Origin of the sequence: Spirillospora sp. NPDC047418, from assembly GCF_040643275.1 — a bacterium.
Lineage (GTDB): Bacteria > Actinomycetota > Actinomycetes > Streptosporangiales > Streptosporangiaceae > Spirillospora.
In genome coordinates, this window is record NZ_JBEYTW010000026.1 from 1 (window position 1) to 57333 (window position 57333).

Consider the following 57333-nt stretch of genomic DNA (forward strand, 5'->3'; position numbering starts at 1 on the left):
TGAACCATGTGCGAGCACGCGTCGACCCCCGCGAACTACCACAAGCCATCCGCCGCACCGCGCAACGCATCCACCGCGAATTCGCGGACGCCCGCGACACCGCCTGCCAGGGCGACGACCAGATCCACGGCCGACCCGCCTACCGGCCGTCCGGGGCGCTGCGGCGAGAGATCGAAGCCCGCCACACCACCTGCGTGTTCCCCTCCTGCAACCAGCCCTCCCGGCTCTGCGACCTCGACCACACCATCCCCTGGCGACCCGGAACCACCTGCCCCTGCAACCTCGCACCCCTCTGCCGACGCCACCACAGACTCAAACAGCGCACCGACTGGAAACTCCACCAAATCTGGGCAGGACTACTGCTCTGGGTCACCCCCTCCGGCACCTGGTACATCGTCCGCCCCGACCGGGAGTGAGCGCGGGTCAGGACGTGTGGCGGATCAGTGCTGGGACGACCGTGGGCCACGTGCGGCGCGGGAGTTCGCTGCCCGTGCCGGGCAGGATCAGCAACTCGGCCTTGGGGATCTCGGCCGCCAGGGCCTCGGCGTTGCCGACGGGGAAGAACGGGTCGTCCTCGCCGTGGACGACGAGGGTCGGGGCCGTCACGTCGGGGAGGCGTTCGCGCCAGCGGGGGGCGCAGTCCAGGGCGGCGAACTGGGTGGCCATCTGGTCGGCGCGGTGGGCGGCGCCGTGCTCGTCGCGGGCGCGGGTGCGGTCGTGGATGCGTTCGATGTTCTCGCGCGCCTCGTCCTCGTCGAAGTCGCCGCCGCCCATGTTCCGGGCGTTCTCCACGCGGAACTCGACGATGGAGGCGCGGTCCGTCCAGTCGACGCGGGGCGCGCTCCCGAAGCGCTTCATGAGTTCGGGCGCGTGGTCGGGCAGGTCGGGGTCGGCGGGGCCGGGGGCGGTCGGTCTCGTGCCGATCAGGGTGAGGGTGGCGACCCGGGCGGGGTGGTCGAGGGCGAGGAGCTGGGCGATCCAGCCGCCGGGGCCGGCGCCCACGACGTGCGCTCGGGGGATGTCGAGTGCGTCCAGCAGGGCGGCGGCGTCCGCCACCAGGTCGCGGAGGGTGTGGGACGGGGCCTCCGGGTCGATGGTCGTCGAGTGGCCGGTGCCGCGCAGGTCGTAGCGGACGACGAAGCGGCGCAGCGCGGCGAGGCGCTCGCAGAGGGCGTCGGGCCACGTGAGCATCGTGTTCCCGATCAGCAGGGTCGGGACGTCGGCGGGGTCGCCGAAGGTCTCGGTGCAGAGGTCGACGCCGTTGGCGGTGATGAGCTTCTCCATACCCGTGCAGACTCCGGCGGCGCCCGAAACTCATCGGGCGCCGCCGGTCGCCGTTCAGCCGTTCTGCCCTCCGGTCAGGGCGGCCAGGGCCGCGGTGATGGTGGCCTCGGCGGCCGCCTTGTCGATACCGGCTTCGGAGAGGACGCCGGTGCCGTTCTCGTGTTCGAGGACGGCGAGCAGGATGTGCTCGGTGCCGATGTAGTTGTGGCCGAGGCGGAGGGCCTCGCGGAAGGTCAGTTCGAGGACCTTCTTCGTGTCCTGGTCGAAGGGGATGAGCGCCGGGACGTCGGCGGCCTCCGGGGGCAGTGCGGCGGTGGCGGCCTGGCGGACGGTGTCCAGCAGGACGTCCTGCGCGGTGATGGCCTTCGCGGCGAGGGCCTCGGGTTCCGAGAGCAGGCCGAGGACGAGGTGGGCGAGGGTGATCTGGTCACTGCCGGCGGCGCGGGCCTCGTTCTGCGACGCGATGACGACGTTGCGGGCGCGGGCGGTGTACCGGGAGAAGCCCTGCGACGGGTCGAGGTCGGGGGTCGCGCCCTTGGGGACGAAGCGCTTCTGCGCGGCCTGCTTGCTGACGCCCATGCTCGTGCCGATGTCGGTCCAGGACGCGCCGGAGCGGCGGGCCTGGTCGACGAAGTGGCCGATGAGGTGGTCGGCGACCTCGCCGAGGTGCTCCCCGGCGATCACCGCGCTGCTGAGCTGCTCGAGGGCGTCGGTGTGGACCTTCTTGATGGCGTTGATCAGCTCGTCCAACCGGACCTGGCTGGTCGCCTGGGTGGGTTCCGTCATGCGTCAACCATAGGTTGACGATTGAGGTGCGTCAACCTGTGGTTGACGATCACCAGCCGGCGGCTCCCGCGAAGGTCGTCTCGTGCGGGTCGAAGCCGAGGGTCGTCCGTGCCGCCTCGATGTCGAGGGTGCGTTCCACGGCCAGATGGCTGATCGCGTAGCGGGTGATGCGCGGGGGCTCGGGGCGGCGGGCCAGGAGGAACGCGCCCTCGGCCACGGTCGCGAGCGGGCGGGCGATCGCGGTCGGGATGTAGACGGGTCTCGCCTGGACGCGGCGTTCGCGGAGGATCTCCCGGAAGGCGGCGTCGATCATGACCGGGGCGGCGTCGGCGATGTTGAAGACGCCCGAGGTCACCGGGCCGGTGGCGGCCAGCAGGCAGGCTTGGACGAGGTTGCCGATCGAGGTCAGGCTGATGCGCTGGCGGCCCGTCCCCACGGCGGGCAGCAGCGGGCCCCGGACGGCCGACAGGACGCGCGGCAGCAGGGTCGTGTCGCCCGGCCCGTAGACCGCGTGGGGACGGAGGATGATCGCGTCTCGGTCCAGGGCCAGGCGTTCGGCGGCGGCCTTCGAGGCGCCGTAGGCGTTCATGTAGCGGGACACCGGGGCCTCGTCCTCGCGGGCCATGACGCTCGGGCGGAACGGGTCGTACACGCTGGCCGTGCTGACGTGGACGAACCGGGCGCCCGGGAACGTCGCCAGGGCGTTGCGGGTGCCGGTGAGGTTGGCGGCGAAGAGGGTGCGGGCCGGTCCCCAGTCGGTGACGCTGCCCGCGCAGTGGACGACCGCGTCAACGCGGGGCACATCGTGGAGCGGGCCGTGGGTCAGGTCCCATGAACGGTAGGGCGCGCCGCCTACATGGGGCTCGGGTGTGGTCGGACGGCGGCCGTACGCGTAGGTCGTGATGCCTTGGGCCGTGAGGGCCCGGCACACTGCGCCGCCGACGAAGCCCGACGCCCCGGTCACCGCGATCCTCACGGCGTCACCATGGCGCGGAGCCGGTCGCGGTCGAGTTTGCGGGTCCGGCCGGCGCGCGGCAACTCGTCCAGGACGACGATGCGGTCGGGGAGGGCGTCGTGGTCGATGACGTCGGGGAGGGTGCGGTGCAGGCGGGCCTCGAGTCCGGGCGGGCCGACCACCGCGAGGACGACCTCCTCGTCCCCGGTCCGCGGGTCGGGGACGCCCACGATGGCCGCTTCGGCGACATCGGGGAGCGCGGCGACCGACGGCTCGTACAGGCCGGGGTACAGGTTGAACTTGCCCCGGATCAGCATGTCCTTCTTGCGGCCCATGAGGACGAGGCGCCCGTCGTCCAGGCGGGCCAGGTCGCCGGTCGGGAGTTCGGTGAGAGGGTCCGCGCCCAGGTAGCCGCGGCACAGGTTGGGGCCCGACAGCAGGAGTTCGCCGTCCGCCTCCAGACGCACGCCCACACCTGGCAATGGCGCGCCCAGGAGGTCGCCTGCCCCGGCGTCGGCGTGAGCGAGTTTCTCCTCGGCCGACGCGATCGCCACCGGCAGGATCTCCGTCATCGCGTACACGGACAGGACCTCGGCGGACGGCGCCGCCGCGACCGCCCTCCGCAGGATCGGCGCCGGCGCGGGGGCCGCGCCGAGGAGGACATGGCGGATGGACGGCGGCAGATCCGGGGCGGCGTCCAGGATCTCGGCCAGGTGGACGGGCACGCAGAACGTGTGCGTGGCGCCCCGCTCGCGCATCAGCCGGGCGAAGTCGGCCGGTGCGCAGAACAGCGGCGGCATCGACCAGCGGGCGCCCGCGATCAGCGTCGGCAGGCCGAGCATGAGCTGGTCGGTGTGCACGACGTCGCCGGGGCCGAGCGGCAGCCGGGTCCGGAACAGGTCGAGCGCGGCGGCCAGCGACGCCTGGGTGTGGACCACCGCGCGCGGGTTCGCCGTCGTCCCGGAGGTGAAGATCACGGCGGCGGGGGCGTCGGGGGCGGTGTCCCGGTCGGGTTCCGGAGCCTCGCCCCGGATCAGGCGGGCGAAGGACAGGGCGCCGCGCGGCACGCCCGGGAGGCGGCGGCCCACGTGGATGTGCCGCATCGGGCCCTCGCCGGGGATCTGGAGGTCGGCGAGGTTCGGCAGGAGCAGCCCGCGCCGCCGCGCGTACGCCCGGACGGGCCGCAGCCGGCTCCCCGCGTACAGCACCGACTCGGCCGCCGACCAGCGCGGACGCGCCAGCCGCAGCCGCGCGGTGAACATCTCGGGCCCGGCGCCGGGATCGGCGAACACGACCACTCCCCCGGCCGCGACCACGCCCAGCGCCAGGACGAGCGACTCCGGCGAGGGCCGTACCGAGAACAGCACCCCGTCGCCGGGGGCGAGCCCGGCCGACAGCAGTCCGTGCCGGACGGCGAGGACCTGCCGCCGGAGGTCGCCGTAGGCCAGTTCCGTCCCGTCCCCGGAGATCAGGGCGACGGCGCCGGGAGTCTGCGCCGCCTGGTCGAGCAGCCGCCGGACGAGCGTCATGCCGCCACCCCCGATCGGACGGCCAGGTACCGGTAGGTCGGGATCAGCACGCCGCGCGCCGCCGCCCGCCGTGTGACGAGCAGCGGCGCGGCGGTGAGGAGGGTCCGGGCGGCCAGCCGGATCTGCGCCAGGGCCAGCGGGTAGCCGATGCAGAAGTGCGGCCCGGCGCCGAACCACAGGCGGCGCAGTTCCGGCGGGTGCGGGCGGTCGAGGTCGAACGGGCCGTAGGCGCGGCAGCAGTTGTGCGTGGCGATCAGCACCCGGTCGCCGGGACGGATCGCGACGCCCGCGACCGTCGCGGGCCGGTGCACGCTGCGCAGCATGACCGGCGTCGGCGTCGTCACCCGCATGGCCTCCTCGATCGCACGGTCGAGCAGGGCGAGGTCCCCCGCGACGCGCGCCAGTTGACCGTGGTCGGCGAGCAGCGCGATCAGGCGGGGCAGCAGGGTGGCGACGGTCTCGGTGCCGGTCAGGAAGAACGCGCCGGCCGCGCCGCGCGCCTCGTCCGCGGACAGGCCGAGGGCCCGCATCCGCCCCATGACCGTCGACTCGTCCCCGGCGAGGTACGCCTTCGCCGCGATGTCGCCGAGCGGGTCGAGGACGCCGCGGGCGCGCCGCACCTGCGCCGGGGAGAGGCGGCGCGTCCGCAGCGACACCATCGCGACGATGCGCTCGCCCTGCTCGAACAGGTCCCGGTAGGCCGCCTCGCCGCCGCCCTCCAGGCCGATGACCTCGCCGATCACCGTGCCGGCCATGACGCGGGCGAAGTCGACCAGGTCGACGGTCGCGCCGCGCGCCAGGCGGCCGGCGAGCCGGTCCAGGGGTTCGGCCAGCACCCGCGCGCACAGCGCCTCGGTGTAGGACGGGACGAACAGGTCGGTGAGGCGGCGGCGCAGCGCCCGGTGCGCCTCGCCCTCCATGTTCAGCAGGACGGACGGGCCCAGCACCGGCGTCCACAGTTCGCCGGGCGAACCGGGGCCGTCCTTGCGGAACGTCTCGCCGTCCATCAGGACCTCGCGGGCCGTGCGGGCGTCGTTCACGACCACGCCGACGCCGGGCACGCGGACGGCCGGGCCGCGCCGCGCGACGGCGCGCAGCAGCGGGTACGCGAACGGGTGCGCGGTCGTGTAGAGCCGCTTCTCCCAGTTCACCGGATGTCCACGACGGCGGGGCGGTAGCGGTGGTCGGCGTACCAGCCGAGCGTCCTGACCAGGCCGAACGCGCGCAGCCGCCGCACCGACCCGTACACGGTCACGTCCTTGCGCAGGCCGTAGGCGTCGGTGAGGTAGCGGACTCGGTTGACGAGCGCGCGGTCCTCGTGGACGTCCTCGATGCGGGTGCGCGGGAAGCCGCCGGACCGCTCGTAGAGGTCCGCGGTGATGGCGACGTTGCAGCCCGGCATCATCACGTAGGGGCCGAGGTAGAGCGGGTCCTGGTTGCCGGGGCGGAAGCGCCCGAAGAGGGCGGCGATGTCGATGACGGCGGGCAGCAGGCGCCGCTCCCAGAACTTCAGCTCGAACTCGTCGGTGCGGGGCAGCAGCGGCCCGGACACCATCTCCAGCCCGTCGCCGAACGCGCGCTTCACCGCCGCGATCCAGCCGCGGTGCGGCAGGCAGTCGGCGTCGGTGCGGGCGACGTGCGTGGCGCCGGCGCGGATCGCGTGCCGGACGCCGGTGTCGGCGGCGGCCCCCGTCCCCTTCTCCGGTTCGTGGACGATCCGGACGTCGAACGCCGGGTCGCCGGCGGCGAACTCCTTGACGGCCTGCACCGTCCCGTCGGTGCTGGCGTTGTCGACGACGACCAGGGAGAACGCGGTGTCGGTCTGCTCGGCGAGGCGGCGCAGCGTCGCGCCGATCGACCGCTCCTCGTCGTAGGCGGGGATGACGACCCAGAGGTTCATGGTCGCGGCTCCGTCCCGTTCGTGCGCGGCACCGCGCGGCTGCGAGGGATGGCTCGGCTGCGTGGGATGGCTCGGCATGGTCACAGCTCCGCGAACATGACGCCGAGGCTGACGCCGCCGGCGAGGCCGATGAGCGCGACGCGGTCGCCGGGGCCGCAGCGCCCGGCCGCGCGGGCGGTGGCGATCTGCAGCGGCAGGCTCGCCGACGCGACGTTGCCGTGCTCGGGAAGCGTCACGACGATCCGCTCGGACGGGATGCCGAGGATCGAGCGCAGCACCTCCAGATACGGAAGCGTCACCTGGTGGACGGCGACGACCGCGAAGTCGTCCCAGGTCAGACCGGTCTTCTCCAGGGCGGTCGTGAAGATCTCCGGCCCGTTGGCGACGAACGCGTCCTTGAGCCTGCGCCCGTCGCCGCTGAAGTAGGTGAACTCGGGGTCGCGGGGGTGCATCGAGCCGCCGCCCGGGAGCGTCCCGACCCGCCAGGCGCTGGAGACGGCGGCGAAGTCGCGGTAGAAGATCCCGCCGTCGGGGGCGGCCTCGACGAGCATCGCGGCGCCGCCGTCGGAGAGGGTGTAGCCGGCGAACGCGTCCACGAACTGGGCCCGGTCGCGGACGTTCCAGCGGATCGCGCGGGACGGGCTCTCCCCGGTGCAGACCAGCACGCGCTCGTGCTGCCCGGTCCGGATCAGCGCGTCCGCCATCTGCAGGCCGTTGAGGAAGCTGTTGCAGGCGTTCTTCACGTCGAACACCGGGCAGGCCGCGCCGAGCTTCGCGGCGACGATGTGCGCGGTGGCGGGCTCGACGAGGTCCTGCGAGGCCGAGCCGAAGACCAGCAGGTCGACGCCGGCGGGCTCGACCGCGCGCTCGGCGAGGACGCGGCGGGCGGCGGCGACGGCCAGGTCCGACGCCTGCTCGCCGTCGCGCATGACGTGCCGGGCGCGGATGCCGGTCATCCGCTCCACGATCGTGGGGTGCGGCCGGTATCCGGCGCTCTCGGCCGCGACGCGGGCCTCGACCTCGGCACTGGTGACCGTCCGCTCCGGCAGGTGCGCCGCGACGGCGGTGATGCGGGCTCTCATGGGCTGGGGTCCCCCGGTTCCTCGTGCTCGGTGTCCGGCAAGCCTCGCCGACGCCGGGCGCCTCAGGTGAGGGGAACCCTACGGAACAACGGCCGGGCGTTGCACCCGGTTCGCCGTGAGTACCACCACTCACCCGAATTGAGTAGTACCGCCTTTTCATCCGGATTCCCAACCCGCCACAATCACCCCATGACCAGCACAAAGATCCCCGCACCGGTCGGTACGGCGGTACGGCATGCGGGACGGCATGAGGCGCGGCTGCTGTGGGCGGCCAACCCGTGGCTGTTCGCGCTGCTGGAGGCCGCGCGGTACACCGGGCCGATCACGCGGATCCCCCGGGTCGGCTGGGTGGTGACCGATCCCGTGCTGGCCCGGCAGGTCCTCAACGACCACGCCGCGTTCGGCATGAACGGCGAGGGCGGCGTCGGCCACCTGTGGACGCAGCTGTTCGGGGACGAGATGGGGCAGTTCTTCGGCGGCGCCCGGCACGCGGAGATCCGTACCCGCGCCCGCGACCTGTTCACCGAGGACGCCGCGCGGACCCTCGTCGAGCGCTCCCAGGGCCGCTTCCACACCGCGCTGGCCCACCGGCTCGCGGACGGCGGGACCGTGGACGTCGCCGACGCCGCCCGCGTCCTGGCCGGGCGGATGGTCGCCGACCTGCTCGGCCTGCCCGCCGGCCGGGGCGACGCCGACTACCGCGAGTTGTTCGGCGCCGGGGAGCGGCTCGCCCGGCTGGCGCTCGGCACCACCGCGTCCACCGGCCTCGACCCGGCGGTCGTCGCGCGGGCCCGCGGCATCGTGGACGAGATCACCGCCGGCGTCCCGCACGCCTACCGGACCGCCGGCCGCGACACCCTCCTCGGCCGCTGCCGCGACCTGGACCTCGGCCTGCCGCTGGCCCGCGGCCTCGCGACCCTGCTGGTCATCGCGGGCACCGAGACCGGCGCGTCCGGGACGGTGCGGACGGTGGCGCTGCTGCACGACACCGGCCGGCAGCGGGCGCTGCTGGACGACCCGTCCCTCATGGACAACGCGGTGCGCGAGGGCCTGCGCGTCGCCGCGCCGGCCCCGGTGATCGGACGGCACGTCAACCGGGACGCGACCGTCGGCGGGCGGCGGCTCCGCGCGGGCGAGCGGGTGCTGCTGCTGACGTACCGGGCGACGAACGGCGCCGGGCCGTTCGACATCCACCGCGAGTACATCCCCGAGACGCGGCAGCTGTGGTTCGGCGGGGGCCGCCACCTGTGCCTCGGCGCGGCCGTCGCGCGCACCCAGGTCGCGCGGATGCTGGCGACGCTGCTGTCCGGCGGCCGCCCGTACCGGGTGGTGTCGCGGCGCGCGACCCGCCGGGCCCTCGTCCCCGCCTACGCGGAACTGGCGGTGCGGCTCGCCTAGCGTGCGGCTCGCTCGGCGTGCGGCTTGCTCGGCGTGCGGCTTGCTCAGGGTGCGGCGCGCCTAGACCTCGGGGATCACGATGGTCGGGGGCGCCTCCGTGGCGGGGGCCGTGGGGGCGGGGGCGGGCGCCGGGGAGTGCGTGATCGTCGGGCTGACCGGGCGGACCGGCTCGGCGTCGCGCGGCGCCGAGTTCCACCACCAGAGCCCGAAGGAGATCGCGAACAGCACCAGCACGCCGCCGATCAGCTGGAACACCGCCCGGCGATGGCTCGGCTCGCGGCGGCGGCGCCGCAGCGGGCCGGCCCCGCCGCGCGCGCGGCGGGCGGCGCGGCGGGTGCGCCGGCGTTCGCGGCGGCCCGGCGGGCGGGCGCGCTCGCGCGCGGACGGCTCGGTGAACGCGGCGCTCCTGACGAATGCTTCGTCGAACACGGGCTCGTCGAAATCTGCGGCCATGGGGGCTCTCCGGCGCGGGGGACGTCGAGAACCCAGGCTAGTCGACGCCCCCGACATGCCCGACGGTCTTTCCCGCCAGTTTCTAGAACGCGTTCTAGCTAAACCTGCGGAGCGGAGTGAGGTAGCTCACCGGGCGAACAGGTGATGCCGATCACAGCATGCAGCAAGGGAGAGCGGCGCTCACGTTTTGCCAGATGAGAACGATGATGACTGACGGGTCATCACTCAATCGGTTGATGGAGACGAAAGATTAGACTTGAGTCTCATTTGCTCTTGAAGTCGGCCTGGAACCGGTTCTACGGTGGCGGCAAGTGCCGTGACATCGGGAGGTACCGCGCATGACCGCCACCGCTTCGGAGACCGCCGCCGTCCCCGCCGGCTTCGACTTCGCCAGCCCGGACCTGATGGCCGAGCGCATCCCGCTCGCCGAGTTCGCGCTGCTGCGCCGGACCGGCGCGCCCTGGTGGAACGAGCAGCCGCGCGGCCGCACCGGGTTCGCCGACGACGGCTTCTGGGTGATCAGCAAGCACGCCCACATCAAGGAGATCTCCCGCGACCACGAGCAGTGGTCGTCCAACGCCAACGGCGCCGTGATCAGGTTCAACGAGACGTTCAGCGCCGAGGAGCTGGACGTCCAGCGGGAGAACCTGCTGCTGCACATGGACCCGCCGCAGCACGCCAAGCTCCGCAAGATCGTGTCCCGCGGCTTCACCCCGCGCGTGATCAACGGCCTGCACGACGCGCTGCAGGACCGCGCCGAGCGGATCGTCGCGCAGGCCCGCCGCCGCGGCGGCGAGGGCGACTTCGTCACCGAGGTCGCGGCCGAGCTGCCGCTGCAGGCGATCGCCGAGCTGATGGGCGTCCCGCAGGAGGACCGGCGCCGGCTGTTCGACTGGTCCAACAAGATGCTCGGCTACGACGACCCCGAGTACAACGACGACCCGGCCTGCGCCGCCGCCGAGATCATCGGCTACTCGATGGGGCTGGCCGAGCAGCGCCGCGGCTGCCCCGCGCACGACATCGTGACCAAGCTCGTCCAGGCGGACGTGGACGGGCAGTCCCTGTCCGACGACGAGTTCGGCTACTTCATGATCCTGCTCGCCGTCGCCGGGAACGAGACGACCCGCAACGCGATCACCCACGGGATGATGGCGTTCATGGACAGCCCGGAGCAGTGGGAGCTGTTCAAGGCCGAGCGTCCCGAGACCATGGCGGACGAGGTCGTGCGCTGGTCGACGCCGGTCACCGCGTTCCAGCGGACGGCCGTCCGGGACGCCGAGCTGGGCGGCGTGCGGATCAAGGCGGGCGACCGGGTGGCGATGTACTACAGCTCCGCCAACTTCGACGAAGACGTCTTCGCCGACCCGATGACCTTCGACGTCGCCCGCGACCCGAACCCGCACCTCGGGTTCGGCGGCACCGGGGCGCACTACTGCATCGGCGCGAACCTGGCCCGCCTGGAGATCGGGCTGATGTTCGGCGCCATCGCCGACCAGATGCCGGGCATCACCCGGCTGGGCGAGCCGCGCCGGCTCCGCTCCGCTTGGCTGAACGGCATCAAGGAGCTGCGCGTCCGGTACTGAGCGCGGGCCCCGGCCCGTCCGGCGCGGCGCCGATCCCTCTCAGCGGGACCCGCCCCTCCCCGGCAAAGTTAGAACACGTTACATTCAAAGGCGAATCGTGTTCTAGAAGGAGACCGCATGGGTACCCCGGTGATCGTCGAGGCGGTGCGCACGCCGCTCGGTAAGCGCAACGGATGGCTCGCGGGCATGAAGCCGATGGCCGTCCTCGCCCACGCGCTGAACGCGCTGGTCGAGCGGTCCGGCATCGACGCCGCCGAGGTGGAGCAGGTCTTCGCCGGCTGCGTCACGCAGGCGGGCGAGCAGGGCGGGCACATCGGCCGCTACTCCTGGCTGTACGCGGGGCTGCCCTGGCAGACCGGCGTCACCACGCTCGACGCGCAGTGCGGATCCTCGCAGCAGGGCATCCACCTCGCCGCGTCCCAGATCGCGGCCGGCGTGGTGGACGTCGCGATCGGCTGCGGCGTCGAGGTGATGAGCCGCGCCCCGCTCGGCACCAACGTGATGCCCGCGAACCCGCGCCCGGACGACTGGTCGATCGACATGCCGAACCAGTTCGAGGCCGCCGAGCGGATCGCGGCCCGGCGCGGCATCACCCGCGCCGACCTGGACGCGTTCGGCGCCCGCTCGCAGCAGCTCGCCGCCAAGGCGTGGGCGGACGGCCGCTTCGAGCGCGAGGTCGCGCCCGTCACCGCGCCCGTCCTGGACGCCGACGGCAACCCGACCGGCGAGACCCGCGAGGTCACCCGCGACCAGGGCCTGCGCGAGACGACCGCCGACGGCCTGGCGAACCTGCGGCCCGTCATGCCGGACGCGCTGCACACCGCGGGCACCTCGTCCCAGATCTCCGACGGCGCCGCCGCCGTCCTGCTGATGTCGGAGGAGAAGGCCAAGGCCCTCGGCCTGCGCCCCCGCGCGCGCATCAGGACCCAGGCCCTCGTCGGCGGCGAGCCGTACTACCACCTGGACGGCCCCGTGCAGGCGACCGAGCGCGTCCTGCAGCGGTCCGGGCTGACGATGAACGACATCGACATCACCGAGATCAACGAGGCGTTCGCGTCGGTCGTGCTCTCCTGGGCGTCGGTCCACAAGCCCGACATGGACACCGTCAACGTCAACGGCGGCGCCATCGCCATCGGCCACCCGGTCGGCGCCACCGGCGCCCGCCTGATCACGACCGCCCTGCACGAGCTGGAGCGCCGCGACGCCGGGACCGCCCTCATCACGATGTGCGCGGGCGGCGCCCTGTCCACGGCGTCCATCCTCGAGCGAATCTGACCCGACCACCCCGCCCCGGCTACCGTGGCCGGGGCATTCCCATGCTGTGACACCCATGTTTTGACAGGCGCGAAAGGCGGTCTCGGTGCAGCCGGAACCTGAGGACCTCGGCGGCGGGTTGTGGAGCGTTCCCGTCCCCATCCCGGACAACCCGCTGGCGTACACGCTCGTGTACGCGGTGGAGAGCCCGAAGGGGCCCGTCCTGATCGACGCGGGCTGGCAGCACGAGGACGCCTGGGCGGCCCTCCGCGACGGCCTCGGCACGTTCGGGATCCAGATGTCGGACGTCCACGGCGTGGTCGTCACGCACTTCCACCCCGACCACTCGGGGCTCGCCGGACGCGTCCGCGAGACGTCCGGCGCCTGGATCGCCATGCACCACGCGGACGCCGACATCGTCCGCATGTTCCACGCCGCAGGCATGGGCGAGCGCCGCCAGTTCGAGCTGACCGCCCTGCGCCGCGCCGGCGCCGCCGAGGCCGACCTGGCCGGGCCGGGCCGGCCGATCTCGGTGTCCCCGCCGGCGATCCCGGACCGGGAGCTGGCCGACGGCGACCTGGCCGACGTCCCGGGCCGCCAGCTGCGCGCCGTCTGGACGCCCGGCCACTCCCCCGGCCACATCTGCCTCCACCTGGAGGACGGCGACCGCATCTTCACCGGCGACCACGTCCTGCCGCGCATCACCCCGCACATCGGCCTCTACCCCTACGACACGCCGGACATCGACCCGCTGAGCAACTTCCTCGGCTCGCTCGACAAGGTCTCGGCCATGACCGTCGGCGAGGTCCTCCCGGCGCACCAGTACCGCTTCACCGGGCTCTCCGAGCGCGCCCAGGAGATCATCGCCCACCACGAGGAGCGCCTGGCCGAGGTGACGGCGCTGCTCTCCGCGTCCGCGATCACCCTGTGGGACCTCACGGCGGGCCTCAAGTGGCGCCACCCGTGGGCGGACATGTCCCAGCAGGCCCGCCGCATGGCCGCCGCCGAGGCCGCCGCCCACCTCCGCACCCTGGAAACCCGCGGGGCCGCCCGCCGCGAGGGCACCGACGACCCCCTCCGCTACGTCCTCCGCTAAGCCACTGTTTTCGTTGACCTGCGGCGTGTTGTTGTTTTCGGGGCGCGCATAACAACAACACGCCGCAGATCAACGGATTCGGTGTGGCGCTTACTCGCCCACCGGGAGGGCGGGCCAAGGTGCGGTGTCGCGGAGGAGTTGGCGGTCGTGGGTTGCCAGGACCACTGCGGCATCCGTGGATTGCAGGGCGTCGGTCAGCTCGTCCACCAGGGCGATCGACAGGTGGTTCGTCGGCTCGTCCAGCAGGAGGACGTGCGGGCGCGCCGCCAGGGCCATCGCCAGGTCGAGCCTGCGCCGCTGCCCCATCGACAGCTCGCGCACCGGCCTGCCCGCGTCCGCGGACGCCAGCAGGCCGAGGCGCGCGAGGGAGACCGCCTCGTGCTCGGGCAGCGCCCCCGTGGTGACCAGACGCCCGACGTGGGCGGCGAACACCTCGTGGGCACGTCCGGCCTCCGCGTGCGGCGACTCCTGGGCGAGCAGCTGCACGCGGACGTCCGGCGCTCGCCGGACCGTTCCCCCGGTGGGGGCCAGCCGTCCCGCCAGCACGGCCAGGAGGGTCGACTTGCCCGCCCCGTTGGGGCCGGTGACGACCGCACGCGAACCCGACTCCAGTGCCAGCGTGACCTCGTCCGGCAGCCGGGAGGCCACGCACACGCTCTCCGCGCTCAACAGCGTCGTGCCGGGCCGTGCGGGCAGGCCCGGCATGCTGAAGCGCTTCGGCGGCTCGGGCGCGGTGACGGCGTGCCGCTCCAGGTCGTCCCGGCGCCGGTGGACGGCCCGGACGAGCGCCGGCGCCCGGGTGGCGCGCTGGTGCTTGCCCGTGCCCTTGTCCGGCCGCCAGCCGGTGACCAGGCGGTTCCGCGCCTCGGAGAGGTCGCGGCTGAGGCGCGCGTGCTCGCCGCGCTGCTGGTCGTACTCCTCCTCCCACCTCCGCAGTTCCGCCTCGCGGCCCTGCCGGTAGCCGGCGAACCCGTCCCCGTACACGGCCGGACGCCCGTCGCGGCTCGGGTCCAGGTCGAGGATCGTCGTCGCCACGTCCGACAGCAGCGCGCGGTCATGGCTGACGACCACGACGCCGCCCGGGTGGGCGCGCAGCCGCGCGGTGAGGAAGTCGAGGCCGGCCGCGTCCAGGTGGTTCGTCGGCTCGTCCAGGAGCAGGAAGTCGTGCTCGGCGCCGAGCAGGCACGCGAGCCGCACCCGGTAGCGCTGCCCGACGGACAGCTCGGACAGCCGCCTGCTCCGGTCGGTGACCGCGCCCAGGGCCTCCAGGGCGAGGTCGACGCGCCGGTCGGCGTCCCAGGCGTCGAGCGCTTCGGCCGCGTCCAGCGCGGACGCATAGGCATCGTCGGCGCCCGGACGCCCTTCGGCCATGGCCCGGGTCGCCTCGTCGAACGCCTTCAGCGCGGCACGGGCGTCCGCGAGTTCCAGGTCGACGGCGTCGCCGACGGTGGCGTCACCGGCGACGGCCATGGCCTGCTCGGCGATCCCGAACGTGCCGACGCGCTTGACGGCGCCCTCATCGGGGACCAGCGCGCCGCCGAGCACGTGCAGGAGCGTCGTCTTGCCTCGCCCGTTCTCGCCGACGACGCCCCAGCGGGCCCCCGGCGACACGGACATGTGCACGTCCCGCAGGACGGCCCGCCCACCGCGCACGACGCGGATCCCCTCGGCGGCGAGCTGGGCGCGGGCGCGCGCGGGCAGGGTGATGGTGGTGTTCATGCTTCCTCCGGACGGAGGCACACCTGTCCCAGGAAAGGGAGAACCGGGTGCCTTCGACTGACGGCCCCGCAGAAAAGAGGCCGATGACGAACGTCAGACCGCCCGCGGCGCGCTCAACGCGAGCGGCGGGCCGTCCGGAGACCTGTCAGAGGTACAGAAGCTGCTGAAGCACGCCTCCACCCTACCCAACCCCACCGCTTGGCCACACCCTCCGCCGGCGGCGCTCGATGCGTTCGGTGGTCCCTCGTCAGCCGGGGCCCTGGTCCGGCCGCCGGATGATCGAGAACAACGGGCTGTCCGCCGCGCCGTCCACCAGTACCTCCGCGTCGGTGGCCGCGCGGACGGCGTTCACGATCTGCGACGCCAGCACCAGCGCGCGGGCTGAGATGATCTCGTTCACCTCGAACACGCCGAGTACCGCTCCTCCCCCGGGAATCCCGCGGAGCGTCACGACCGTCATCCCCTCCTCGTCGTCCACCAGGGGGGCCGGCAGTTCGAACTCGTCCAGCGGCACGGGCCGGCCCGCCGTGATCGTCCAGGAGTGCTCCCACCACGCCCCTCGCCGCACGGGGGCCGGAATCGTCGTCGCTCGGATCCGGTCGGCGGAGTACGCCATGACCCCTCCTCCCGTTCACGACAGCGGCAGGATGATCGGCGGATCCCATTTGACCGTGTCGTTGAAGAGCTCGTACCCACCAGGGTAGAAGGTGGACTCGAAGATCGCGGGATGACTCGCCAGTCCACCGGTGCGTTGCAGCTCGTCGACGACTCCCCTCGGCAGGCTGCAGACGATCACGCAGACCTCCGATTCGCCCGCCTTGCGCGCGGCTCGCGCACCCCAGGTCGCGGCGTTCTCGACCGCGGGGTTCCCGTTCACCGGATCCAGCCTGCTGGCGAAGAAGGCACCCGGATGTTGCGAGCCCACCATGGCCGCGATGCTCTCCTCCCTGTTCAGGCCATGGTCCAGGATCCGCTGCGCGGAAGCCCGGGTCGTCCCGTGGGCGAACTGGACGACATCGTCCTCATCGCAGTTGTGGACGAGGATCGGGGTACCGCCGGCGACCACGTAGTAGGTGTGGTCGGTGGCGGTGGTCAGGTTGTAGACCTGGCGGTACCGGATGCGGGTCTGGACCGCGGTGATCTGGACGTGGGTGCCGGAGCCGGTGCGCAGCCACATCCCCGGTTCGAGATCGCCCGCGTCGACCCAGCGCTTCGTGCCGGTCACCCAGAAGGGATGGTTGTCCGTCGCGATGACGACGCCCTGCCCGGCCTTGGCGCCCTTCTCCTTCGTGACCGTGATCTGGACGAGCATCTTCGCGCCGGCGCCGACGATCGTGTCGTTCACCCTGCGCGAGGTCGTCTTGCCCGTCCGGGGATCGGTCGCCAGGACCCGGTCCCCGACCTTGACCCGTTCGATGGGCTTGACGGTCCCGTCCGCCATCAGGACGCCGGTCCCCGGAAGGAAACTGCATCCGCGGGGCGCCTTCGGACGGGTGGTCGTGGGGCCGCCCGAGGGTTTGTGGGGGCTGCCGTCCGGGACGTGCGGACTCCCGTTGGCGGGAGGGTCGATCTTCGGGTCCGGGATGTTGTTGCGCTTCCGCAGTCTGTTGATCGCCTCGAGGCCCTTGCGCACGTACTTGGTCCGCGCGAGAAGGCTCAGGACCTTCCAGCCGCCGGCGACGGCGAGATCCTCGGGGCCGCCGAAGACCAGCAGCATGCCGAACGCCGCGATCTTGGCGTCGTCCTTCCAGCTGTGCGGGGCGGTGCCGAGCGGCTTCCAGCCGCGGGCGGCGAAGTCGTTCAGGCGGTAGAGGTCGGACATGCCGCCGCCGCGCCCCATGACGATGTCGCCGGCGCAGCCGCCGCCGAAGGAGGTGATCCCCATGTAGCAGCGGCTCGCGAGCTCCCCCATCTCGGACGGGGCGGGGGTCGGCGCCGGCTGCAGCGGCGGTGGCTGGGGAGCGGCGGTCGCGCCGGTGTTCGGCGAGCCACCGCCGCCACCACCGCCGCCACCGCCACCGCCTCCTCCGCCACCGCCGCCGCCACCGCCGAGGCCGCTGAGGAAGCCGAGGAGGCCCAGGAGCCCGAGGAAGATGGCGAGCCATCCGAAGAACCGGCCGTCGGGGTCGCTGTTGGTGACGGGGTTGTTGTTGCCGTAGGTGTAGCCGTTCATCTGCTGGGGGTCGTCCGGGTTGAGGACCGGATCGACCGAGATGAAGCGGCCGGTGGTGGGGTCGTACTCGCGGGCGCCCAGATGGGTCAGGCCGGCGCTGGTGTCGTTGACGCCGCCGAGGAACCCTCTGCTGTCGGCGGCGGGCCAGGTGGCGTCGCCGTCGCGCAGCGTCCCGAAGGGCGTGTAGCGGCGCGCGCTGGAGGTGCCGGCGACGGGGTCGACGGCGAGCTGGGACGTGCCCTGCGGGTCGGCGGCCAGGAACGTCACGCCCGCGCTGGTGCGCATCGCGACCGTCTGGCCGCCGTAGGTGTAGTAGCGGGTGGCCTTGGGCGCCTTGCCCTTGTCCAGCCGCAGCTCCATGCCGGGCAGGTAGAGGCTGGTTCCGTTGGGGTCGCGGCGGATCAGCCGTTCGCCGCCGGCGTCGTAGGCGTAGCTCGTGTCCCCGTTCACCGGGTCGCCGACCTTGGTGAGCTTCCCTTCGGCGTTCCAGGTCAGGGTCTGGTCGGCCGTACCCGTCTTCCGGGTGGTGGTGTTCCCGGCGGCGTCGTAGCCGTAGGTCTCGGTGTGGGCGTTCTGGCCGGTCTGGGTGAGGTCGGCGAGCTGGTGTCCCCTGTAGTCGGGATCGACGCCGTCGCCGCCGGCGTACCGGTAGGCCCGGCTGGAGAGGACCTGGTCACCCGAACCGTAATGGGTCTCGGATTTGCGGTTCCCTGTCTCGTCGTAGGCGTAGTTCACCCGGTACGGGGCGGGTCCTCCGAGGGTGGCGCCCGCCGGGCCGGACGCGCAGGACGCCTCCGCGCCGGACGGGACGTCCTGCGTCCAGGCGTCGGTGAGGCGCTGCAGGTCGTCGTACTTGAAGCACTGGTTGTCGACGCCTTCACGGGAGGTGTCGGTGATCTGGGAGATGGTCCCGGCGTCCTGGTAGGTGTAGACGGCGCTGCGGTCGACGCCGGGCTGGCCGTCGTGGACGGCCGTGAGGCTCTTGAGCCGCTGACTGCCCCGTTCATAGGTGTAGCTGAGGCTCGTCTTCTTTCCGGTCTCGGAGGTGGCCAGCCGCTGCCCGATGAGCTTCCCGGTCTTGCTGTAGTCGGTTCCGACCACGTAGGACGACAGGTTGCCAGCCATCTTGACGGCGCGTCCGAAACCGTCGTAGGTGAAGCTGAGCGTCTCCCCGGGCAGGTCGGCCGCGGCGGGCATGCCGACGGTCCTGGGCGATCCGTCCGGGTTGTAGCTCGTGGTGAACGTGTAGCCGTTGGCCGGGACGAGCGCGCTCTCCTCGGCGGGCAGCCCGGTGATCTTGACCGTGGTGCTGGTCGGGCGGTTCAGGGCGTCATAGAAGTTGATCTTCGTGGTGTAGGCGGCCGCGCCGTCGTACCGGACGGAACCGGCCGGCCGGCCCTTGCGGACCGTGTCGTAGGTCCATTCCGCGAGCTTCGCCCCGGTCGCCGAGCCCTCCCGCACCTCCGTCCTGCGGCCCAGCTGGTCGTAGCCGATCGCGATCTTCTGGCCCTTGGCGTTCTCGGTGCGGACGAGCTGGTCGAGGTCGTCGTAGGTGTACCGGTTCGTGCCGCTGTCGGGGTCGGTCTCGCTGGTCTTCCGGCCGCGGATGTCGTAGGCGTAGGTCCACGTGTGCCCGCCCGGCGTGGCGATCTTGGAGAGCTGCCCGAGCCGGTCGTAGGTGTAGGCGGTCGTCGCGACCGCACCGGGCGGGTCGGCGCGGTGCCGGCGCAGTTCGACCGTCCGGCCCTGCGCGTCGAACACCGTGGTGGTGGGGGTGCCGCCGGTGGGCGGGGTGACGGTGATGCGGTCGCCGGCGTAGCCGTAGCGGACGCGCCACTTCTCGTTCGCGTCGCTGCTGCCCTCCAGGAGCTTCTCGGCGGTGACGCGTCCGAGGCCGTCGTACTCGTTGACGACCTGGGACTCGACGTCCCCGACCTGGTCGACGCCGAACAGCGTCGTGCCGGGAGCACCGTCGGCGTAGTACGTGGCGTACTCGCGGTCCACCTTGCCGAGCGCGTTGTAGAACCGGTCGGTGATCAGGCGCCCGCCGTCCGGGCCGGGGATCTGGGTCTGCCGGGTCCGCAGCCAGCCGTCGAACAGCTCCCAGCCGGTGACCTGCTCGGCGTCCCGGTCCAGGGTCTTGGTCGCGACGGCGACGATCTTGTCCGGTTCGATCCGGTACTCGTACTCGAGCGTGGGGTTCAGGCTCGTGCTGCGGTCGGGCTGCCACACCTTGGCGAGCCGTCCGGCGGCGTCGTAGGCGAGCGTCGTGGTCCTGCCGCCGGCGTCGGTCTTCTTGACGGGGGCGCCCCAGGCCGGATCGAACTCCTCGCTGGTGGTCTGGGCGCTGCCCGCGTCGCCGGCCCGCGCGGGCGGGCTGGTGGTGGTGACCTTCGTCGTCAGCCCGCGGGTGTCGGTGTAGACGTTCGTGGTCGTCTTGTCGACGGGCGTCCCGGTCGTGTTGTCGACCGTGGTGGTCGTCAGGGGGCGGCCGTAGGAGTCGTAGGTCGCCTTGGTCGCCGGGACGTAGGCGACCGCGCCGGCGGTCGTCCCCGTGGCCGCGACCTTGTCGGTCCGGGTGACCAGGCCCTTCACCGGTGCCGCCTTGAACGCGCCGCCGTCGTAGTAGGTACGGACGTCGGAGATCAGTTGCTCGGCGAAGTCGACGTCCGCTCCGCACTCGGCCGCGACGGTGCGGGCCTGCGCGGGAAGCCCGAGCAGCACCGCGGAGGTGTTGTGGACGAGGGTCGTGGTGGTGCACCGGTCGTCGTCCGCGACCGCCACGTCCCCGAGGTTCTGGACCTCGACGGGTGCGCCGGTGAGGTCGTCGAACGCCTTGTTGACGGTCTTCGTCTCCCGCCACTGCCCGCCGCCCAGGGCGGTGAAGGAGCGGCTCGACTTCGCTCCGACGTGGCCGGCGATGAGCGTGCCCCACGAGTGGGTCTTCGACGCGGTCTCCTTGTGCCACGGCTCGACGACGGCCTTGGACAGGGCTGTGCCACCCGGCTTGTCGTAGGTGACCGAGCGGACCTCCATGCCCTGGAGCGATTCGTGGTCGGGGTAGGAGTTCCCTTCGCCATCGGAGACGGAGACGTCCTTCTTCGACGTGCCCGCCTTGTCGGCGCGGTCGCCGTCCATGCCCTGGAAGTACCAGTGCTCGCTGGTGGACGCGGTCCCCGCGGGGTTGCGGGTCGTCACCGTGACCTTGCCGAACCCGTGCCACTGCGACCACGTCTTGTACTTCTCGCGGGTGAGCCCCTGGTCGTCGTCGAAGTGCCAGGCCGGCCTGCCCGCGCCGTAGTCGTAGTCGGTGACCTGGTCCGGGCCCTTGCCGGTCAGGTCGGTCTTGACGGTCTGGACGACGGCGTACTTGTGGAACCAGTCGAGCGCGGGATCGCCGCCGTTGGTGCCGTTCGTCCAGTACACGGGGAAGCAGAGGCGGCGGTTGGTGGCCGGATCGGGTACGTCGTCGGGCGTGCAGTCCGGATCGGTGTAGTTGACGTCGACCATGCCGCCGGACTCGTTGTAGATGGTGGCCAGGCGGTTCTTGACGAACGGGCCGACGTCGTCGCCGAGCTCGTCCACCCGGTTCGGCAGCTGCTTGTAGACGAAGCTCACCGGTGGCAGCGTCACCGGTTCTCCCCCGGCCTTCCCGGTGTTGGTCACCGACTCCAGCAGGAGCTGCCGGTCGATGTCGGCCTCGCCCCAGGCGTGCGTCAGCTTCCAGGAGTCGACCGGCCGGTAGCCGGACCCGTCCGGCTTCACCACGCTCGCCGTGACCCCGGTCAGCCGCTTGCGCGACCAGAAGGTGGGGCTGAGGGTGCCGTGGTCCTCCTTGCAGTCCTGGCCGGACGTGCAGTGGAGGTCCCAGGGGACGTCCCACCAGTACTCCGGGTGGTTCTCGATGTTCGCCTCGGCGCACTCCGCGGCGTCGTCGCGGACACAGCGCTCGGACACGTCGAAGTCGACGCGGGCGGGAGCCTTGGCGGGCCAGAGGTCGTCCTTGTGCAGGCCGTACTCGATGCGGTCGACCCAGCCGCCGCGGGTATAGATGGTCTCGTCCTCGGCCTTGAGGTTGCGGCCGTAGTAGTTGCCTTCGCGCGTGTAGTAGTAAGTGATGGCGTTGCCGTTGACGTCGACGACGTAGTCGAGGTTCCACCGGTAGGCCTGCTGGCACCACGAGTCCTTGAACCCGGAGTCCTTGTGGCACGGCTCCTCGGCGTCGTCGCCGAACACGGGGGCGATCCAGGTCGATTTCGTCTCCGGCTTGCCCTCGGCCCAGCCGTTCAGCCGGTTCTTGCCGAAGTAGTACTGGGTGCCGTCCGGGGTGGTGACCCGCCAGTACTCGTTGTCGTTGTCGCCGTTGGCGGTGTTGGTCCCGTTGCCGTAGAGCTTCTCGACGCGGGTCCCGTCGTCGTTCCTCATCTTCCACCGGTCGTTGCCGATGGGGATGAGTTCGCCGCCCTTGCCGTTCAGCGCCATGACGGCGTTGTCGTAGCCCCAGCAGCGGTCACCGGGCGAGTTGCCGTACTGGTCCTTCGGCGCGCCGTCGTCCTCGCACGACTTGTACGCCCGCTCGATGTAGCCGGGCCACAGGTCGAAACCGTCCCCGACCCATGAGGGCTGGGCGTTGTTGTTGGACGTGCGGCCGTCGATCGACGACGAGGAGTAGCTGATGCCGAGCGGCGGGACGAGGCCGCCCGCGACCGGCGGCACGCGCATCGGGTAGGACCAGGAGAAGTCCCCGGTCTGCGCGTTGACCTGCCACGTCGCCGACGGCTGCAGGGACGTCGCCGAGTAGTCGCCCTTGCCGCCGGACCCGCCCGCGACCGCGGCCAGCAGGGTCGGCCGGGCCGCCGCGGCGGTGACGGGAGCGGCCTCGACATCGGCGCTGAGCGTGTGCTTCTCGGTGTCGTTGGCCGTCGCGACCGGCGTCGTGGCCGCGCACTCCGGCCTGCCGGGCGTGTCGAGGCGGCAGGCCGGGATCCGGACGAGGCGGAGGCGGGAGCCGTAGGAGCCGCCGAACGCCTGCGCGAAGCCCGAGTAGTCGACCCTGATCCCGACCTTGCCCGCCTTCGCGGCGGACGCGCCGGCGCCGGACGCGCCGGACGCCCGCGGGGTGTCGGTGCGGCCGACGGTCAGCAGCAGCCCGTCGACGCCCGCGCGCTTCGCCGCCTTCCGGTCGAGGACGCGCACCCGGACCTTGCCCGCCGTCTCCGTCTCCGCCCCCGGCGCGGCGGAGCGCGACTTCGCGCCGGCGGCCGGCGCCGTTACCCAGACCGGCAGCTTCCCGGCGCGGGTCGCCTTCCCGTCGGGGACGGCGACCTCGGCGTCTCCCGCCTCGGGCCACCTCACCTTCGCCGCCGGGGCCGGGTCGGTGACCGACGCGTCGCGCTTGCGCGGCTTCGGGTCGATGGCGTGGCCGGCGACGACCGTGTCGCGGTCGACCGGCTTGTACCGGACCGGCGCGGCGTTCGCCGGTGGCACCTGCACCAGCCCGCTGACCAGCGTCAGCGCGGTGACCGCGGCGACGGGACCGATGACGCGGCTGCCGGCGAACCGGACGAGACCACCCCTGCGCACAACGTCCTCCTGGCGGATGCACCCGTTCCGCGCGCGTTGCCCGGCGGGGGAGCTGACAGGCGATTCGGAGAATCAGCGGTCCTTACAGATCGCTCTTCTCGGTCGGGTCGAGCAGGAAGCCGAGCTGGTCTTCGGTGGCGGCGCCGCGAAGGACCCAGACATCGTCGATCTGGCCGAGCCAGTTCTGGCCGGCGGGATAGGAGCCGTTGAGCTTGGCGCGTCCGAGCTGCAGTGAACTGATGGGCGAGAACACCCGGACGCCCTGGCGGTAGGGCACCGACGTGCCGTCCGCGGAGGCTTCCTTGAGGCCGTTCACGTACAGCGTGATCTCGGAATTGAAGCCGTCGAAGACGACCGCTAGGTGGTCCCACTCACCGTAGGCTCCCTGGTGGTAACTGACATTTCCGGCGGTGGTGGTCGTCGCGTTCGCCTGGTCACCCGAGGCGATGTCCAGGACGTAATGCCCCTTCGCGGCGTCGTACCGCACGGCGATGGCGCTGGTGCCGGTCCCCTCCAGGGCGAAGACGGTGCGGTCGTTCTCGGGGAACCCGGGGGTGAGCGCCCACAGGGCGACGGTGAAGCTCTCACCGGTGTTGATGACCGGCGCCTGCACGGAGGCGTAGTCGCCGTCCCCGCCGGGCAGGTCCAGCGCGCCGAGGGCGCCCTCCGACGCCATCACGATGTACTGGCCGTCCTGGTTCGTGACGGTGGCGCCGCCCGCGAGCGCCGCCGGGTGCCGGGCGGTGACCGGTGCGTCGTCCGGGGTCTGCCCGTTCGCGCCGGTGTTGAGGTGCCACAGACCGGTCACCTGGGACTTGACCGTCGACATCGCGTTCGCCTCGTCGGGCGTCACGATCCGGTCGTACATCTTGACATCGTCGATGGCGCCCTTGAAGTAGTAGCTCTCGCCATAGATGCCGTTCCACCTGAACCGTCCGATCTGTACCGGTCCGGCCCCGGTGTAGGCGGCGGGCTGGGCGGTGGTGGCCTGGAGCCTGCCGTTGACGTAGAGCTGGATGTGCTTCGCGACGTGGTCGTAGACGCCGACGAGGTGCGTCCACTGGCCGGCGGCGGGCGATGTGGTGCCGATCGCCCTGATCAGCGTCGCGTCGTCGACGGAGGCGTCCGACATGTAGAACATCCACCGGTCGTAGTACTCGGAGTAGTAGAGGACGAAAGCGCTGCCGCGCGTGCCCTCCTGGCTCACGACGACGCGGTTGTGGCTCTTGTCGTCCAGCCGGGCCCAGGCGGACACGGCGAAGCTCTTCGTCGTGTCCACGACCCCGCTCGCGGTGGCGGCGTAGCCGGTGCCGGGGAGGCCGGCCGCCTTACCGACAGCGCCCGGTTCCTGGTAGGTCACGGTCCCGCCGGTGGTCGCCGGGAAGCCGGGATCCGACGCGCTGTCCGCCAGTGCCGTCGCGCCGGCGGCGTCGTCCATCTTCCAGTGGGCCACGGGCGCGGACCCTTCGGTGACCCAGAACTGGTAGACGGCGGTCGAATGGTTGTTGAAGGCGTCCCATGCCATCACCTGGAGCTGGTTCACGCCGGAGTGGGCCGGGGCCGCCTGGATCGTCACCGTCCCGGCGGGCTTGGCGACGGCCGACCCGGCGGAGGGCGTCGTGTTGACCGCGTAGGCGTACTTGGTGACCCGTGTGTCGAAGGCCAGGTCGAACGCGCCGTAGCGGCCGACTCCGTTCGTGGGGGTGATCTCCGGCTGGGCCGGATCGAGTTCGGGGTAGGCGGTGGACGAGATCGACGGGGCGGGCAGCGCGGTGGGGTTGTAGACGAAGTAGCACTGGCTCGGCGACCCCGTCGACGCCCAGGGGCTCCAGACCCGCCCGTCGTAGACGCGGACGTCCCACCCGATCAGCACGTTCTGCGGGATCGCGGTCTGCGGGACCTGCACGGAGAACGACGACTTGTGCGATCCGGACGCCGAGTTCTTGATGATCGCGCCGCCCGGCGGCACCCACTCCTTCGCCTCGTCCGTCGCCGGGTCCGTCCAGCGGACCGCGAACTGGGCGGTCAGCTTCTCGCCCTCGACGCCGCCGCCGTCCGGGTCGGTCAGATCGGTCGCGTACAGCATCGGCGCCCGGTTGATCGACGCGGGGCTGCCCCACTGGTGGGCGGTGCACGAGCCGCCGGGGCTGAAACTCATCTGGCTCGCCCTGGGCTGCGGCGGCGCAGTGTTGTAGTTGACCTGCAGGTACCCGTTGCTGGAGAACTTCTTCCAGCCGTACTGGTCGTCCTCGTGGCCGGCCTTCAGGCCGAACGTCGTGTTCGACCAGCCCTTCTTGGCGGCGTCCTTGACCGCCGAGAGGACATTGAACCGCACGGCTCCGGCGGGGCAGGTGGAGTTGTACCCCTTGGCGACGTCACGGTAGGTCAGGTAGTCGGCCCAGTTGTCCTTGGTGGAGTTCCAGGTGGAGGACGCCCCGAATCCCGTGGTCCGGTAGATGTGCACCGAACGGCCGTCGCATGACGGGGCCCATGTCTCGTTGATGGCGAACTCGGCGCTGATGATGTCCTTGCCGATGAACGCGCTGGTCGGAATCCGGTAGAAGAGCCGCTTGACGTGGTCGCCATTGCAGTACGCGCCCGCCGGCGGCAGATCGACCGGGCACCGCCCCATTCCCATGGCCCCGGTGAAGTCGTACTCGTGCCATCCGTTGCTCGCCACCATGAGGTTGTGCGACGACTTCGGGGCGTAGTACTTCGGGTCGATGTAGACGGGGAACGCCGTGTCCGGCGAGGTCAGCATCGCCCGGTCGGGCCGCAGGGTCAGCTTGCCGCCGCCCACCTCGACCTTCATCGGCGCGACCCTGGACGCGTCGCCGGGCGCCTTCGCGAGCGCCGCGCTGACGGGCGCGGGCTTGGACGGCGATGCGGACGGGGACGTGGACGTGGACGTGGATGCGGGCGGCGGCGCGGACGGGGCGCTCGCACTCCGCTGCTTCTGCTGCGGCGTGGCCGAGTCCCACATCTTCGGCGCCTTCGCCTGGAAGACCGTCCCGCCGGTCGCGGCGTCGGAGATCGTCTGGTTGCCCTCGGCATCGGTCGTGGTCTTCAGCCCCTGGGCCGACAGGCCGAGGTTCAACTCGGCCAGCTCGGGGTTCCGCGCCGCCTCCGGGGTGCGCACCACGAGGACGTGCGTGAAGCCGTCGGCGTCGGCGCGCAGCCGCAGGTCCACGTCCGGCAGGACGGACGCGTACACCGCGGTGTCGCCCTCGATGCGGGGTGCGGGCAGCGGTGCCGGCCAGGTGAGGGAGATCGTGCGGCCGGCGCGCGTCATGGACGCCATCGGCCCGCTGCCGCCGGGCGAGAAGGTGAGGCCGACGGTCGAGACCTCCGGGTGGATCCCGTCGCGTTCCGTCCGCAAGTCCGTGTCGATGGCGGCCCATCGCCCGTCCTTCAGGGTCCGTACCGGCTGCAGGTGTTCGCGGGCGAGGAGACTGCCGTCGGGCTGGGCGAACACCTCGCGCGTCTCGCCCCGCTTGGACAGGACCTCGACCGGTGAACCCGACTTTCGCGCCGCGGCCAGCGCCGCGCTTTCGGTGATCTGCCCGCCGTCCTCTTCCGCGTGCACCGGAGGCGTCGCCGCCGCCATTGGCAGAAGGCCGAGCACCAGGGTCAGCGCGCATCCCGCCGAAAGAGAACGAGACGGCTTTCGAAGAAGGCCGGCGCGCATTGTGCGGCGGCGACCGGCATCGGCATCTCGACGGGCCAATCTGCACCTCTCGGCGTATTCACGTGGAAAAGCGGCCTTAACGTAACCCAGAGATCAACTCAACGAAAGGGTGCGGATATGGAGAAAAATGTGAGCCACATCACATCGTGACCGCGTCAACCGGCGGGCACCGCGACACGTCCTTCAATGCCTTTTCGCGGCGACGGTCGGTAATGGCGCTTACCGATTTCCGTGATCCCGGGCGCGAGGCGGGAGGCGGGGGTGCGGCGTGGGGCACTCCACCCCCCGGGGGCCTTGATGAGACTCCAGTCTCATGTTAGAACGTGTTCTAGATCTGATCCCAAGCAAGCGCTCAGTTCAGGGACTGGCCGCGTTCCGGCACGAAGGGTGTTCCATGGCACTTGCGACGTCCACCATCGCCTCCACCGAGCGGGCGTTCCGCGCACCCGAGATCGACGTGATCGATCCGGGCGTGTACGAGCGCGGGGGCATCCCGCACCGGCAGTTCCAGTGGCTGCGCGACAACGATCCGGTGCACTGGCACCAGGACCCCAACGACGGCGTCCCCGGGTTCTGGGCGGTGACCCGGCACGAGGACGTGGTGTCGGTGTCGCGGCGCGCCAACCCCTACTCCTCGCACGAGCGGACGGCGATGTTCGAGGAGTTCTCCTCCGACGACATCGCCATGTACGGGCAGATGATGCTCTTCCAGGACCCGCCGGACCACACGCGGCTGCGCGCCATCGTGAACAAGGGGTTCACGCCGCGGATGATCGGCCGGCTCGAGGACCACATCCGCAAGATCTGCAACGAGCTGATCGACGAGGCGGCGCCGCTCGGCGAGTGCGACTTCGTGGAGAGGTTCGCCGCGCCGCTGCCGCTCTACACGATCTGCGAGCTGCTCGGCGCGCCACTGCAGGACCGGGAGAAGATCTTCCACTGGTCGAACAAGCTCGTCGCGTTCAACGACCCCGAGTTCATCGGGGGGCGCGAGGAGTCGACGCTGTGCGCCGCCGAGTTCGCCGAGTGGGGCGGGCAGCTCGCGGCGGCGCGGGAGTCGACGCCGCGCGACGACATCGTGACCAAGCTGCTCACGCCGGACGCCGACGGCTCCCGGGTGAGCCTGGAGGAGTTCCAGCTGTTCGTGATCATGCTGTCGATCGCCGGGAACGAGACCACCCGGACGGCGACCGCGGGCGGCATGCTGGCCTTCTTCGAGCGGCCCGACCAGTGGGAGCGGCTGCGCGCCGACCGGAGCCTGCTGCCGAAGGCGGTCGAGGAGATCGTCCGCTGGGTGAGCCCGATCAACCAGTTCCGCCGGACGGCCCTCGTCGACACCGAGCTGGGCGGCGCGCAGATCAAGGCCGGCGACAAGGTCGTGCTGTTCTACGGCTCGGCCAACCGGGACGAGCGGGTGTTCGAGAACCCCTACAGCTTCGACGTGGGGCGCGACCCGAACCCGCACATCGGATTCGGCGGCGGCGGTCCGCACTACTGCCTCGGAACCCACCTCGCGCGGATGAACCTGCGGATCATCTTTGAGACGATCCTCGAGCGGATGCCAGACATCCGGCTCGCCGGGGAGCCCCGCCGGCTCCGGTCCAACTTCGTCAACGGCTACAAGGAGATCCCGGTGAGCTTCACACCGTCCGCCCCGCTCGGGGGCTGACGGCGTCTGCGGACGAGGAGGTTCGAGGCGATGACCACCACCCCTGCTCCCGACATCGAACTGGTCGACCCCGGCGCGTACGAGCGCGGCGGCATCCCGCACGAGCAGCTGACGTGGCTGCGCGAGCACGATCCGGTGCACTGGCACCACGGCGACCCGGGCCGGGGCTACCCGCCGTTCTGGGCGGTCACCCGGCACGAGGACGTCGTGCACGTGTCGCGGCATCCGGAGGTGTTCTCGTCGTGGCGGCGGCTCGCGCTGTTCGACGAGCCGGAGGAGGAGCATCTCGTCCTGCAGCGGATGATGATGCTCAACCAGGATCCGCCGGAGCACTCGCGCAAGCGGAGCATCGTCAACCGGGGGTTCACCCCGCGCGCGATCGGCGCGCTGGCGGAGCACATCCGCGACATCTGCCGCAAGCTCGTCGCGGAGACCGTGGAGCGGGGGGCGGACGCCGACTTCGTCCGGGATCTGGCGGCGCCGCTGCCGCTGTACGTGATCTGCGAGCTGCTGGGCGCCCCGCCGCAGGACCGGGAGAAGATCTTCACCTGGTCCAACACGCTGATCGGCGGGGACGACCCGGAGTTCCAGCGGACGCCGGAGGAGGGCCAGGCGGCGGCGACGGAGCTGTACGCGTACGCCAACGTCCTGGCCGCCGACCGGCGGGAGAACCCGCGCGAGGACATCGTCACGAAGCTGCTCCAGCCCGACGCCGGCGGCGAGGTGCTGTCCGGGGACGAGTTCGAGCTGTTCATCATGCTGCTGTCGGTCGCCGGGAACGAGACGACCCGGAACGCGGCGACCGGCGGCATGCTCGCGCTGCTGGAGCACCCCGGGCAGTGGGCGCGGCTGCGCGCGGACCGGGCGCTGGTGCGCACCGCGGCGGACGAGATCGTCCGCTGGGTCACCCCGGTCAACCTGTTCCGGCGGACCGCCGTCCGGGACGTCGAACTCCGCGGCAAGAAGATCAAGGAGGGCGACAAGGTCGTCGTCTTCTACTCGTCCGCCAACCGCGACGAGGCCCTGTTCGCCGACCCGTGGACGTTCGACGTCGGCCGGGACCCGAACCCCCACCTGGGCTTCGGCGGCGGGGGCCCGCACTTCTGCCTGGGCTCCCACCTGGCCCGACTTGAGCTGAGTGTGCTCTTCGAAACACTTTTGGACACGGTGCCCAATATTGAACTCAGCGGTAACGTTCGCAGGCTAAGGTCTAGTTTCATCAACGGCATTAAGGAGATGCCGGTACGCGTGCGACCGGCGTCCCTCGACTGACGGGAGTGGTCCGTGGGCAGGGTCTGGCGTGGCTGAGGCAGGCGAGGCGGGCGGCTCATCGCCCTCGGATCCGCTGCGGGTGGCCCTGCTCTCGTACCGGAGCAAGCCGCACTGCGGCGGCCAGGGGGTCTACCTCCGGCATCTGAGCCGGGAGCTGGTCGATCTCGGCCACCGGGTCGAGGTGATCTCCGGCCAGCCCTACCCCGAGCTGGACCGGGACGAGATCACCCTCACCAAGCTGCCCAGCCTGGACCTGTACCGGGACGAGGACCCCTTCCGCACCCCGGGCCTCGGCGAGTTCCGCGACTGGGTCGACGTGCTGGAGTTCGCGCACATGAAGACGGGCGGCTTCCCCGAGCCGCTGACGTTCTCGGTGCGCGCGCTGCGGCTGCTCAAGCGGCGCCGCCGCGACTTCGACGTCGTGCACGACAACCAGGTCCTCGGGCTCGGCAACCTCGGCATCGGCCGGCTCGGGCTGCCGCTGGTGACGAGCATCCACCACCCGATCAGCGTGGACCGGCGGATCGAGATCGAGACGGCGCGCGGCATCAAGCAGAAGCTCGGCAAGCGCCGCTGGTACGGGTTCGTCGCGATGCAGGCCCAGGTGTCGCGGCGGATCGGTCCCGTGCTGACGGTGTCGGAGTCGTCCAAGGTCGACATCGTCAAGGACTTCAAGGTCGACCCGCGCGACATCGAGATCCTGCCGCTCGGCGTCGACACCCGCATCTTCCACCCGCGCGGCGAGCGCGTCCCGGGCCGCATCGTGGCGATGGCCAGCGCGGACGCGCCGATCAAGGGCGTGGACGTGCTGCTGCACGCGGTCGCCAAGGTCGCCACCGAGCGGGACGTCCACGTCATCGTCGTCAGCAAGCCGCAGAAGGACGGCCCGACCGAGAAGCTCGTGCGGGAACTGGCGCTCGGCGACCGGGTGAAGTTCGTCAGCGGCATCAGCGACGGCGAGCTGGGCGACCTGCTGGCGTCGGCGGAGATCGCCGTCGTCCCGTCCCGCTACGAGGGGTTCTCGCTGCCCGCCGTGGAGCACATGGCGTCCGGGACGCCGCTGGTCGCGAGCCGCGCCGGCGCGCTGCCCGAGGTCGTCGGCGACGCCGGCGTCCTCGTCCAGCCCGGCGACGTGGAGGAACTCGCCGCGACCCTGCACCGCCTGCACGACTCCCCCGAGGAGCGGGCGAAGGCCGGTGCCGCGGGGCTCGCGCGCGTCCAGGAGCGCTTCGCCTGGCCGGCCGTGGCGTCGGCCACCGTGGAGCACTACCGGGCCGCGATCGCCCAGCAGAACTACCGGCGGCTGGCCGCCGGGGGCAACTGAGGGAACGTCCGCCGGACGTCCTGCGCATGGAAGGAGCACGACCCTGCTGACCGTGGATTTCCAGCGGTTCCGCGTCACTCCCGGAGACCGCGTCCTCGACATGGGATGCGGTGCCGGACGGCACGCCTTCGAGCTGTACCGCCGGGGTGCGCACGTTGTGGCCTTCGACATGGACGCGGGCGAGCTCGACGGCGTCGAGAAGATGTTCGGGGCCATGCGCCTCGCCGACGAGGTGCCCGCGGACGCGACCGCCGAGACCGTGCAGGGTGACGCGCTCGACCTGCCGTTCCCCGACGACCACTTCGACGCGATCATCGCGTCGGAGGTGCTGGAGCACATCCCCGACGACATGCGGGCGATGCGCGAGCTGCTGCGCGTCCTGAAGCCCGGCGGCAGGCTCGCGGTGACGGTGCCGAGCTGGCTGCCCGAGCGGGTGTGCTGGGCGCTGTCGGAGGACTACCACACCGCCCCCGGCGGGCACGTGCGGATCTACACGCGCGCCGAGCTGGAGGCCAAGCTGAAGTCGATCGGCTTCAGGGTCGGCGGCCACCACCACGCGCACGGCCTGCACGCCCCGTACTGGTGGATCAAGTGCGCGGTCGGGGTGGACAACGACGGCAACCCGCTCGCCAAGGCCTACCACCAGGTCCTCGTCTGGGACATCATGAAGCGGCCGCTCGCGACGCGGCTCGCCGAGCGGGTGATGAACCCGCTGATCGGCAAGAGCGTCGTCGTGTACTTCGCCAAGCCCGCGGTGCCGGGCACGCCCGCGACCCCGGCCAAGGAGACGGCGGATGCGGTCTGAGACCGTTCCGCCCTCGGTTCCCGGAGTGCTGACGCCGGACGACGTCGTCGCGACGGCGCGCAGCATCGCGGCGCAGCAGGAGGCGTCCGGCGCCATCCCGTGGTTCTCGCCGGTGGGCGGCGTGCCCGGCCACGTGGACGCCTGGAACCACGTCGAGGCGGCGATGGCGCTGACCGTCGCCGGGTTCGGCGCGGAGGCGAGGCGCGCCTACGAGTGGCTGCGGGGCGTCCAGCGGCCGGACGGGTCCTGGCCCGCCAAGTGGGTGCTGGGCGAGGTGACCGAGCCGGGCGGCGAGTCCAACCACGCCGCCTACGTCGCGGTCGGCGTCTGGCACGAGCTGCTGGCGACCGGGGACGAGGGCTTCGCGCGGCACATGTGGCCGGCGGTGCGGCGGGCGATCGACTTCACGCTCGGGCTGCAGACCCGGCGCGGGGAGATCATCTGGATCCGGCTGGCGGACGGCGAGCCGTCCGACCACGCGCTGCTGACCGGCTGCTCGTCGATCTACCAGTCGCTGCGCTGCGCGGTCGCGCTGGCCGAGCACCTCGGCGAGCCGCAGCCGGAGTGGGAGCTGGCCGCCGACCAGCTCGGGCACGTGGTGGCCGCGCATCCGGAGGCGTTCGCCGACAAGTCCCGCTGGTCGATGGACTGGTACTACCCGGTGCTCGGCGGCCCGCTGCGCGGCGCCGCCGCGGCGCGCCGGTTCGGCGAGCAGTGGGACACCTTCGTCGTGCCGGGCCTCGGCTGCCGCTGCGTGTCGGACCAGCCGTGGGTGACGGCGGCGGAGAGCTGCGAGCTGGTGCTGGCGCTGGACGCGTCCGGCGACCGCGAGCGGGCGCTGGAGCTGTTCACCACCGTCCAGCACCTGCGGCACGAGGACGGCTCGTACTGGACGGGCTGGCAGTTCGAGAACGAGCGGCACTTCCCCGGGGACCGGTCCACCTACACGGCGGCCGCGGTGATCCTCGCGGCCGACGCGCTGGCGGACGCGACCCCCGCCTCCCGGATCTTCAAGGAGATCGCGGGCCGGCCGCTGGGCCCCTCGGAGGCGTCCGACCCGCTGGCGTGCGGCTGCGCCCTAGTCGCAGCCCGCTAGTCGTTCATCTGCGGCGTGTTGTTGTTATCAGCGGTCTCAAAACAACAACACGCCGCAGATCAACGGAGGGGGTCTGCGTCCGTGGTGCGTTCCAGGACGCGTAGGGAGCCCTCCGTCCGGCGCTCCTCGAACGCGCCGCTCCCCAGGGCGCGCAGGTAGAGGTGGTAGGGGGCCTGGCCGCCGTCCTTCGGGTCGGGGAAGACGTCGTGGATGGCGAGGGCCCCGCCCAGGGCGACGTGCGGGGCCCAGCCCTCATAGTCGGCCTGCGCGTGCTCCTCGGCGTGCCCGCCGTCGATGAACAGCAGCGCCAGGGGCGTCCGCCAGAAGGCCGACACGGTGCGCGACTGGCCGACGATGGCGACGACCTCGTCCTCCAGGCCGGCGGCGCCGATCGTCTTGCGGAACACGGGCAGCGTGTCCATCCGGCCGGTGCTCGGGTCGACCAGGGACGGGTCGTGGTACTCCCAGCCCGCCTGGTTCTCCTCCGAGCCGTGGTGGTGGTCGACGGTGACCAGGACCGTCCCCGCCGCCCTCGCCGCGGCCCCCAGGTAGACGGCGGACTTGCCGCAGTACGTGCCGACCTCGAGCATGGGCCCCGCCGACGCGAGGCGGGCCCCGTAGTCCAGCGCCGCCTCGTACAGGGCGCGGCCCTCGTCCTCCGGCATGAAGCCCTTGGCCATGCGCGCCGCGCGCCGCAGGTCCGCGGGCATCGCGGGGGTGGTCTGGGCGGTCGTCCCCGGTTCGGTGGACGCCTTGGTGTGGGTCATCGCTCTCCTCCGTCGGGGCACCCTACTATCCGGTCTCCGCGCGGTGAGACCCGAGTCTTGCCCAGCCAGACTGGAACGTGTTCTACTTTCGGGGGCGAGCGGCCCGTTCCGAACTCGGTTCGGTAAATTGGCGGTGACGGTTGATCCTCAAAGGAGCAGACGATGAGAGTACGAGTCGACCCGCTGGTGTGCGAGGCGAACGCCGTGTGCGTCGGGCTCGCGCCGGAGGTCTTCGACCTGAACGATGACGACGAGCTCCAGATCCTCCAGCCGGACGTCCCGCCGGAGGAGCAGGACCGCGTCCGGCACGCGGTGCGGTCGTGCCCGAAGGCCGCGCTGACGATCGAGGAGTAGGACTCCGCTTTCCCCCCGTCATGGCGCGGCCGGGCCCTCCCCGCCCGTATCATCCTTGGGTGATCAACGGTCTGGGGACGGTCCTGGCCGCCGCGGCGCTCGCCGCACCACTGCTCCCGGTGCCGGCCCAGGCGGCGGCGCGGCCCGTCCGCATCCGCGACGTCCAGGGCGCCGCGCACATCTCCCCGCTGAACGGGCGCGGGGTCGCCCAGGTCCCCGGCGTCGTCACCGCGCTGACCGGCAACGGGTTCTGGATGCAGGACCCGCACCCCGACAAGAAGGCCGCGACGTCCGAGGGCGTGTTCGTCTACACCGGGAAGCGGCCGGGCGCGGCCGTCGGCGACGCGGTCCGGGTGAACGGCAGGGTCGGCGAGTTCCGGCCCGGCGGCGCGAAGTCCGGCGGGCTGAGCCGCACCGAGATCGACGCCACCGCCGTCACCGTCGCCGCGCACGGGCGGCCGCTGCCGCCGCCCGCCGTCCTCGGCGGCCGGGGCGGGCTCCGGGCGCCCGGCAGCGTGGTCGACCGCGGGCACGGCAACGTCGAGCGGGGCGGCGCGTTCGATCCCCGCCGCGACGCCATCGACTTCTACGAGGCCCTCGAAGGGATGCGGATCGAGATCCGCGACGCCGTCGCGGTCGGGCCGACCCGGTACGGCGAACTCCCGGTGCTGCCCGCGAACGGCGCCGGGGCCGCCGTGCGGACGAGGCGCGGCGGCATCCTGCTCCGCGACCGCGACCCGAACCCCGAGCGGGTCGTCCTGGACGACGCGCTCGCACCGCTGCCCGGCCTGACCGTCGGCGACCGGCTGCCCGGCGCGAACCAGGGCGTCCTCGACTACTCCTACGGCGACTACAAGCTGCTGCTCACCGCGACCCCGCGCCATACGGCCGGCGGGCTGCGCCAGGAGGCGACGCGCGCGCAGCGGGCCGGGGAGATGGCCGTCGCCACCGCCGGGCTGGACGGCCTGAACCCCGACGCGCCGCCCGCCCGCTTCACCGCGCTCGCCGACGACATCGTGCACGGCCTGCGCTCCCCCGACCTCATCGCGGTCACCGGCGTCGGCGACAACAGCGGCCCGGACGACGACGGCACCGTCGCCACCGACCAGACCGTCGCACAGCTGATCACCGCGATCAGCGCGGCGGGCGGCCCCGCCTACGACTGGCGCTCGGTCGACCCGCGCGACAACGCCGACGGCGGCGAGGACGGCACCAACGAGCGGGCCGGGTTCCTCTTCCGCACCGACCGGGGCCTGGCGTTCGTCGACCGCCCCACGCCGGGCGAGCCGGTCCCGGACGAGCCGCCCGACCGGCCGGACCCGGCCGTCACCGCGGTCAAGGCCGTCCGGCGCGGCGGCACCGCCGCGCTGACCCTGAGCCCCGGCCGGATCGCGCCCCGCGACGCCGCCTGGGCGAGCACGCACAAGCCGCTCGCCGGGGAGCTGACCTGGAAGGGCCGCCGCGTCATCGTCATCGCGAACCGGTGGTACCCGCGCACCGGCGACGACGACCCGCTGTTCGGCCGGCGGCAGCCGCCGTCCCGGCCCACCGAGTGGCGCCGCGACGCGCAGTCCCGCGCGGTGGCGGGCTTCGTGAACTCGGTCCGCAGGGCCGACGCGAACGCGAACGTGATCGTCGCGGGCGGGCTCAACACGGGCGGGACGTCCATCCCCGTCCAGAACCTCACCACGACCGCCGGGCTCACCGACCTCTCCGCGCGGCTGCCCGCTGGCGACCGCTACACCGCGGTGACCGCGGGCAACTCCGAGGACCTCGACCACATCCTGCTCAGCCGGTCGCTGAGCAAGCGCAGGCACGAGTTCGACATCGTGCACCGCAGCGCGGAGTTCGCCGCGCGGGCCGGTGAGCGCGACCCGGCCGTGGTCCGCATCGACATGTCCGGAAAGTAGGCCGCTCCCCCGATTTGGGAGATACCAAAAAGATCGTCATGGCATGTCCTGGAATGCCACCGGTGTTTTTCCCGCGTGCGGCGGGGCAGCGACGGATCGTCACACCCCCCATCCGGAGGAGACGCCGTCCATGGCGACCCGATATAGACCGCACATCAGCCTGCTCACGCTCATCTACCTCGTCATCGGCGTGTTCATCGCCTGGGACCGCGGCTACATCGACGAGGGCCTCGTCGAGCGCATCGTCAGCGCCCTGCTGGCCATATTCCTGTGGGTCCTCGTCCTGCTGGGCGTCGACTTCCACATCAACTTCTGACCCCCCGAACTGGGCGCGGGCCGTCCCCAGTCCCCGCCACGGGACGGCCCGTGTCCGCCACGACAGATGCACATCGCGTTCCGGTCATAGACCGCACAGTGCCCCAGAGGTTACGTTCCGCTCATGACGAAAAAAGACTGCAGTTGCGGACATGGCGGCGGATGCTCGTGCCCGAAGGGCTGCTCCTGCGGCTGCAACGGCTGACCTAGTCTGACGTCTCCCTACTTCGGGACCGGGGCGCGCCAGAAGGTCGGTGCTCCGTCGTCGGTGCCCGTGGCGAGCACGTTCGCGCCCATGGTGGCCAGCGTGGCGAGCCGCTGGTCGCCGGGGCCGGTGAGCCCGCCGACGTCGAGGCGGCGCCAGGTCGTCCCGTCGGCGGACGCCAGGACGGCCGCGTCGCTCTTCGTGCCCGCGGTCAGGATGAAGCCCTGCGGGGTCGACGCGATGGCCGTGGCGGTCAGGCCGGGGCCGACGTTGCGCTGCGTCCACGTCGCGCCCGCGTCGGTGGACACCAGCGCGACGGCGCCCGCCGAGATCGCGACGAGGGTGCCGCCGCGGGCGGCGACCTGGGTGAGCGGTGCGGTGAAGCCCGGCGGCAGCTTGGCCGGCGTCCACTTCGCGGCGTCCGGTGACGTCCAGATGGCGGGCGCCTTGCCGCGGGCGCCGACCGCCACGTACGTCTTGCCCGCCGCGGTCACGTCGGCCGGGGTGCCGTCGAGGGGGGCGCGCGTCCAGGTCCGGAGGTCGGTGGAGCGCCAGGCCGAGCGGTCCCCGACCGCGACGTAGCCGGACGGTCCCGCGGCGGCGGCCACCGGCGGCGGCCCGGCGGGGAACGCGATCTTCTGCCAGGCGAGGCCGTCCTGCGAGGTCATCGCCAGCGGCGCGGGCGACGTGCCGGACGCCCGGCCCACGGCCAGCCAGCCGGCGGTGCCGTGCACGGCGTCCGCGAGCCGTCCGGGTGTGGCGGGGAGCTGGGCCCGCGCCCACTGGACGCCGTCGGGGGCCGTCCAGATCGCGGCGCCGCCGTTGGTGCTGCCGGCCGCGACCGCGAGCCCCGGGCCGGCGGTCAGCGACCCGACCGTGCGTTCCGCGCGGACGGCGCCCGGCACGGTGCGCAGGTCGACGCCGTGCAGGTAGGCGTCGTCGCCCTGCCATCCCGAGACGGAGACCTTGCCCAGGCCGACACCCGCCAGGCCGCTGATCCGCACGCCCGCCGGAATGCTCCCGCCGGCCTCCCAGGTGCGGCCATCGGCGCTGTTCAGGATCGCGCGGGTGCCCTTCGCGCCGCGCACGATGACGGCGAGGCCGCCCTCCGTGCCGTCGAAACGCTCGATGCCGGACCCGCCGAAGCGGCTCGCGACCTGCCACTTCTGGCCGTCGGCCGAGGTGAACAGCACCCCGTACCGTGCGGTCTTGCGATGCTTCTTGCGCCCGGTCGTCCGCCTGCCCTCGCGGACGGTCGCGAACGAGCCGCCGCTGGTCACCGTCAGGCCCTTCGTGGGCCCGTAGGAGCCCTGCGCCTGGGGGACGTTCGCGGCGGTCCACGTCCGGCCGCCGTCCACCGACCGCCACATGCCGTCGGCGCGGACCGTCCGGGTGACCTTCTTCTTGCCCTTCTTCGCGGTGACCTTCCTGGCGTAGGTGCCGTGGGCCAGGACGACGTTCCCGGCGACCGCCACATGGTCGAGGCCGATGATCCCCTTGAGGCCGTCGATACGCTGCCACGTCCGGCCGTCGCCGGAACTCCAGGTGACGGCGCGGCCCTTCGACGTGCCCACGGCGAGGAAGCCGTGGTCCGTGTAGACCAGGTCGTTCACCCGGTCGGACGGTGTGAAGCCCGCGCCGGCCGGACGCCGCGTCCAGGTCTTGGCGTTCTCGCTCGTCCACTCCACCGTGGCGCCGGCGGGGGTACGGCCGAGGGCCACCCAGTGGCCGGTCCAGCCGGTGACGAGCTGCGGCGCCTCACCGGCCGGGGGTGTCGAGCCGTCCTGCGTGCGGACCTCCGCGAGCTTCCAGCTGCCGCCCCTGTCAGTGGAGACCAGGAAGCGCGCCCGCGCCCGTCCCGGCGTGCCGTCGCCCTCGGTGCCCGCCGCGACGACCGTCGAGCCCGTGGAGGTGATGGTGGTGAGGTCCTGGACGAGGCCGTCGGTGGTGGCGGCCGGGTCGAGGGCGAACAGCTCGTCCGCCGCGACGGGGCCCTGGATGTCCGGCTCGGTCGGCGCCTCCGCGCGCTGCGACACCGCGACGATCGTCCCGGCGGCGACCAGCACGAGCCCGGCCCCGACCGCCGCCCGGGCCCGGAGCCGCCGCCACAGCACCGGCTTCGCGGCCGGCTGCGGCGCGGGCTTCGGCGGCCCGGCGACCAGCACGTCCCCGGGATCGGGCTTCGCGGCCTTCGGCTTCTTCTTCGCCGCGGGCTTGGACTTGGACTTGGCGGGCTTCGTCTCCTCCGGCGGGCTCTCGACCCGAACCACGTTGCGGCTCGCGCTGCGGCTCGCGTTACGGCTCTCCGCCGGCTCGGCCGCCTCGCGGGGCGGGGCGCCGTGGCCCCAGCTCAGCCCGGCCGCCCGCCATGCCTCGGAGGCGCGCTGCCAGGGCGACAGGGTCGCGCGCAGGCCGGCGACGTCGCCCGCGACGCCGAAGGTCAGCCGTCGCCGGACTTCGCGGGAGCCCGCCGGTCCGTCCTCGGCCGTCCGCGGGGCCTCGTCCTGCTCCGGGGTCCTCGCCGTCACACGCGCTCCTTCACGGTCCTGTCGGACCACCATCAAATCGCGCCATGGGACGCCGTGTACCGACATCCGCATGAACGGCGGCCAATGGGGCCGCTGGAGCGTTCTATCACTTCAGGGGCGACGTATCAGACCTTTCGCCCGGATGGCCCCCTTGTACGCATAACCCCGCACATGGACGACCGGCGCGCCCGCCGGCGGGTCCCCGTGGACCTCGGCCGAGACCCCTATACCGTCCGCTTCCACGCGGATACCGGACGGCACGATGATGTCCACCGCGGACTTGTAGGCGAGCACCCGCAGGACCGTGACGGGGCCGTCCAATTCCGCGGCGCGCAGATCGATCGTCCCGGACCCCTTGTAGACGATCGTCGTGAAGCGTTCGGGCAGCCGCCACCGCCCGGCGCGCGTCACCGAGCTCTTGTAGGCGACCTGGAACCGCCCCACGGGCCCGCTGCCGGGACGCACCGGCACGGACCCGCCGGCCGGAAGATCGGCGGCGATGGCGCCCAGCTCGTCATGAGTACGCGCGGCGAGGACGAGGTCGATGCGCTCGTCCAGCTCGGGTTCGTTCAGCCGTCCCTCGGCGAACGCGGTGTGCAGCCGGACGAGCATCTCGTCGCGGTCGCGGTCCGAGGCGCGCAGTGCGCGCGCGGGATGCTGTTCGACGCTCATCGCTTCTCCCCTTCGAGGCCGGCCGACCTCCGCAGCCTGCCCCCTCCACCTCATGGAGGGTCAAGACGCGATACATCGTAACTCTCCCCCGCTCGGCTTTCGAGACATTCGGCCGCATCCCCGCCGCGCGATCATGCTTACCGGCCTTTCGGACGCCCGTCCGCTAAGTTCGAAGCAGCCCGTAGATCGAGGTGAGGGGGGACGATCCATGGGCGGGACGGTCGGCCGGGCGCACGGCCCGTACACGCTGTACGACCTGGACGCGCTTCCGGAGGAGGGCCGCCGCTACGAACTCGCCGACGGCTGGCTGAACGAGCTACCGGGCGACCTGTGGCACGACCACGCGGCGGAACAGCTGAAGACGATCCTGAAGGACGCGGCCCGCCAGGCGGACGCCGACGTCCACATCGCCGGTGCCCCGCAGGACGTGACGACGCCGTCCGGCATCCGCAAGCCCGACGTCTTCGCCGTGGCCCGCGACGTGGCCCGCGCCGCCCTGGAACGCCAGACCCGCACCTACTACGGCCCCGACCTCATCCTGGTAGCCGAGGTAGTCACCCCCCGCACGGTCAACGAGCAGATAGACCGCGTCCGCAAGGTGGACGAGTACGCCGCAACCGGCATCCCGCACTACTGGCTGATCGACCTGGAACCCCGCCCCACCATCACCCTGCTGGAGTTGAAAGATGACCACTACGAGGTAACAGGCAAGGCCCGCTCCGGCGAAACCCTCACCCTGGACCGCCCCTACCCCATCACCTTCGACCCAGCCCGCCTCTCCGAAATGGACTGACCCCGAAGGCCCCGCAGCCGCCGGACGAGAGCACCCAGCATGACTACAAGGAGCACATCACCGACCGGTGCATGCGGGTGCGCGACCGATCAAAGATCGAGGTCGCCCGCCTTCACCTGGGCGAGCAGGGCAGAGACCGCGGCACGGTCCAGCACGAGGTGACCACCCTCCGGAGACTTGCTGTCGCGGACACCGACGAGCCCGGACGCCTTCGCGACCTCCACACACTGGCCGCTCTGCCCGCCGCTGCGGCTGCTCTTACGCCAGTGGGCGGACGAGAAGTCGGTCACCTTCACAATTCCTCCAACGCCTTGCGGATTGCGGCCTGCGAGTCCTCGGCGTTCAACGCCTTGGATCTGATCAGTTCGAACAATACGCCAAGTTCGGCGATATATCCGTCATCGTCGATCAGACGGCCGCGTCCACCCGCCATCTCGGCATAAGCAGCGTCCGGCTCTCCCATCGAGGACAAGATCGTGAAGGAGCCCTCTGGGCACAGCTCGGCGTCCTCCGGAACCACGTGGATGTGGATGTGGGGCCACTCCGCCAGCGTCAGCAGATGTTCGAGTTCAGCACGCATGACCTCACGGCCACCGAACCGCCGACGCAGTACAGAAGCATCGAGGAGTGCGGTCACGACGGGCGGGACCTCTCGCCGCAAGATCTCTTGTCGTTCCATCCGAGCCGCGACGAGGCGTTCGAGCTTGTCTGGCTGCTGACCCGCCCGCAGGACGGCCCGCGCATAGTCTTCCGTCTGGAAGATGCCCGTGATGACGAAGCTCTCGTACAACTTCATCATGCCCGCCGCAGCTTCGGCGTCAGCGAACTCGGGGAAGCCTGCGGGGAGGCCGGTCTCTTCGACGACGCGGGGGTAGAGGGCCTCGAAAAACTGACTCAGGCCGAAGACCTCGTCCAGCTTCTGGCAGACCTTCAGCGTCGGGCGGCGGGTGCAGAGTTCGATGCCGCTGACCATGCTGCCCGATATGTGGATTTTTGCCCCAAGGGCGGGCTGTGACCAGCCTTTTCCTTCACGGTGACGCTTGAGGTGAAAGGCGAAGAATGCTCGGGCCGATTCCGAGGGGTGCGGGGGCTGCATGAGTATCCTCCCGTTCTACACAGGGCTTTGTGCGGTCACCTGATCACTTGTGGAGACGAAGCCATAGCCGAGCGTAATCGAGTCGACCAAGGATTGTGGGCCGTACGGCAATTCCCCCACGCAATGAGGTCGATCATGAAACTCGCCGACCAATTCGTCCGCCGCCAGATTCGCGGGGCGTGACCGGATGGGTGTGCACGAGCGGCAGCCCGGAGGGCGTGTTCTTCCGTCGCCTCCTTCTGAGCCGAAGGCTGCGCGGCGGCCTGGGGCGCCGATGCCGCAGCGGGAGCGGATCACGTTCCTGGTCCGGCTCAACGAGAGGTTCGTCCGGGTCGCGGGGCTGCTGACGGCCTTCACCTCTATCGACGGCTACCCCGTCCTCAACGTCATTCCGCACAAGGTTCCCGGTCGTGCGGCCACGATCGGATGCCGCTACCGCGACGGGCAGTGGTGGTTCTACGACGTCCGCACCGGCGCGCTGATCCGTCCCGCGAATGAACTGGACGCGGCGGCTTCCCAGATCAGGGTGACCATGTCGCAGGTGACACGGTGAGCGAGCCGACGGCCGCGCGGAAACCGCGCAAGATCTTCGTCTGGGACGTCCGAGGCCAGGACGCCGGGTGGTCCGGGGTAACCGACAACCGGGACGCCGCAATGCAGCATCTCCACCGCGTGCTTCGTGAGGGCGGACCCGACGGGCAGGGGTCGGTACGCCGGGTCGCACTCGACCCGCTCGGCCGCGTCCGCTACATCCACCTCAAGACCGTCGCCGAAGCGTGGCGGGACGAGGCGACCGGCGCCGTCGTCTGGCGGGACGTGTGAACGCCGCGCAGTACCTCGACGCCCTCGCCGTCGAACTCGACGCGGCAGGCTGGTCGACACGGCCCCGGTACGAGCGCATCCCCGTCCTGCTGCACGTCTTCTCCCCCGACCTTCCACAGATCGGCGAAAGCGTCCACGTCAAGGCCGGGGTGGGCGGCGTGCCCTGGTTCGTCTCCTCCACCGGGGACCCGCTGCGGCCCTGTCATGACCTGACCGGCACGGCCAAGGACATCGCCGCACGGCTGGCACCGTTCTCGCACGAAGCGCACATCGTCCGCCGAACACGACACCGCCGTCCGGCCAGATGCCGGATGGCGCGATTCTTGCGGAAATTGACGATCTTGCCGGTCGTTCGGACGGCGGGGTTGGGGAAGGGTGGTCAGCGGCGGCATTAACGATGGAGGAGGTCCCGGATGGTGGAGATGATGCGGGCGGTCCGGCAGGACGTTTTGGGCGGGCCTGAGGTGCTCAAGGTGGTCGAGGTCGAGCGGCCGGAGCCGGGGCCGACGGAGGTGCTCGTGCGGGTGCGGGCGGCCGGGGTGAACCCGACCGACTGGAAGCATCGGGCGGGCGGCGGGTTCCTCGGCCGGCCGCCGTTCACCCTCGGATGGGACGTGTCCGGTGTGGTGGAGAAGGTCGGGATCGGCGTGACGCTCCACAAGCCCGGCGACGAGGTCTTCGGGATGCTGCCGTATCCCTTCGGGGTCGGATCGCACGCCGAGTACGTGACGGCGGCGTCCCGGACGTTCGCGGCGAAGCCGTCCGCCATCGACCACGTGCAGGCGGGGGCGCTGCCGCTGGCCGCGCTGACCGCATGGCAGGCGCTCATCGACACGGCCGGCCTGCGCGAGGGGCAGCGGGTGCTGATCCACGCGGCGGCGGGCGGCGTCGGGCACCTGGCCGTGCAGATCGCCAAGGCGGGCGGCGCGTACGTGCTCGGGACGGCCAGCGCGGGCAAGCACCAGTTCCTGCGCGACCTCGGCGTGGACGAGCCGATCGACTACCGCGGCGTCGACTTCGCCGAGGCCGTGAAGGACGTCGACATCGTGATCGACACGATCGGCGGCGACTACGGTCCGCGTTCGCTGCGCGTCCTGCGCCCCGGCGGCGTGCTCGTGTCGCTGGTGCTCAGCAATCTCGCCGATGTCGCTGCGGACGGCGTCCGGACGGAGAGCATGCTGGTCGAACCCGACCATCACGCGATGACCCAGATCGCCGCGCTCGCCGAGGCCGGGATACTGCGCGCCGAGATCGACTCCGTCTTCCCCCTGGAGGACGCCGCGAAGGCGCACGAGCGCGGCGACACCGGCCGGGTCACGGGCAAGATCGTCCTGACCGTCTAGGCTCGACGCATGCTGCTGCTCACGACGCTCGACGCCTGGCGGACCGCGGCCGGGCCGCGATTCGTCCTCTCGGACGCGGGGGCGGTGTGGGCGCCGGAGGAGGCCGCGCTCGCCGTCGCCGACGACGCGTTCCCCGGCGGCGGGCAGGTCGTCGCGGTCACGCTGGACCCGGCGCCCGGCCCGGTGCCGGGCCGGGGAACGATCGACATGACGACGGCGTCCCACGTCCGCTACCTGCGACGCGGCCCGGACGGCCGGCACGCCGCACTCCTCGAACGGCCCGCGACGGCCGAGGCGCTCAACCTGCTCCCGCATCCCGAGGGCGGCTGGTACCGGGAGACGTGGCGGTCGGACGTGACCTTCACGCCGGACGGCTACCCGGGCGAGCGGGCGAGCGCGACCGGCATCTACTTCCTGCTGCCGCCGGGCGAGGAGTCGATGTGGCACGCCGTCCGCTCCGCCGAGATGTGGCTGTGGCACAAGGGCGGCCCGCTCGCACTGCTTCTCGACGGCGACCGTCCGTCCGGAAACCCGCACACACTGACGCTCGGCGACGACCTGGCGAACGGGCAGGTCCCCCAGGCCGTCGTGCCACCCGGCGTCTGGCAGGCAGCACGTCCCGCCGGGGACGAGGAGGTCCTGGTCAGCTGCGTGGTCTCCCCCGGCTTCGACTTCACCGACTTCCGCGCCCTCCCCTGACATTCGCAGCGCGGCCAGACCGCCTGCCCGGCCCGAAACCGGTGGGGGCTGGATGGGCTGAAGGGCGGGCCGCGGTGCGGTCCCACCATCAGGTCATGCGTGGCTCGCAGGCTTCCGTGGCGGCCGTAGGATCACCGCGGCAGCCTCCACAGGAGCAGGAGCCGCAGATGAGAGTCGGGATCTCCGGGACGCACGGGACCGGGAAGACGACGCTGGCCGGGGCGCTGTGCGCGCGCATGCCCGGCCACGTGACGGCGGACGAACCGTACTACCTGCTTGAGGAGGAGGGGTATGAGTTCGGGTTCCCGCCCTCGCTTGAGGATTACCGGGCACTCCTGGCGCGCTCGGTGCAGAGCCTGAGTTCGCCGCCGCTGGCCGGGATCGTCTTCGACCGGACGCCGCTGGACTATCTCGCCTATATGACCGCGATCGGGGCGGACCCCGCGGAGGAGGCCGACGCCGCAGCGCTCCAGCCGGCTTTCGCGAGCCTCGACCTGCTGGTCATCACGCTGATCACGCCGGAGACCGAGCGAGTCCTGCCGGCTGCGGAGATGACCGGACTCCGATCGCGGATGAATGACGCGCTGGCGGAACTGGTCCACGCCGACCCGCTGGTGGCCTGGGAGGACGTCCCGGTGCTGGAACTCGATGGACCGCTCGACGGACGGCTGGGAGCGGTCCTAGCCGCGCTGGACCAAGCCCGGCGCACCCGCCCGCCGGAGCGCGGAACGCCTCACTCACCATCAACCGCGCCGTAGTTCCCTCAGCGAGGTGTGGTGCTGCGCCGCGAGGCCCGGCATCCCGCCCCGGACGACGTTGAGTTGCGGCGTGTTGTTGTTATGCGTGGCCTCATAACAACAACACGCCGCAGGTCAACGGGGTCAGTCGGAGGAGAAGGCGGCGTCGAAGGCGCCTTCCGGCGGCTTCATCGCATTCAGGGCGCGGACGAACTCCAGGGCCTCTGGGGCGCCCTGGAGGCGGTCCATGCCTGCGTCTTCCCATTCGACGGAGATCGGGCCGTCGTAGCCGATCGCGTTCAGGGAGCGGAACACGTCCTCCCAGGGGACGTCGCCGCGGCCGGTGGAGATGAAGTCCCAGCCGCGGCGCATGTCCGCCCACGGCAGGTGGGACGAGAGGCGTCCGCGCCGGCCGTCGCCCGTCCGGACCTTGGTGTCCTTGCAGTCGACGTGGTAGATCCGGTCGCGGAAGTCGAACAGGAAGCCGACCGGGTCGAGTTCCTGCCAGACGAAGTGGGACGGGTCGAAGTTCAGCCCGAACGCGGGACGGTGCCCGATCGCCTCCAGGGTCCGGACGGTCGTCCAGTAGTCGTAGGCGATCTCGCTCGGGTGGACCTCGTGCGCGAACCGGACGCCGACCTCGTCGAACACGTCCAGGATCGGGTTCCAGCGCTCGGCGAAGTCGGCGTAGCCGCGCTCCACCATCGCGTCGGGGGTGGGAGGGAACATCGCGACCGTGTGCCAGATCGAGGAGCCGGTGAAGCCGACGACCGTGTCGACACCCAGTGCGGCGGCGGCGCGGGCGGTGTCCTTGATCTCGGCGGCGGCGCGCTGCCGGACGCCCTCGGCCTCCCCGTCGCCCCAGATCCGCTCCGGCAGGATCGCCTGGTGGCGTTCGTCCGGGTTGTCGCAGACGGCCTGGCCGACGAGGTGGTTGGAGATCGCCCACACCTTCAGGTCGTGCTTGGCGAGCGTCTCCAGCTTGCGCGGGATGTAGGAGTCGTCGGCGAGGGCCTTGTCGACCTCGAAGTGGTCGCCCCAGCAGGCGATCTCCAGGCCCTCGTAGCCCCAGCCGGACGCGAGCCGGCAGACCTCCTCGAACGGCAGGTCCGCCCATTGGCCGGTGAACAGGGTGATCGGTCGTGCCATGGCTAGTTGCTCCCCTCTACGTCGACCCAGTTGCGGGACGCGGCGCTGTCGGCGACCGCGGCGAGGACGCGCTGGACCTGCAGGCCGTCGGCGAACGACGGGCGCGGGTCGGTGCCGTCCGCGATGGCGGTGAGCAGGTCGGCGATCTGGTGGGTGAAGGTGTGCTCGTAACCGAGGATGTGGCCGGGCGGCCACCAGTGCCCCGCGTACGGGTGGACGGGCTCGGTGACGACGATGCGGCGGAACCCGGCGGTCTCGCCGTCCTCGGTCCCGTCGTAGAACCAGAGTTCGTTGAGCGATTCCAGGTCGAACGCCAGGGCGCCGGACGAGCCGCTGACCTCGATGCGCAGCGAGTTCTTGCGGCCGGTGGCGAAGCGGGTGGCCTCGAACGTGGCGAGCGCGCCGCCGGAGGTGCGTCCGATGAACAGGGCCGCGTCGTCGACCGTGACCGGCGCGGTGCCGCCGCCCGGCACGGGACGTTCCGGGACGAACGTGTCCATCAGCGCCGACACCCCGACGAGCGACTGCCCGGTGATGAACTGCGCGGTGTCGATGATGTGGGCGCCGATGTCGCCGAGCGCCCCCGACCCGGCCCGCTCGCGGTCCAGCCGCCAGGTGAACGGGGACTCCGGGTCGGCCAGCCAGTCCTGGAGGTACTGCGCCCGGACGTGCCGGACGGTCCCGATCCGCCCCTCGTCCACCAGCTTCCGCGCGAGGGTGACCGCCGGGACGCGCCGGTAGTTGAACCCGACCATCGACCGGATCCCGCGCTCGCGCGCCCGGTCGGCGGCGGCGGCCATCGCCTCGGCCTCGGCGACGGAGTTGGCGAGCGGCTTCTCGCACAGCACGTGCTTGCCTGCGTCCAGCGCGGCGACCGCGATCTCGGCGTGGCTGTCGCCCGGCGTGCAGATGTCGACGAGCTGGACGTCGTCGCGGCGGAGCAGCTCCTTCCAGTCGGTCTCCACCGACGCCCAGCCGAGCGACCGCGCGGCGGCGCCGGCGCGGTCGGCGGAACGTCCGGCGAGGGCCGCCATGACGGGCGTCAGCGGCGGCCCGAAGAACGGCCCCACGCTGCGCCACGCCTGGGAGTGGGCGCGCCCCATGAACGCGTACCCGACCATCCCGACTCCGACGGTCGTCATGTTCAGCTCACCTCTCTGTAAGGCCGGCGCGCCCGCCCGGGAGGCGGGCGCACCGGCGCCCCCGTCGCTCAGGACTCGAAACCGAGCGGCATGTACGTGTCGACGTTGTCCTTGGTGACCGTCTCGGACGCCAGCGTGATCGACTGCGGGACCTGCAGCTCCACCAGGTCGGTCAGGCCCTTGCCCTGCGCGATGAGCCGGCCGAGCTTGATCGCGGACGCGGCCATCGTCGGCGGGTAGGTGACGGTCGCCTCCAGCACGCCGCCGCCCGTCTTGATCTCCCGCATCGCGTTGGCGGACCCGGCGCCGCCGACCATGAAGAAGTCCTTGCGGCCGGACTGCTTGATCGCGGCGAGCACGCCGACGCCCTGGTCGTCGTCGTGGTTCCACATCGCGTCGATCTTCTTGTGCGCCTGGAGGAGGTTCGTGGCGACCTGGTTGCCGGACTCGACGGTGAACTTCGCGTCCTGCTTGGCGGTGACGGAGAAGCCGTAGGACTTCAGCGCGTCCGCGAAGCCCTTGCTGCGGTCCTGCGTGAGCGGCAGCGTCGCGATGCCCTGGATCTCCACGATCACCGGGTTGGAGACGCCCTTGTCCTTCAGCTTCTTGCCGATGTAGTGGCCCGCGGAGACGCCCATGCCGTAGTTGTCGCCGCCGACCCACGTCCGGTACGACAGCTTGTCGGGGAAGACGCGGTCGAGGTTGACGACCGGGATGCCGGCGTCCATCGCCTTGTGGGCGACCTGGTTCAGCTGCTCGCCGTCGTTCGGCAGGATCACCAGGACGTCGACCTTCGCCCGGATCAGCGTCTCGACGGCGGAGATCTGCTGGTTGATGTCGTTGGTCGGCTCGACCGGCTTGAACGTGACGTCGGTGTACTTCTTGGCCTGCGCCTCGGCGTTCTTCGCGATCGCCGCGATCCAGCCGTGGTCGGCGGCGGGCGCGGAGAACCCGATGGTGACCTGCTTGCCCGGCTTGTCGTTGTCGCCGGCGAGCGCCCCGGCCTGCGCGGCGGGCGCGGGGTCGTCCTTCTCGCTGTTGCTGGTGCAGGCGGCGGCGAGGGTGCCGGCCGCGACGACGGCGCCGCCGAACAGGACGCCTCTGCGGCTGGGACGAGGGTTCTGATCACGCATGACGTGCTCCTGGTGAAGGGATGGGGCGTCCCCCGCCGCGCGCGTCCCCGCTGCGCGCGGCGCTGGACTTGGGGGGTGGTGGACGGGTCAGGTGGGCGAGCGGAGCCCGCGGCGCTGCAGCAGCACGGCGATCCCGATGATCACGCCCTTGGCGATGAGCTGGTCGCTGGTCTGCAGGCCGTTCAGGATGAACAGGTTGGTGATGACGGTGAAGATCAGCACGCCGAGGATCGACCCGACGACGGTGCCGCGCCCGCCGGTGAGCAGCGTCCCGCCGATGATGACGGCGGCGATCGCGTCGAGTTCGTACAGGTCTCCGTGGGTGCTGGAGCCCGTGGTGGTGCGCGCCATGATGATGAGCGCCGCGACGCCGCAGCAGAACCCGGACAGCGCGTACAGCAGCAGGGTGTGCCGGCGGACGTCGATGCCGGCGAGCCGCGCCGCCTCCGGGTTGCCGCCGACGGCGAACGTCCGGCGGCCGAACGTGGTGCGGTTGAGCAGCACCCACCCGGCGACCGCGACCGCCGCGAAGATGTAGACGACGAGCGGGACCCCGAGCACCTTGGTGGTGGACAGCGAGACGATCGCGTCGTTCTCCGTCCGGACGAGCTGGGTCTTGCGGTCCGACATCCGCTGCGCGAGGCCCCGCGCGGCGACGAGCATCGCGAGCGTCGCGATGAACGGGACCATCCGCCCGTAGGAGATCAGCAGGCCGGTCACGACGCCCGTGCCCGTCCCGACGAGGATCGCGCACAGCGCCATCACGACCGGCCCGTAGGACTGCGTCGCGACCGTCGTCGCCCAGACGGAGGCGAGGGCCATGACCGATCCGACCGACAGGTCGATCCCGCCGCCGATGATCACGAAGGTCTGGCCGACGGTGATCACGCCGATGGTGGCGGCGAGCGCGAGGATGCCGATGATGTTCCCGGACGTCGCGAAGTTGTCCGGTTCGGTCACCAGGCCGACGACCGCGAGCAGCACCAGCGCGGCGACGAGGCCGAGATGGTGGACCTCGCGGGTCCCCACGGCGGCGCCCCGCGCGAACGGCAGCCGCAGCCCGCCGGCCGCCGCCGCCTTTTTCGGCGCCGCCCCGGCCGTGTCCTTCTGGGGGGTCGGCCCCTCGGAATGACGGGTCTCGGTCACAGGGCACTCCCTTCCATGATCATGTTCAGCACGGTGCCCTCGTCGAGGTCGCGGGCGTCGCCGGTGTGCACGACCCGCCCCTCCCGGACGACCAGGACCCGGTCGGCGAGCCCGAGCACCTCGGGGACCTCGCTGGACACCAGCAGCACCCCGATCCCGCGCGCGGCCAGCTCCCGGATCACCGCGTACAACTCGGCGCGGGCGCCGACGTCCACGCCGCGGGTCGGCTCGTCCAGGATCAGCAGCCGCAGGCTCGCCGCGTCGAGCAGCCACCGGGCGAGGACGACCTTCTGCTGGTTGCCGCCCGACAGCGTCACGACGGGCCGCGACGGGTCGGGCGGCCGGATGTCGAGCGCCTCGATCTGGCGGCGCACGTCCGCGACCTCGCGGCGCCGGTCGAGCCAGCCGAGCCGGGCGTAGCGCGACAGCCCGGCGACGGTGACGTTCCCGGCGACGGTCTCGTTCAGCAGCAGCGCCTGGCTCTTGCGCTCCTCCGGCGCCATGCCCATGCCGCGCCGCACCGCCGCGCCGGTGTCGCCGGGGCGGACGGGGCGCCCGTCCACCAGCACCCGGCCCCGCGCGGCGCGGCGGGCGCCGTAGACCGTCTCCAGGATCTCCGAGCGGCCCGACCCGACGAGCCCGGCCAGCCCGACGATCTCGCCGGCGCGGACGGTGAGCGACACGTCCTCGAACGCGCCCGGCAGCGTCAGCCCCTCCACCCGCAGCACCTCGGCCGGGTCGCCGGCCGCCTCGGGCCGCTCCGGGAACACGTACTCGACGTCCCGCCCGGTCATCAGCGACACGATCTCGTCGGTGGAGGTGGTCTTCGCCGGGAGCCCGACCGCCACGGTGCGGCCGTCCTTGAGGACGGTCACCCGGTCGCCGATCTCGCGGATCTCCGCCAGCCGGTGCGAGATGTAGACGACCGCGACGCCCGCGGCGGTCAGCTCCCGGATGATGCGGAACAGGTTCCCGACCTCGTCGTGCGCGAGCGCGGCGGACGGCTCGTCCATCACGATCAGCCGGGCGTCGTGCGACAGGGCGCGGGCCATGCTGACGACCTGCTTGCCCGCCGCCGGCAGCCGGCCGACCTCACGGCGCGGCGGGATCTCGCCGTGCCCGAGCCGGCCGAGCAGCTCGCGCGCGGCCCGCTCGGCGTCCCCGCGCCGGGTGAACCCGAGCCGCGCCTTCTCGTGCCCGAGGAAGACGTTCTCGGCGACCGACAGGCCGTCCACCAGGTCGAGCTCCTGGTAGATGGTCGCGATGCCGGCCCGCATCGCGGCGGTCGGCCCGGCGAGCCGCACCGGCTCCCCGGCGAAGACGATCTCGCCCTCGTCGGGCTGGTGCGCACCGGCGAGCACCTTGATGAGCGTGGACTTCCCGGCGCCGTTCTGCCCGAGCAGGCAGTGCACCTCGCCCGGCAGGACGTCGAGGTCGACGCCGTCCAGCGCGCGGACGCCGGGGAACTGCTTGACGATGCCGCGCATCCGCAGCAGCGGTTCCATCTGTGCGGCCTCCTCAGGACGCGGAGAAGACGTGGTCGCTGATGAGCCGGGCGCCGCCGACCACGCCGGCGGCGCCGGCGAGCTCGGACAGCACGATCGGCAGGTTGCCGGTCGCGAGCGGCGCGGACCGGCGGTAGACGACGCTGCGGATCTCGGCGAGCAGCGTGTGCCCGAGCCCCGCGACGCCGCCCGCGATGATGACGAGCCCTGGGTTGAAGAAGCTGACCAGCCCGGCGAGCACCTGCCCGACGTGCCGGCCGCCCTCCCGGATGATGCGCACCGCGCCCGGGTCGCCCGCGGCGGCCGCCTCACCGACGTGCTCGGCGGACAGCGCCCCGTGGGTCTCCAGCAGCGCCGCGAGCACGGGCGACTCCCCCGAGCGGGCCGCCGCCTCGGCGTCCCGCGCGAGGGCGGCGCCGCCGAAGAACGCCTCCAGGCACCCGGCGTTCCCGCACGCGCAGATCGGGCCGTCGTCGTCGACCCGGATGTGGCCGATGTCCCCGGCGCTGCCGGACACGCCGCGGTAGATGGCGCCGCCGACGACGATCCCGCAGCCGATGCCGGTGCCGATCTTCACGAGCAGGTAGTCCTCGACCGACCGGGCGAGGCCCGCGTGCAGCTCGCCGAGCGCCATGAGGTTCACGTCGTTGTCGACCAGCACCGGGCAGCCGAGCTCCTGGCCGATCGCGTCCCGCACCGGGAACCGGTCCCAGCCGGGCATGATCGGCGGGACGACCGGCATGCCGTCCCGGAAGCTGACCGGCCCCGGCACTCCGATGCCGGTGCCGTGCACCTGCGGGATGAGGCCCTCGTCGCGCAGCTTGCCGAGCAGGTCGAGCGCCCGCTCCAGCACCACGGTCGCGCCCTGCCGGACGTCGCACTGCTCGCTGACGTGGCCGAGCACCTCCAGCACGCCGTCGGTCACCGCGACGTCGATCGAGGTCGCCCCGATGTCGAACGCGACGAACCGCAGGCTCGGCGACAGCCGGACGATCCCGGACCGCCGCCCGCCCCGCGACGCGGCGAGCCCGGCGCCCTCGACGAGCCCCAGCTCGACGAGCCGGTCCAGCTCCACCGCGAGCTTCGAGCGGGACAGCTTCACGACGTCCCCGAGCTCGGCGCGCGAGCGCGGCCCCTCGTCCCGCAGCAGCCGCAGCAGCCGTGCCTGATGCACGTTCTGCGGACGAGCCGACATGCGCATCACGCCGTCCTCTCGGGATCGGTCCGGGCCCCGGAGCCGCTGTGACTCCGGTCTCATGGCCGAGACCGTAACCCGCTTTCGCCGCTTTGAGAAGACCTTTTCCCTAGATCATCCAAACTTTCCCCACTCAGAGGACAAAGCCACGGACAAGCAACGGCCCGCACCCACCGCGCGCGAACGCGGCGGGTACGGGCCGTCGGTGGCTCCGTTCCTAGTAGCTGACCGCCTGGCGGCCGCTCATGGTCCGCATGATGTGCTCCACCAGCGCGATCAGCACGCGCTTGGCGTCCTCGCGGTCGCGCACGTCGCAGTTGATCACGGGCACGTCCGCGGGGAGGTCGAGGGCGTCGCGGACCTGGTCGGCGGAGTGCTGGCCGCCGCCGTCGAACTGGTTGACGCCGATGATGAACGGGACGCCGCGCCGTTCGAAGTAGTCGACCGAGGCGAAGCAGTCGGCCAGCCGCCGGGTGTCGACCAGGACGACGGCGCCGAGGGCGCCCTTGGCCAGTTCGTCCCACATGAACCAGAAGCGGTCCTGGCCGGGGGTGCCGAAGACGAACAGGACGAGGCCGTTCGGCAGCGTGATGCGGCCGAAGTCCATCGCCACGGTCGTCGTCGTCTTGTTCGCGACGGCGCTGGTGTCGTCGATCCCGATGCTCTTCTCGGTCAGCGCCTCCTCGGTGCGCAGCGGACGGATCTCGCTGACCGCGCTCACCAGGGTGGTCTTGCCGACGCCGAAACCACCGGCCACGAGGATCTTCACCGTCAGCGCGGACTCGCCCTGCTGGGCGGCCGCGTCAGAGCGCACGGATTCCATCGATCACTTCCTTGAGTACGCGCTCGCTGGGGAACTGCGCCACCGGCGCGGGACGCCGGACCTGAATCAGCGAGTGGTCGAGCAGATCACCGAGCAGGACACGGACCACCCCGAGGGGGAGTTCCAGATCCGACGCTATCTCGGCTACCGACAACGGGGTGCGGCAAAGCTCCAGGATCATGTCATGTTCCGGCTCCGGCTCCCAGGGCGCCGCGGGCAGCGCGTCGTCCGCGGGCTCCGGCGGGTCCGCGACGGCGATCAGCGCGACCAGGTCGAACTCGTCGCCGCCGTAGTGCGTCCGGCCTCCGGTCAGCGCGTACGGGCGGACCACGGGCCCCGCAGCGTCGTCGTACCAGGCCGTGCCGCCCACCTCACGCGCCGCCCGGTTCGGCCGCGGCCACCCGCGGGTCGGCGGACAGGTGCTGCCCGACCCGGGTGACCAGCATCGCCATCTCGTAGGCGATGATCCCGAGGTCTGCGTCGGCGGCGGCCAGCACCGCCAGGCACGCGCCGCGCCCGGCGGCGGTGACGAACAGGAACGACGACTCCATCTCCACGATGGTCTGCCGGACGGGGCCGCCGCCGAACGACTCCCCGGCCCCGCGCGCGAGGCTCTGGAAGCTGGCGGCCACCGCGGCGAGGTGGTCGGACTCCTCCCCGGCGAGGCCCCGGGACGCGGCCATCTTCAGCCCGTCGCTGGACAGCACCACCGCGTTCTGCACCGCGGCGACCCGCTGGACCAGGCTGTCGAGCAGCCAGTTCAGGTCGCCACCGGCTCCGCCCGGGACCTCCGCGCCGGAGTGCTGGGCATGTGTCATGGGGTGTCGTCCTCCTGGTCGCCTGAATACGGGTCACCTGGATGCTGGTCGCCTGGATGCTGGTCGCCTGGATGCTGGTCGCCCGGGTGTCGCGCGGCCTCCGCCGAGCCCGGTGCCCGTCCTTCGGCCGCCTCCTGCCTGCCGCGCTGCCAGCCGGCCTGCATGGCGGACAGCATCGATCGCATCGACTCGGCGGTGCGCGTCGGGTCATCGCCCGCGCTCGCACCCGTGCTCCCGCCCGCGTCCGTCGGAACGGTCCCGGGGGGCTCGCCGGGCGGCGGGGGCTCGTCCATGGGGACGGGCGCCGCGAGCGGCATCGACGGTTCCGGTGCGGGCGGCGCGGGCGGCGGGGACGGCTCCGGCGGGGTCTGGCCGCGGGCGGCGAGGTGCGCGTCCACCCGCTCCTTGAGCTGCGGCGCCAGGTGCGTCTGCCGCCTGCGCTTGGGCAGCTCGCCCTCCTTCGGCGGTGCCGCCGGGGGCGCGTCCGCGGGCGGAGGCGGCGGCGCGGGCCGCGGCTCCGGCGGCGCTGCGGGCCGCCGCGGCTCCGGTCCGGCCGGCTCGGCGACCAGCCGGACGACGCCGCCCGATCCGGACCGGCCGGACTCGACCGCCGGGCGCGCGGACGCCGCCAGCGCGGCGGCCTGGTCCGGCAGCGCCCGCATCGGCCCGGTCGGGCGGCGCACCGCCGGCTCCGGGTCGGCGCCCTCCACGATGAGCGAGCCGGGGATCAGCGCGATCGCGGTCGTCCCGCCGTACGGGGAGGGCCGCAGCGTGACCGTGATGCCGTGCCGCTCGGCCAGCCGCGCCACGACGAACAGGCCGAGCTGCGCGCTGTCGGACGGGTCGAACTCGGGCGGGTTCGCGAGCCGCTCGTTCGCGGCGCGCAGCGCCTCCTCGGTCATCCCGAGGCCGCGGTCCTCCACCTCGATCGCGAACCCGCTCGCGACGGCCTGCCCGGTCACCCGCACCGGCGACTGCGGCGGGGAGAACGTGGTGGCGTTCTCCACCACCTCGGCGAGCAGGTGGATGACGTCGGCGACGGCGGAGCCGAGCAGCGCGACGCGCGGCAGCGGCTGCACCCGGACGCGCGGGTAGTCCTCGACCTCGGCGACCGCGCCGCGCACCACGTCCACCAGCGGGACGGGACGGCGCCAGCCGCGCCCGGCGCTCTTGCCGGCGAGGATGACCAGGCCCTCGGCGTGCCGCCGCATGCGGGTCGCGAGGTGGTCGAGGCGGAACAGGTCCGACAGCTCCGACGGGTCCTCGGTGCGGCGCTCCATCGTGTCCAGCAGGCTGAGCTGCCGGTGCAGCAGCGCCTGGTTGCGGCGCGCGAGGTTGACGAACACCTCGCTGATGCCGCGCCGCGCCGCGACCTCGCCCTCGGCGGCGACCAGCACCGCCCCGCGGGCGCGGTCGAACGACTCGGCGATCTGCCGGATCTCGGTGATGCGGTAGTCGAGCCCCGGCGGCTCCGGCTCGGCCGGGCGCCCGGCGATGATCTGCTCGGCGAGCCTCGGCAGCCGATTCTGGGTGAAGTCCACGACGCCGCCCGCGAGCGTCCGGCATTCGCGCACCAGCCGCCGCGAGACGCGGACCGCGATGACGGACGACAGCACGATCGCGATGAGCCCGACGCCGCCGGCGAGGCCGAGCCGGGTGAACGCGCCGATCGCGATGTGCTGGCCGCGGTCGACGAGCTCGTCGAGGATCCGGTTCTCCAGGTCGTACAGCCGGCCGTTGGCGGTGTCGGCCGTGGACCGCCACACGGAGGGCTCGATGACGGTGACACCGCGGGCGGCCTGCGTCTTCTGCCGCTGCGCGCCCTGCTGGACGCCCTGCTGCGTGCTCTGGCCGTGCGCCGGCGTCGTCGCGGCCGTCCCGCCGGCGCGGGTCCTGCGCGCCGCGGCCCGCGGCGGCTCGGCCCCGGCGATGACCTGGTCCTCCAGCTTCATCATCCGCATGAAGTCGGGCGAGGCCATCAGCCGGTCGTAGCGGGCGCGGTCGGCGGCGGGCAGGTCGCGGGCGTTGACCTCGTGCATCGTGTGGTGCGCCCCGACGAGCTTGGCGAACTGGGCGCGCTCGGCGCCGGTGATGCGGCCCGCGGCGAGCGCCCCCGTCAGCAGGGCGTCCTCGCGGGACATGAACTCGCGGGCCAGCCCGAACGAGGTGAGCGTGCGGGCGCTCGCGGTGATGGACCCGTCCGCGGGCGTGGTCGAGCTGTAGACCGCGAAGGCGGCGTCGACGACCTCGCTGTACTCGCGCAGCACCGCGGTGCGCGAACCGGTCCGCTCGTCCACCGCGCGCCGGATCGACGTCACCGTGCCGAGCCTGCCCACGAGGTCGTCCAGCTTCCGGACGACCTCGGGCTGGATCGCGCCCCGCAGCCCGCCGTCGCGGGCCCCCGCGCGGACCTCCGCGCTCGCCGCGTCGGTCGCCTCCCGCTGGGTCCGCATCCCGCCGGGGTCGCTGCGGGCGCCGCCGAGCGCGGCCATCGACAGGCGCCGCTCCTTCTGCAGCGCGTCGACGAGCCGCTGCGTGGGCAGCACCGTCTTCTGCTGGAACTGGCGGCTCTGCAGCAGCTGGTGCGCCTCGCCGTAGGTGATGCCGGTGAGGAACACCCACAGCGAGGCGAGCGCCATCAGCGGCACGAGGACCAGCAGGGTGATCCTCGCGCGGATGGAGGAGAAACCGCGGGCCGTCACGGCTGGCGGACCCTGCTCACTCGCTCGTCCTCCTGCGCTGGACGGTCCGGCATTGGGGGGTGGAACATGCGGGGGAAACCTCCCGATGCGTGGAGTACGGGGGTGTGCGGGAGCCTACTACGTCGCGGCTTCACGATGATCGGGCATCCGCTCGCCGCCGGCCGCCGCCTGATCGTCCGGCCCGGCGTCGGGCCCGGCGTCGGGCCAGCTCAGCACGTGCTCCATCAGCGCGACGAGCACCTCCTTGGACGACTCGCGGCGGCGGACGTCGCACAGGACCACCGGGACGCCCGGATCGAGGTCGAGCGCGATCGCGATGTCGGCGGGCCGGTGCGTGCGCACCCCGTCGAAGCAGTTCACCGCGACCACGAACGGGAGGTCCCGGCGCTCGAAGTAGTCGATGGCGGGGAAGCTGGCCGTCAGCCGGCGCGTGTCGGCGATCACCACGGCGCCGATCGCGCCCGCCGCCAGCTCGTCCCACATGAACCAGAACCGCTCCTGGCCGGGCGTGCCGAACAGGTAGAGCAGCAGCTGGTCCGACAGCGTGATGCGGCCGAAGTCCATCGCGACGGTCGTGGTCGACTTCGCGCCGACGCCGGACACGTCGTCCACCCCGACGCCGCGGTCGGTCAGCGGCTCCTCGGTGTGCAGCGGCCTGATCTCGCTGATCGAGCCGACCATCGTGGTCTTGCCGGCCCCGAACCCGCCCGCGATCAGGATCTTCGTGGTGACCGGCGGGCGGGACGCGAGGCCCACGCCCTCATAGTGCGCGGAGACCATTGAGCACCTCCCTCAGCACGCCGCTCGGCGGACGGCGGCCCGGCGCGGCG

Annotated in this window: 49 protein-coding genes (1 of these 49 only partly in view); 20 read left to right on the plus strand and 29 right to left on the minus strand. The window is 72.1% G+C overall.

Annotation, left to right across the window (positions count from 1 at the left end; genetic code table 11):
• On the plus strand, positions 1–416 hold a 416-nt coding region (locus ABZ806_RS18295), incomplete at its 5' end, for an HNH endonuclease signature motif containing protein (RefSeq protein ID WP_500218481.1).
• A 7-nt stretch (positions 417–423) separates the two neighbouring features.
• Here the strand turns inward: ABZ806_RS18295 and ABZ806_RS18300 are convergent.
• The 7 genes from ABZ806_RS18300 to ABZ806_RS18330 all read right to left on the minus strand — a co-directional run bounded on the left by ABZ806_RS18300 (position 424) and on the right by ABZ806_RS18330 (position 7536).
• Positions 424–1284: an alpha/beta fold hydrolase gene (locus ABZ806_RS18300; protein ID WP_500218482.1), complete on the minus strand. Its 861-nt coding sequence runs from the start codon at positions 1282–1284 to the stop codon at positions 424–426.
• Between the two features lie 54 nt (positions 1285–1338).
• A complete protein-coding gene (locus ABZ806_RS18305; RefSeq protein ID WP_500218483.1) occupies positions 1339–2070 on the minus strand; it encodes a Clp protease N-terminal domain-containing protein in 732 nt (243 codons plus the stop codon).
• A gap of 49 nt (positions 2071–2119) precedes the next feature.
• Complete coding sequence (locus ABZ806_RS18310) at positions 2120–3046, minus strand: NAD-dependent epimerase/dehydratase family protein (protein ID WP_500218484.1); 927 nt, start codon at positions 3044–3046, stop codon at positions 2120–2122.
• Positions 3043–4554 carry a class I adenylate-forming enzyme family protein gene (locus tag ABZ806_RS18315; protein WP_500218485.1) on the minus strand — a complete coding sequence of 504 codons (1512 nt, stop codon included), beginning with the start codon at positions 4552–4554 and terminating at the stop codon, positions 3043–3045. Before ABZ806_RS18315 ends, ABZ806_RS18310 begins: the two co-directional genes overlap by 4 nt.
• Complete coding sequence (locus ABZ806_RS18320; RefSeq protein WP_500218486.1) at positions 4551–5705, minus strand: cytochrome P450; 1155 nt, start codon at positions 5703–5705, stop codon at positions 4551–4553. The genes ABZ806_RS18315 and ABZ806_RS18320 overlap by 4 nt, the downstream gene beginning before the upstream one ends.
• The gene (locus ABZ806_RS18325; protein ID WP_500218487.1) at positions 5702–6454 is read right to left on the minus strand and encodes a glycosyltransferase family 2 protein; all 753 of its coding nucleotides are present in this window, start codon (positions 6452–6454) and stop codon (positions 5702–5704) included. The genes ABZ806_RS18320 and ABZ806_RS18325 overlap by 4 nt, the downstream gene beginning before the upstream one ends.
• An 80-nt stretch (positions 6455–6534) precedes the next feature.
• On the minus strand, positions 6535–7536 hold the full coding sequence (locus ABZ806_RS18330; protein ID WP_500218488.1) for a 3-oxoacyl-ACP synthase III family protein: 1002 nt from the start codon (positions 7534–7536) through the stop codon (positions 6535–6537).
• A gap of 189 nt (positions 7537–7725) precedes the next feature.
• On the opposite strand from ABZ806_RS18330, the gene ABZ806_RS18335 reads away from it, so the two are divergent.
• A complete protein-coding gene (locus ABZ806_RS18335; protein WP_500218489.1) occupies positions 7726–8934 on the plus strand; it encodes a cytochrome P450 in 1209 nt (402 codons plus the stop codon).
• A gap of 60 nt (positions 8935–8994) precedes the next feature.
• On the opposite strand, the gene ABZ806_RS18340 is transcribed toward ABZ806_RS18335, so the two are convergent.
• Complete coding sequence (locus tag ABZ806_RS18340) at positions 8995–9387, minus strand: SCO2583/SCO2584 N-terminal domain-containing protein (RefSeq protein WP_500218490.1); 393 nt, start codon at positions 9385–9387, stop codon at positions 8995–8997.
• A 338-nt stretch (positions 9388–9725) separates the two neighbouring features.
• Between ABZ806_RS18340 and ABZ806_RS18345 the strand changes: the two genes are divergently transcribed.
• The 3 genes from ABZ806_RS18345 to ABZ806_RS18355 all read left to right on the plus strand — a co-directional run bounded on the left by ABZ806_RS18345 (position 9726) and on the right by ABZ806_RS18355 (position 13320).
• A complete protein-coding gene (locus ABZ806_RS18345) occupies positions 9726–10970 on the plus strand; it encodes a cytochrome P450 (protein WP_500218491.1) in 1245 nt (414 codons plus the stop codon).
• A 117-nt stretch (positions 10971–11087) separates the two neighbouring features.
• Positions 11088–12245 (plus strand): steroid 3-ketoacyl-CoA thiolase, encoded by a 1158-nt coding sequence (locus ABZ806_RS18350; RefSeq protein ID WP_500218492.1) that lies wholly within the window; start codon positions 11088–11090, stop codon positions 12243–12245.
• An 85-nt stretch (positions 12246–12330) separates the two neighbouring features.
• Positions 12331–13320 (plus strand): MBL fold metallo-hydrolase, encoded by a 990-nt coding sequence (locus tag ABZ806_RS18355; RefSeq protein ID WP_500218493.1) that lies wholly within the window; start codon positions 12331–12333, stop codon positions 13318–13320.
• Positions 13321–13410: 90 nt separating this feature from the next.
• On the opposite strand, the gene ABZ806_RS18360 is transcribed toward ABZ806_RS18355, so the two are convergent.
• The 4 genes from ABZ806_RS18360 to ABZ806_RS18375 form a co-directional block, all read right to left on the minus strand.
• The gene (locus tag ABZ806_RS18360) at positions 13411–15039 is read right to left on the minus strand and encodes an ABC-F family ATP-binding cassette domain-containing protein (RefSeq protein WP_500218494.1); all 1629 of its coding nucleotides are present in this window, start codon (positions 15037–15039) and stop codon (positions 13411–13413) included.
• Positions 15040–15286: 247 nt separating this feature from the next.
• Positions 15287–15655: a hypothetical protein gene (locus ABZ806_RS18365; protein WP_500218495.1), complete on the minus strand. Its 369-nt coding sequence runs from the start codon at positions 15653–15655 to the stop codon at positions 15287–15289.
• A 15-nt stretch (positions 15656–15670) separates the two neighbouring features.
• Positions 15671–22795: a polymorphic toxin-type HINT domain-containing protein gene (locus ABZ806_RS18370; RefSeq protein WP_500218496.1), complete on the minus strand. Its 7125-nt coding sequence runs from the start codon at positions 22793–22795 to the stop codon at positions 15671–15673.
• An 82-nt stretch (positions 22796–22877) separates the two neighbouring features.
• Complete coding sequence (locus ABZ806_RS18375; protein WP_500218498.1) at positions 22878–26402, minus strand: LamG-like jellyroll fold domain-containing protein; 3525 nt, start codon at positions 26400–26402, stop codon at positions 22878–22880.
• 475 nt (positions 26403–26877) lie between these two features.
• Here ABZ806_RS18375 and ABZ806_RS18380 point away from each other — a divergent pair, with 475 nt between their 5' ends.
• Genes ABZ806_RS18380 through ABZ806_RS18400 form a run of 5 tightly spaced genes read left to right on the plus strand, consistent with a single transcriptional unit; the run spans position 26878 to position 32649 of the window.
• Positions 26878–28152, plus strand: coding sequence for a cytochrome P450 (locus ABZ806_RS18380; protein ID WP_500218499.1), 1275 nt, complete (start codon positions 26878–26880; stop codon positions 28150–28152).
• 30 nt (positions 28153–28182) lie between these two features.
• Positions 28183–29424: a cytochrome P450 gene (locus tag ABZ806_RS18385; protein WP_500218500.1), complete on the plus strand. Its 1242-nt coding sequence runs from the start codon at positions 28183–28185 to the stop codon at positions 29422–29424.
• 28 nt (positions 29425–29452) lie between these two features.
• Positions 29453–30748: a glycosyltransferase family 4 protein gene (locus ABZ806_RS18390; protein WP_500218501.1), complete on the plus strand. Its 1296-nt coding sequence runs from the start codon at positions 29453–29455 to the stop codon at positions 30746–30748.
• Positions 30749–30791: 43 nt separating this feature from the next.
• Positions 30792–31553 carry a class I SAM-dependent methyltransferase gene (locus tag ABZ806_RS18395; protein ID WP_500218569.1) on the plus strand — a complete coding sequence of 254 codons (762 nt, stop codon included), beginning with the start codon at positions 30792–30794 and terminating at the stop codon, positions 31551–31553.
• Entirely contained in the window at positions 31543–32649 is a 1107-nt protein-coding gene (locus ABZ806_RS18400; RefSeq protein ID WP_500218502.1) for a prenyltransferase, read from the plus strand. Before ABZ806_RS18395 ends, ABZ806_RS18400 begins: the two co-directional genes overlap by 11 nt.
• Before the next feature lie 59 nt (positions 32650–32708).
• Here ABZ806_RS18400 and ABZ806_RS18405 read toward each other — a convergent pair whose 3' ends face one another.
• Positions 32709–33416: a class I SAM-dependent methyltransferase gene (locus ABZ806_RS18405; RefSeq protein WP_500218503.1), complete on the minus strand. Its 708-nt coding sequence runs from the start codon at positions 33414–33416 to the stop codon at positions 32709–32711.
• A gap of 162 nt (positions 33417–33578) precedes the next feature.
• On the opposite strand from ABZ806_RS18405, the gene ABZ806_RS18410 reads away from it, so the two are divergent.
• From ABZ806_RS18410 to ABZ806_RS18420, 3 genes are all read left to right on the plus strand, one after another.
• Positions 33579–33770, plus strand: coding sequence for a ferredoxin (locus ABZ806_RS18410; RefSeq protein ID WP_131939961.1), 192 nt, complete (start codon positions 33579–33581; stop codon positions 33768–33770).
• Between the two features lie 59 nt (positions 33771–33829).
• Positions 33830–35680 (plus strand): DUF8508 domain-containing protein, encoded by a 1851-nt coding sequence (locus ABZ806_RS18415; protein ID WP_500218504.1) that lies wholly within the window; start codon positions 33830–33832, stop codon positions 35678–35680.
• 130 nt (positions 35681–35810) lie between these two features.
• Positions 35811–35996: a hypothetical protein gene (locus tag ABZ806_RS18420; protein ID WP_500218505.1), complete on the plus strand. Its 186-nt coding sequence runs from the start codon at positions 35811–35813 to the stop codon at positions 35994–35996.
• A 221-nt stretch (positions 35997–36217) separates the two neighbouring features.
• Here ABZ806_RS18420 and ABZ806_RS18425 read toward each other — a convergent pair whose 3' ends face one another.
• Both ABZ806_RS18425 and ABZ806_RS18430 read right to left on the minus strand, forming a co-directional pair.
• The gene (locus tag ABZ806_RS18425) at positions 36218–38728 is read right to left on the minus strand and encodes a hypothetical protein (protein WP_500218506.1); all 2511 of its coding nucleotides are present in this window, start codon (positions 38726–38728) and stop codon (positions 36218–36220) included.
• A 111-nt stretch (positions 38729–38839) separates the two neighbouring features.
• Positions 38840–39400 (minus strand): DUF1707 SHOCT-like domain-containing protein, encoded by a 561-nt coding sequence (locus tag ABZ806_RS18430; protein WP_500218507.1) that lies wholly within the window; start codon positions 39398–39400, stop codon positions 38840–38842.
• A gap of 208 nt (positions 39401–39608) precedes the next feature.
• Between ABZ806_RS18430 and ABZ806_RS18435 the strand changes: the two genes are divergently transcribed.
• Positions 39609–40193, plus strand: a complete 585-nt coding sequence (locus ABZ806_RS18435) for a Uma2 family endonuclease (RefSeq protein WP_500218508.1) — start codon at positions 39609–39611, stop codon at positions 40191–40193.
• An 89-nt stretch (positions 40194–40282) separates the two neighbouring features.
• Here the strand turns inward: ABZ806_RS18435 and ABZ806_RS18440 are convergent, their stop codons facing one another.
• Positions 40283–40489 carry a DUF397 domain-containing protein gene (locus ABZ806_RS18440; protein ID WP_500218509.1) on the minus strand — a complete coding sequence of 69 codons (207 nt, stop codon included), beginning with the start codon at positions 40487–40489 and terminating at the stop codon, positions 40283–40285.
• Positions 40486–41289 (minus strand): helix-turn-helix domain-containing protein, encoded by an 804-nt coding sequence (locus ABZ806_RS18445; protein WP_500218510.1) that lies wholly within the window; start codon positions 41287–41289, stop codon positions 40486–40488. Before ABZ806_RS18445 ends, ABZ806_RS18440 begins: the two co-directional genes overlap by 4 nt.
• A 274-nt stretch (positions 41290–41563) precedes the next feature.
• On the opposite strand from ABZ806_RS18445, the gene ABZ806_RS18450 reads away from it, so the two are divergent.
• The 6 genes from ABZ806_RS18450 (at position 41564) to ABZ806_RS18475 (ending at position 44911) form a co-directional block, all read left to right on the plus strand.
• Positions 41564–41842 carry a hypothetical protein gene (locus ABZ806_RS18450; protein ID WP_500218512.1) on the plus strand — a complete coding sequence of 93 codons (279 nt, stop codon included), beginning with the start codon at positions 41564–41566 and terminating at the stop codon, positions 41840–41842.
• Positions 41839–42111 (plus strand): hypothetical protein, encoded by a 273-nt coding sequence (locus tag ABZ806_RS18455; RefSeq protein ID WP_500218514.1) that lies wholly within the window; start codon positions 41839–41841, stop codon positions 42109–42111. The genes ABZ806_RS18450 and ABZ806_RS18455 overlap by 4 nt, the downstream gene beginning before the upstream one ends.
• Positions 42108–42506 (plus strand): hypothetical protein, encoded by a 399-nt coding sequence (locus tag ABZ806_RS18460; protein ID WP_500218515.1) that lies wholly within the window; start codon positions 42108–42110, stop codon positions 42504–42506. The genes ABZ806_RS18455 and ABZ806_RS18460 overlap by 4 nt, the downstream gene beginning before the upstream one ends.
• 30 nt (positions 42507–42536) lie before the next feature.
• Positions 42537–43454, plus strand: coding sequence for an NADP-dependent oxidoreductase (locus tag ABZ806_RS18465; protein ID WP_500218570.1), 918 nt, complete (start codon positions 42537–42539; stop codon positions 43452–43454).
• 9 nt (positions 43455–43463) lie between these two features.
• Positions 43464–44153, plus strand: a complete 690-nt coding sequence (locus ABZ806_RS18470) for a cupin domain-containing protein (protein ID WP_500218516.1) — start codon at positions 43464–43466, stop codon at positions 44151–44153.
• 167 nt (positions 44154–44320) lie between these two features.
• Positions 44321–44911 (plus strand): AAA family ATPase, encoded by a 591-nt coding sequence (locus ABZ806_RS18475; protein WP_500218517.1) that lies wholly within the window; start codon positions 44321–44323, stop codon positions 44909–44911.
• A 123-nt stretch (positions 44912–45034) separates the two neighbouring features.
• On the opposite strand, the gene ABZ806_RS18480 is transcribed toward ABZ806_RS18475, so the two are convergent.
• From ABZ806_RS18480 to ABZ806_RS18535, 12 genes are all read right to left on the minus strand, one after another.
• Positions 45035–46039, minus strand: coding sequence for a sugar phosphate isomerase/epimerase family protein (locus ABZ806_RS18480; RefSeq protein WP_500218518.1), 1005 nt, complete (start codon positions 46037–46039; stop codon positions 45035–45037).
• A gap of 2 nt (positions 46040–46041) precedes the next feature.
• Positions 46042–47181, minus strand: a complete 1140-nt coding sequence (locus ABZ806_RS18485; protein WP_500218519.1) for a Gfo/Idh/MocA family protein — start codon at positions 47179–47181, stop codon at positions 46042–46044.
• Between the two features lie 68 nt (positions 47182–47249).
• Positions 47250–48314: an ABC transporter substrate-binding protein gene (locus ABZ806_RS18490; RefSeq protein ID WP_500218520.1), complete on the minus strand. Its 1065-nt coding sequence runs from the start codon at positions 48312–48314 to the stop codon at positions 47250–47252.
• 87 nt (positions 48315–48401) lie between these two features.
• Positions 48402–49460: an ABC transporter permease gene (locus tag ABZ806_RS18495; protein WP_500218521.1), complete on the minus strand. Its 1059-nt coding sequence runs from the start codon at positions 49458–49460 to the stop codon at positions 48402–48404.
• A complete protein-coding gene (locus tag ABZ806_RS18500) occupies positions 49457–50965 on the minus strand; it encodes a sugar ABC transporter ATP-binding protein (RefSeq protein WP_500218522.1) in 1509 nt (502 codons plus the stop codon). Before ABZ806_RS18500 ends, ABZ806_RS18495 begins: the two co-directional genes overlap by 4 nt.
• Positions 50966–50978: 13 nt before the next feature.
• Positions 50979–52223 (minus strand): ROK family transcriptional regulator, encoded by a 1245-nt coding sequence (locus ABZ806_RS18505; RefSeq protein WP_500218524.1) that lies wholly within the window; start codon positions 52221–52223, stop codon positions 50979–50981.
• A 154-nt stretch (positions 52224–52377) separates the two neighbouring features.
• Positions 52378–52983: a GTP-binding protein gene (locus ABZ806_RS18510; RefSeq protein WP_500218525.1), complete on the minus strand. Its 606-nt coding sequence runs from the start codon at positions 52981–52983 to the stop codon at positions 52378–52380.
• Positions 52964–53353, minus strand: coding sequence for a DUF742 domain-containing protein (locus ABZ806_RS18515; RefSeq protein WP_500218526.1), 390 nt, complete (start codon positions 53351–53353; stop codon positions 52964–52966). Before ABZ806_RS18515 ends, ABZ806_RS18510 begins: the two co-directional genes overlap by 20 nt.
• Position 53354: 1 nt before the next feature.
• On the minus strand, positions 53355–53801 hold the full coding sequence (locus ABZ806_RS18520) for a roadblock/LC7 domain-containing protein (RefSeq protein WP_500218527.1): 447 nt from the start codon (positions 53799–53801) through the stop codon (positions 53355–53357).
• Positions 53798–56503 carry a sensor histidine kinase gene (locus tag ABZ806_RS18525; RefSeq protein ID WP_500218528.1) on the minus strand — a complete coding sequence of 902 codons (2706 nt, stop codon included), beginning with the start codon at positions 56501–56503 and terminating at the stop codon, positions 53798–53800. The genes ABZ806_RS18520 and ABZ806_RS18525 overlap by 4 nt, the downstream gene beginning before the upstream one ends.
• A 117-nt stretch (positions 56504–56620) precedes the next feature.
• A complete protein-coding gene (locus ABZ806_RS18530) occupies positions 56621–57283 on the minus strand; it encodes a GTP-binding protein (RefSeq protein WP_500218529.1) in 663 nt (220 codons plus the stop codon).
• On the minus strand, positions 57264–57333 hold the 3' end of the coding sequence (locus ABZ806_RS18535; RefSeq protein WP_500218530.1) for a DUF742 domain-containing protein. The gene runs 314 nt beyond the window's last position; 70 of the gene's 384 nt are visible here — the last part of the coding sequence; the start codon falls outside the window, past its right edge — the gene reads right to left on this strand; it ends in the stop codon at positions 57264–57266. The genes ABZ806_RS18530 and ABZ806_RS18535 overlap by 20 nt, the downstream gene beginning before the upstream one ends.

Bases quoted from the DNA above. Each gene is read 5' to 3' on its own strand.
- ABZ806_RS18365 (WP_500218495.1), bottom strand. From the start codon at position 15,655: ATGGCGTACTCCGCCGACCGGATCCGAGCGACGACGATTCCGGCCCCC.
- ABZ806_RS18315 (WP_500218485.1), bottom strand. From the start codon at position 4,554: ATGACGCTCGTCCGGCGGCTGCTCGACCAGGCGGCGCAGACTCCCGGC.
- ABZ806_RS18465 (WP_500218570.1), top strand. From the start codon at position 42,537: ATGCGGGCGGTCCGGCAGGACGTTTTGGGCGGGCCTGAGGTGCTCAAG.
- ABZ806_RS18410 (WP_131939961.1), top strand. From the start codon at position 33,579: ATGAGAGTACGAGTCGACCCGCTGGTGTGCGAGGCGAACGCCGTGTGC.
- ABZ806_RS18380 (WP_500218499.1), top strand. From the start codon at position 26,878: ATGGCACTTGCGACGTCCACCATCGCCTCCACCGAGCGGGCGTTCCGC.
- ABZ806_RS18490 (WP_500218520.1), bottom strand. From the start codon at position 48,314: ATGCGTGATCAGAACCCTCGTCCCAGCCGCAGAGGCGTCCTGTTCGGC.
- ABZ806_RS18420 (WP_500218505.1), top strand. From the start codon at position 35,811: ATGGCGACCCGATATAGACCGCACATCAGCCTGCTCACGCTCATCTAC.
- ABZ806_RS18505 (WP_500218524.1), bottom strand. From the start codon at position 52,223: ATGAGACCGGAGTCACAGCGGCTCCGGGGCCCGGACCGATCCCGAGAG.
- ABZ806_RS18470 (WP_500218516.1), top strand. From the start codon at position 43,464: ATGCTGCTGCTCACGACGCTCGACGCCTGGCGGACCGCGGCCGGGCCG.
- ABZ806_RS18345 (WP_500218491.1), top strand. From the start codon at position 9,726: ATGACCGCCACCGCTTCGGAGACCGCCGCCGTCCCCGCCGGCTTCGAC.
- ABZ806_RS18445 (WP_500218510.1), bottom strand. From the start codon at position 41,289: ATGCAGCCCCCGCACCCCTCGGAATCGGCCCGAGCATTCTTCGCCTTT.
- ABZ806_RS18430 (WP_500218507.1), bottom strand. From the start codon at position 39,400: ATGAGCGTCGAACAGCATCCCGCGCGCGCACTGCGCGCCTCGGACCGC.
- ABZ806_RS18520 (WP_500218527.1), bottom strand. From the start codon at position 53,801: ATGACACATGCCCAGCACTCCGGCGCGGAGGTCCCGGGCGGAGCCGGT.
- ABZ806_RS18530 (WP_500218529.1), bottom strand. From the start codon at position 57,283: ATGGTCTCCGCGCACTATGAGGGCGTGGGCCTCGCGTCCCGCCCGCCG.
- ABZ806_RS18405 (WP_500218503.1), bottom strand. From the start codon at position 33,416: ATGACCCACACCAAGGCGTCCACCGAACCGGGGACGACCGCCCAGACC.
- ABZ806_RS18340 (WP_500218490.1), bottom strand. From the start codon at position 9,387: ATGGCCGCAGATTTCGACGAGCCCGTGTTCGACGAAGCATTCGTCAGG.
- ABZ806_RS18350 (WP_500218492.1), top strand. From the start codon at position 11,088: ATGGGTACCCCGGTGATCGTCGAGGCGGTGCGCACGCCGCTCGGTAAG.
- ABZ806_RS18300 (WP_500218482.1), bottom strand. From the start codon at position 1,284: ATGGAGAAGCTCATCACCGCCAACGGCGTCGACCTCTGCACCGAGACC.
- ABZ806_RS18375 (WP_500218498.1), bottom strand. From the start codon at position 26,402: ATGGCGGCGGCGACGCCTCCGGTGCACGCGGAAGAGGACGGCGGGCAG.
- ABZ806_RS18475 (WP_500218517.1), top strand. From the start codon at position 44,321: ATGAGAGTCGGGATCTCCGGGACGCACGGGACCGGGAAGACGACGCTG.
- ABZ806_RS18500 (WP_500218522.1), bottom strand. From the start codon at position 50,965: ATGGAACCGCTGCTGCGGATGCGCGGCATCGTCAAGCAGTTCCCCGGC.
- ABZ806_RS18360 (WP_500218494.1), bottom strand. From the start codon at position 15,039: ATGAACACCACCATCACCCTGCCCGCGCGCGCCCGCGCCCAGCTCGCC.
- ABZ806_RS18480 (WP_500218518.1), bottom strand. From the start codon at position 46,039: ATGGCACGACCGATCACCCTGTTCACCGGCCAATGGGCGGACCTGCCG.
- ABZ806_RS18330 (WP_500218488.1), bottom strand. From the start codon at position 7,536: ATGAGAGCCCGCATCACCGCCGTCGCGGCGCACCTGCCGGAGCGGACG.
- ABZ806_RS18400 (WP_500218502.1), top strand. From the start codon at position 31,543: ATGCGGTCTGAGACCGTTCCGCCCTCGGTTCCCGGAGTGCTGACGCCG.
- ABZ806_RS18385 (WP_500218500.1), top strand. From the start codon at position 28,183: ATGACCACCACCCCTGCTCCCGACATCGAACTGGTCGACCCCGGCGCG.
- ABZ806_RS18510 (WP_500218525.1), bottom strand. From the start codon at position 52,983: ATGGAATCCGTGCGCTCTGACGCGGCCGCCCAGCAGGGCGAGTCCGCG.
- ABZ806_RS18450 (WP_500218512.1), top strand. From the start codon at position 41,564: ATGCCGCAGCGGGAGCGGATCACGTTCCTGGTCCGGCTCAACGAGAGG.
- ABZ806_RS18335 (WP_500218489.1), top strand. From the start codon at position 7,726: ATGACCAGCACAAAGATCCCCGCACCGGTCGGTACGGCGGTACGGCAT.
- ABZ806_RS18435 (WP_500218508.1), top strand. From the start codon at position 39,609: ATGGGCGGGACGGTCGGCCGGGCGCACGGCCCGTACACGCTGTACGAC.
- ABZ806_RS18325 (WP_500218487.1), bottom strand. From the start codon at position 6,454: ATGAACCTCTGGGTCGTCATCCCCGCCTACGACGAGGAGCGGTCGATC.
- ABZ806_RS18305 (WP_500218483.1), bottom strand. From the start codon at position 2,070: ATGACGGAACCCACCCAGGCGACCAGCCAGGTCCGGTTGGACGAGCTG.
- ABZ806_RS18485 (WP_500218519.1), bottom strand. From the start codon at position 47,181: ATGACGACCGTCGGAGTCGGGATGGTCGGGTACGCGTTCATGGGGCGC.